The following is a 57,671-nucleotide window of genomic DNA, read 5'->3' as shown; positions in this document are numbered from 1 at the left end:
TGATCAGGTTGAACACCCCCGGTGGCACGCCCGCTTCATGCATCACTTCAGCAAACAGCAGCGCGTTGAGCGGTGCGATTTCACTGGGCTTGAGCACCATGGTGCAGCCTGCCGCCAGTGCCGGGGCGACCTTACAGACGATCTGGTTGATGGGCCAGTTCCAAGGCGTGATCAATGCGACCACGCCCACGGGTTCCTGATTGATCAGCGTGGTGCCGCGGGTTTTCTGAAATTCGAAGGTGTCGAGGGTGTTCAGCAACTGCTCCAGATGAAACTTGCCGATGCCGGCCTGCCAGCCATGGGACAAGCCTTTGGGGGCGCCGACTTCTCGCACGATGACCTCGGCGATTTCGTCATACCGCGCCATGAAACACTCCAGAACCCGTTGCAGCAGTTGTTTGCGCTGCGCAGGCGTAGTGCTGGCGAACGCCGGAAATGCGCGTCGGGCCGCCTGCACCGCAGCTTCGACATCGGCCACCGTGCCCATGGCGATTTCGCTGAACGCCTGTTCGGTGGCCGGGTCGATCACCGCGAGCCTGTCGTTGCCACGGGGTTTCACCCATTGGCCATCGATGTAAAACTTCAGCGCGTTATCCATAGAAACGAAAGCCTCATGAGGTAAAGGAGGGCGCGGTTTGACTGCTGTTTTCCGACAGTGATTTCACGCGCAGAATGCGACAAGAGTAGGCTCGGTTTTTTTCAGGCGACAATTTACTAATAGTTGGATTGAGCATAATCTCAGGTCATGTCTAATTTACGTCGCAAGCTCCCCAGTTCCAGCTCATTATTCGTCTTCGAAGCGGCCGCGCGATGTGGCAGCTTCACGCGGGCGGCGGATGAACTGTGTGTCAGCCAACCGGCGGTCAGCCGCATGTTGTCGCGCCTGGAAGAGCACCTCGGCGTGCAGTTGTTCGAACGGGTGCGAGGTGGTGCGCGGCTGACTGAAAGCGGCAGCATCTTGTACCGTCGGGTGCAGGAAGGCTTCAGCACCATCGAGTCGGCGATCAGCGAGATCGAAGCCCGCGCCACCGGGATCGAAACCGTCACGTTGTCCGTTTCAACGGCGTTCACCACCCACTGGCTGATGCCGCGCATGCGCCGTTTCAGCGAGCGTTTTCCCACGGTCGACATGCGTTACCAGCTGATGTCCGGACGCATTGGCGGGCCTTTGGTGGACGTCGATCTGGGCATGCGCTATCTGGAAGCCAGTAGTCTGAGAGCCACGGATTCACTGGTCATTCCAGAAATCGTCCTGCCGGTTTGCAACCCGCAGTACCTCGCCGATGTGGTGCAGGGAAAGGGCAAAAAGCAGGTGCCGACGCTGATCAGCATGGACAATCAGGACCGCAGCTGGGCAGCGGATTTCGAGACGCCGGGGCGCGCCGATAACGCGTTGGTGTTCTCCGATTACGCGGTGGTGGTGCAGGCTGCGCTGCTTGGTCAGGGCATTGCGCTGGGCTGGTTGAACGTGGTCTCCAACTCGCTGTGCAAGGGTGAGCTGGTGCCTGCGAGCGAAGGAATTCGAGTCATGTCGCGACGCTGCTGCCTGGTCGTGCCGAGCAATCGTCCGGTGCGCCCGGTGGTGGAACAGGTACGCGACTGGATCATCGAAGAAATGCGTGCCGACCTGCGCGCCATCGACGCCCTTTATCCGCATTTGGGGCTGGCGGCGACCCTCGAATCGACCCTCTGAGCACACCTGCGGCACGTCGAGTAGAAAAACAGTAGGTTATGCCTCCACGACAGGGCAAAACAGAATATTGCGCGAGAAGGCGGGCAGATAATGGGCCTGTCCAGTCAGTTTTACCCCTATGACTTTCTTGCGGAGCGCCCTATGTCTTTCAAGCAGTTCAAAGCCCTGACGTTCGATGTCGTCGGCACCCTGATCGATTTCGAAGCCGGTATCCTGGCCCACGTGCGCGAAGTGTCGGGCGAAGCGGGCAAGGCCCACAGCGATGACGACATCCTCAAGGCCTATCGCGAAGCCCGCGCTCAGACCGATTCGGGCTGGTGGCCCGATGACCTGGAGCGCTGCTATCACGTGATCGCCAGCAAGCTCGGTCTGCCGGACAACGATGACTACGCCAAAGGTCTGGCCCAGTCGGTGAAGAATTTCCCGGCGTTCCCGGATTCGGTCGAAGCCCTCAAGCTCCTGCGCAAGCACTTCAAGCTGGTGGCCACCACCAACTCGCAGATCTGGGCCTTGAACCACATGGCCGAAACCCTTGATCAGCCGTTCGATGTGCGTGTGACCGTTGACGATGTGCGTTTCGAAAAGCCTGATCCGCAGTTCTTCGCTTACACCCGTGGTGTGTTGGCGTCGACTCAGGGCATCGTGTTCGAAGAGATCCTGCACGTCGCCCAGAGCCAGTACCACGACATCGGCGTGGCGATGCGTCTGGGCTACCAGACCTGCTGGATCGAACGCCGCTTCGCACAGAAGGGCACGGGCGGCACGCTGGAGTCCGAGCGCACCGAGCCGCATTACCACTTCACCTCGCTGGCGCAACTGGCCGATGCGGTGGAAAAAGAGCTGGGTTGATCGTTGCCAATCCGTAATGTCGGCTCACCGCTGTTCTTGTGGGAGCCGGCTTGCTGGCGAAAGCGGAGTGTCGATCAAAGAAGGGTTGCCTGACCTGACGCTTTCGCCAGCAAGCCGGCTCCTACAAAAGAAAGTGTCCGGCAACTCACATGTGAGTTCCAATCCGAAGCCCAGAGGCTGGCATGACTGTTCAGAGTTTATGGGCGGCCACCGCCCAACCCGCACCCGCGCTGCAATCGCTCGAAGGCGAACGGCAGTGCGACGTGGTGATCATCGGCGCCGGTTACACCGGCCTCTCGGCTGCCCGACACATTGCGGACAGTGGCCGCGAGCCGCTGATCGTCGAGGCCAACACCCTGGCCTGGGGCGCCAGCGGGCGTAACGGCGGGGTCGTCTCGCCTAAATTTCGTGTTGGCTTTTCTGCGCTCATGGCGCGCTTTGGTCGTGATACCGCTTTGCAGATGTACCGCACCGGTTATGCCGCCGTGGACAGTCTGGTGGAAACCGTCGAAACCCTCGGTCTGACCGACGCTAACCTGCACATGGGCGGGCACATCGCGGCGGCGCACAATGCCCACGCGTTGGGCGGTCTGGAAAGCACGGCGAACTGGATCAAGCGGGAAACCGGCGGCACGTCGTCGGTGATGATCTCTGCCGATCAGGTCCGCGAATTCACCGGTTCGAAGATCTTTGCAGGCGGCCTGCTGACCCCCAAGGCGGGGGGCATTCACCCCATGAACTATGCCCGAGGCATCGCGCGGCACCTTACTGAGCGCGGGGTGAAACTCTTCATCAACAGCGCTGCCGAGCGCGTGGTACGCGAGGGTGACAGGGTGGTTGTGCAGACGCCTCAGGGGCGAGTCAGCGCCAAACAGGTGATCTACGCCACCAATGGCTATTCCGACCAGACCCGCGCCACCGACACGCTGCATCGCCGGTTGATTCCGTTTCGCAGCGCGATCATCGCCACCGAGCCATTACCCCCTGACGTACTCGCCGCGCTGATGCCGGGCGGGCAGGTCTGTGGTGACACCAAACGTATGCTGCGCTGGTTCCGGGTAGTCGGCGACCGCCTGATTTTCGGGGGGCGTGGCGCGTTTGGCAAAAACGATTCGCAAAGTGCGTTCGACGACCTGAAACGCAGCATGGACGTGGTGTTTCCGATCTTGCGCGACTACGGGATTGCCTATCGCTGGTCCGGTCTGGTCGCCATGACCCTGGACTACTTGCCCCACGCCGGGCAGCTCGATGACCGCAGTTTCTATGCCATTGGCTACAACGGTGGCGGGGTGGCCATGTCGACGTGGATGGGCAAGCAGTTGTCCGCCATGACCGCGGGCAAAAGGGTCGAACTGGGCCTGTTGGCAGGCGAGGGTTTCAACCCCATTCCGTTGCATGCCTTCCGCGCGCCAGGCGTTCGTCTGGCGGCGGGCTGGCAGCAATTTCTGGATGTCATTGGCCGATGAGCGAGTTCAAGCACATGCCGCCGATTCTGCATTACTCCCAATCCTTGACCGACCGTGATTTGCCCTGTGCGGCCTACGCATTGCAGGGCGATCCACTGGCGGCGGGACGGGTGATTCATTTCCATGAACCGCAACAGGGCTTCGTCACGGGCAGCAGCGAAAGTGTGGGCGCGAACCTGTTGATCGAGGTGTTTCCGTGGGTCGAACTGGGCATCGTCGAGCGTGGCGAATTGCGTTTGCAGGGCGATGGCTTTGATCTGCAATTGAGCGCGGGCGATTGTTTCGTCGTGCCCCGAGGCGTCAGCGTGCGCTGGCATCATCGTGGGCAACTGCGGCGCCTGTTCATGGCGTTTCCGGGGCTGGAGGCCTGCGTCGACATGCCGCGCCTGCCGATCAAGCTGGACCTGACGCAAACCCTGGCGCCGTGCAATCCACCGGCGGCAAATGTACTGCTGACCCCGACACCCAAGGCCTGGAGCGAAACGTTGTTCAGCGCGGCCAATCTGCGGATCGGTTTGTGGCAATGCGAGGCCTATGCGCGCAAGCAGGTCGAGCCGAGCTACAGCGAGCTGATGTTCATCCTGGAAGGCGCTGTGACACTCACGGCCGAGAACGGGGATCGCTACGTCGTAAGGGCAAAAGAGACGGTCGTCGTGCCCAAAGGCGCGACCAATGCGTGGTCCAGCGAAGAGACCGTGCGTAAGGTGTTTTGCATCCTCTCTTGAAGATGTACACCTGGTGGGAGCCGGCTTGCTGGCGAAAGCGTCAGGTCAGACAAATCAGCTTGAATGACCCACCGCTTTCGCCAGCAAGCCGGCTCCCACAGAGACCGAGTTCGTTTCAATATCCGCTCAAACCGCGCGAACCAGGCTGCGCAGCGGCACTGTGCTCTTGACCACTGGCGACTTGATCACGATGTAGCTGAAGTACTTCTCGATCCCGATGTTCTTGTCCAGGATCGATTCCATCAGTTCCTGATAATGCGCGATGCTGCTGCACAGAAACCGCACCAGATAGTCATACCCGCCGCTGATCAAGTGACACTCCAGCACTTCATCGATGTTGCGAATGCTCGACTCGAACTTCACGAAGTCGGCACGCTTGTGGTCGGAGAGTGTCATCTCGGTGAAGACTGTTACCGAATTGGCAAATTTGGCCAGGTTCACATGGGCTTCGTAGCCGCTGATGTAACCTGCCGCTTCAAGGCGTTTGACCCGCTGCAGACACGGACTGGGCGACAGGCCCACGGCCTCGGCGAGGCTGACGTTGGTCATGCGCCCGTCTTTTTGCAGTTGGACCAGGATGTTGATGTCGATTCGGTCGAGCTTGGTTGCAGCGTCCATTGATCAATCCTCGCACTTTCAATTCGGGTCGAATCCGGGCACCTTCCTCAGGCCAGCAATGCCTTTTGATGGGCATGGGCAAGGTCGGCGAGGCTGGCGTATTCACAGCGCTTGCCGTCCATTGCCTGAGGCGAATGGTTCCACGGCAGGTCCAGGCCGCGGCGTAGTGTGCAGACCGGAAAGTCCACCCGGTCAGTCCACGGGTCGTCGCTTTCGGTACTGCGCACCGGTAACAGCTCTGATCGCTCCAGGCCCAGGCGCTGCAACGCGCGTTCGAGGCTGGCGTGCCAATCGTCCGCGCCGGGTTCGATGATCGCATCGAATTCAACCGGCAAACGGCGGCCCAGTGCCTGCACATCGATGCCCTGGGGTGGGGCGATCAGTATCAATCGGTAGAACTTGCTCAGGTACTGCAAGGCACCCGGCGCGTCCTCAAAAATCGGCCACTGGGCCGAAGAGCTACCAAACGCCACACTCTCATCCCAGCCGGGAATGATTTGCAATTGTTGCGCCACACGCTGGTAAAGCTGGCCGTGAAATGCCGTTGCAGTGACCGGTGCCCGCGAGGCCGCCAGCTCCTGCGCCACATGGCGGTAGGTGCTGAGCAATTGCGCGTCGCTGGTCACGGCATCGCTTTGCACTGCCAAGGGACGCAGGCCTTCGAGAATGCCCCGTTCGCGGTCAACCAGGGTCGCGTATGACAGGCCCAACGCCTTGTACTGGGTGACTTTCATGCTTGTGCTCCTGAACGACGAGTGACGGTTTCTTCCTGATTCATCCCCGAACCCGACACTGCCGAAGCAGGCCGGGTCCGACGATTTTTGCAGCCGATCAGCAGGCAGCGGCGAGTGCCTTGTCGAGCATCTGCAAGGCTTCTGCCACCTGCTCTGAAGTGGCCACCAGTGGCGCGAGGAAGCGCACCACGTTGCGGTGCACGCCGCACTTGATCACCAACAGACCGGCATTGCGGGCTTCGTCGATGACCTTTTGCGCCAGCGCCGCATCGGGGCTTTGGCGAGCGTCATCAGCGACCATTTCGATGGCCTGCATGAAGCCCAGACCGCGGACGTCACCGATACGCGGGTAGCGTTTTTGCAAGGCGAGCAAGCCTTCGTTGAGCTGCGCGGCGAGTGTCTCACCCTGACTCAGCAGATCCTGCTCTTCGAACAGGTCCAACACGGCCAGCGCCGCAGCACAAGCCACTGCGTTACCGCCATAGGTGCCGCCCAGACCGCCCGGCGTTGGCGCGTCCATGATCTCGGCGCGACCGACCACGCCCGACAGCGGCATGCCACCGGCCAGGCTCTTGGCCACGGTGATCAGGTCCGGCTGAATGTCGGCGTGCTGGAAACCGAACATCTTGCCGGTGCGGCCGAAACCGGCCTGAATTTCATCGAGAATCAGCACGATGCCGTGTTGCGTGCAGCGCGCGCGCAGGGCTTGCAGGAATTCTTTCGGCGCGGCGAGGAAACCGCCGTCACCTTGCACCGGCTCGATGATGATCGCGGCCACGCGGTCGGGTGCGACATCAGTGGCGAACAGTTCGTCCAGCTCGGCCAGGGCATCCTCGCTGCTGATGCCGCGATAGGCGTTCGGGTAAACGGCGTGATAGACCTCAGCCGGGAAGGGGCCGAAGTTCTGTTTGTACGGCTGGCTCATGCCGGTCAGGGTCACGCCCAGCAGGGTACGGCCGTGGAAGCCGCCACGGAAGGAAATCACTGCCGTGCGGTTGGTGTAACCACGGGCGATTTTGATCGCGTTTTCCACCGCTTCAGCGCCGGAAGTAAAGAGCACGCTTTTGTAGTGCGCGTCGCCGCCGATCATCGCGTTCAGGCGAGCAGCCACCTGAATGTAATTTTCGTACGCCACGACTTGAAAGCTGGCATGGGAGATTTCACCGACCTGACGGCGCACCGCCTCGACCACTTTGGGGTGGTTGTGGCCGACGTTGAGCACGCCGATGCCACCGACGAAATCCAGGTAACGCTTGCCGTCCACATCCCACAGCTCAGCCCCTTCAGCGCGCGCAGCGACCACCGGGTGAGCGGTGGCGATTCCACGGGGTACATGCTGCTCGCGCAGGGCCAGCAGGCGTTGGTTTTCAGTCAGTGCAGAATTCATCTCGATCTCCGTAATGCCGGGGTGGCGGGTGATGGAATCAGGATAAGGATTGCCCGGAACCACAAGCGCTGAAGTTCGGGCGGGGAATGGGGGGATCGGTTGTTTTGCGGGGGCGTTTCGAAATATTTCGCTGCGGGGGATTGGTAGCGATGCAGCGACTGGAGGAGAACCCTTGTGGGAGATTCTATGTTGTCTGGTCAACTGCATTCGTCGGGACGCCGCCCGCACCAAGGCGGCTCCCACGATAACCGCGCCGGATCCAGGCCGTTTGTTCGCCGCCGAACCTGTGGGAGCCGGCTTGCTGGCGAAGGCGGTGTGTCATTCAAAGATGTTTTGTGACCGTACGCTTTCGCCAGCAAGCCGGTTCTCACGGGTGATGAGCGTTACACTCCAGCCCGAGGCACGACGATGGTGTCTTCCGGGTGCAAACGCATCATCATCGGCGAACCAATCGGTGGCAGATTGAGGTTGCCTTCGTGGTGGCTGGCCTGGCGCAGGCTGACGGTCGGGCCGCCTTCGAGGTCGACGAACACCTTGAGGCTTTCACCCTGGAACACAATGTCCGAAACCCGACCCCGCAGACGGTTCCACTCCGGTCCGGAGGCGGCGTTGTCCAGCAGCAATTTTTCCGATTGCAGGGCCAGGAACACATCCCCTGAAGCGGGCACCGGACGAGTGGTGCGCAGGGTCGTGGCGCCCAGTGTCAGGCCGTTGTCGGCGCTCCGTTGCAGCGGCACCAGGGTGCTTTCGCCGATGAAGCTGGCCACGAAATCGTTGGACGGATGATCGTGCAAACGGCGCGGGGTATCGACCTGCACCAGTTGCCCGCCGCGCATGATCGCGATGCGGTCGCTCATGGTCAGGGCTTCGCGCTGATCGTGGGTCACGTAGATCATTGTCGCGCCGAGACGCTTGTGCAGGGCGCGCAGTTCAATTTGCATGATCTCGCGCAGTTGTTTGTCCAGCGCTGACAGCGGTTCGTCCATAAGAATCAACTTTGGTTCGAAGACAATGGCGCGGGCCAGTGCCACACGCTGACGCTGGCCGCCCGAAAGCGCCGCGATGTTGCGGTCCTCGTAACCGGCCAATTCCACGGTCGCCAGTGCGCTCTTGACCCGGTCACGACTCTTGGCTGCGCTCTCGCCGCGAGCACGCAGCGGGAAGGCCACGTTTTCGCCCACGGTCATGTGCGGGAACAACGCATAGTTCTGGAACACCACGCCGATTTCGCGCTTGTGCGGCGGCATCAGGGTGACGTCGCGCTCACCGAAGAAAATGCTGCCGGAGCTGACCCGGATGAAGCCGCCGAGAATGCTCAGCAGCGTGGTCTTGCCCGAGCCGGACGGGCCGAGCAATGACATGAATTCCCCGGCCTCGACCTTCAGATCGACGTTGTTCAACGCCTTGAGGCTGCCGTAGTGCTTGCACACTTTGTTGACGCTGACCGATTCAAAACCTTCAGTGAAATTCATGGAGCGTCCTCTATGCAGAAGGGGTGGGCCCAAAAGGTCTGCCTGTTATCTGAACACAGCGGCAGATCCGGTTCGTGCTGTTTTGCGCCGCCGGAAAAACACGATCTGCTGCCCGTCGGCGTTTACGCGCATGAGTGATCAGCCAAGGCCACCGATGTGCCAAGCCTTCACTTCGAGGAACTCGTCCAGACCGTACTTGGAGCCTTCGCGACCGGTGCCCGATTGCTTCATGCCGCCGAACGGCGCGACTTCCATGGAGATGATCCCGGTGTTGAGGCCGACCATGCCGAATTCCAGTCGCTCGCCCACGCGCCAGGCGCGGCGCATGTCCTGAGTGAAGTAGTAAGCGCCCAGGCCGTACGGCGTGGCGTTGGCCAATGCCAGGGCTTCGGCCTCGTCCTTGAAACGGAACAGCGGGGCGACCGGGCCGAAGGTTTCTTCAGTGGCCAACAGCATCTCGGCGTTCGCGTCGCGCAGCACCGTTGGTTGCACGTACAACCCTTCACCTTGCGGTGCGCCGCCGATGGCGATGCTCGCGCCTTTTTCCAGCGCATCGCTGATGTGGCGGGCGACTTTGTCCACCGCTGCCGCGTTGATCAGCGGGCCGATAGTCACGCCACTTTGCAGGCCGTCGCCGACTTTCAACTCCGCCACGGCGGCACTCAGACGTTCGGCGAAACGGTCGTAAATGCCATCCTGCACCAGAATGCGGTTGGCGCAGACGCAGGTCTGTCCGGCGTTGCGGAATTTGCTTTGCATCACCCCGGCAATCGCCAGGTCCAGATCGGCGTCATCGAAGACAATGAACGGCGCGTTGCCGCCCAACTCCAGACTCAGGCGTTTGATGGTCGCGGCGCACTGGCTCATTAGCAACTGGCCAACGCGGGTGGAGCCGGTGAACGACAACTTGCGAACGGCGGGGTTAGCGGTCATCTCGCCACCGACGCCAGCAGGCAGGCCGGTGAGCACATTGAATACGCCTGCCGGGATGCCCGCGCGCTCGGCCAACACGGCGAGTGCGAGGGCGGACAGTGGGGTCATTTCCGAGGGTTTGACCAACACCGGGCAGCCTGCGGCCAGGGCCGGTGCGCATTTGCGGGTGATCATCGCGTTGGGGAAGTTCCACGGGGTGATCGCGGCCACCACGCCAATCGGCTGTTTGAGCACCAGAATACGGCGGTCGCCGGTAGGTGCGGGGATGGTGTCGCCGTAGATACGACGGGCTTCTTCGGCGAACCATTTGACGAAGCTGGCGCCGTAGGCGATTTCGCCACGGGACTCGGCAAGCGGTTTGCCCTGTTCGGCGGTCATGATCAGGGCCAGGTCTTCCTGGTTGTCCATGATCAGCTTGAACCAGACTTCCAGATACTTCGCCCGCTCGGCGGCAGGCACCTCACGCCAAGTCACGAAACGCGCTTCAGCGGCTTCGATGGCGCGGCGGGTTTCGGTGGCTTGCAGGGCAGGCACGCGGGCGATGATGCTGCCGTCGGCGGGGTTGGTGACGTCGAGGGTGGCGCCGTCATCGGAATCGATCCACTGGCCGTTGACATAGGCGCGTTCGACGAGCAGGGAAGGGTCACGCAGTTGGCTTTTCAACATGATCAGGGGCCTTGGGTGCGAAGGATGGCTTTATTTTAAAAACGACCCGCCAGTGGCCGATGCCGAGATGGGCCGGAGAGCGGGTGATTGATGCTGAATTGCAAGGAATGACGGCAGGCTGTGCTGGGGGAGCGGAGCGACGAGGCTGTTGTGGGAGCCGGCTTGCTGGCGAAAGCGGTGTGTCAGTCACTTGGTGTTGAATGACCCACCGCATTCGCCAGCAAGCCGGCTCCCACAAAGATTGCGTCGTGCTCTCACAGGGTATTTCGGTCAACCTTGCTTATTGCGCCCGGCAATCACCACCAGAATCAACGAAGCCAGAATCAGAATCGAGCTGATCGCCGCAATCGTCGGGTCGATCTCGTCGCGCAACGCAGTGAACATGCGCTTGGTCAGCGTCTGGTTGTCGCCACCAGAGATGAACAACGCCACCACGGTCTCATCCAGCGAGGTGATGAAAGCGAACAGCGTCGCCGAGACCACGCTCGGTTTGATCTGCGGCAGGGTCACGGCCATGAATGCGCGGAAGCGGTTCATGCCCAGGCTGCGAGCGACCATCTCCTGCGACATGTCGAAGTTCCGCAACCCGGCCAGCAGGGCAATGATCACGTACGGCAATGCCAACATGATGTGCGCCAACACCAAGCCCGTCATGGTGCTGATCAGCCCCACCCGTGCGTAAACGAAGAACACCCCGGCGGCGATCAGAATGATCGGCACCATCATCGGCAGCAGCAACACGATTTGCAGCGTGCGCACCACCTTCAGGCTGGAGTTGTTGATCGCGTACGCTGCCGCCATGCCGATGGGCAGGCTGATCACCATGGTGAAAAACGCGGTGATCAGGCTGACCTTGGCCGCCGACATCCACTCCACGCTGGTGAAGAAAGCCTCGTACCAGTGAAGCGACCACTGCTTGGGCGGGAACTGCAGAAAGCGCGCTTCAGAGAACGACATCGGCACCACGATCAGCACCGGGATGATCAGGTACAGCAGGATCGCGATGACCACCACGGTGAACAGCAGGTGCGACAGTTTGAGATGACGCAGTTGAGCGAACGGATTCATTTAACGTGCTCCCAAAATGCGTTCGATGGGGATGAAGCGGTTGATGCCCCAGAAGATCAGGAACACCACGAACAGCAGCACCAGACCGACCGCACTGGCCGCGCCCCAGGCGTGATAAAGCTCGACGTTGCGTTGCACCAGCATCGACACCAGGATCGTGCGCCCGCCACCCAGCAGCTCAGGGGTGATGAAGAAGCCCAGGCAGATCACGAACACCAGAATGGAACCGGCCATGATCCCCGGCGCAGCCATCGGCAGGAACACTCGGCGGAAGGTGTAGAACGGCTTGGCGCCGAGGCTTTCCGAGGCTTGCATCAAGTCCTGCGGGATCTTTTTCATCACTGAATACAGCGGCAAGACCATGAATGGCAGCATCACATGCAGCGTGCCGATCACTGTACCGGTGGTGTTGTGCATCAGGTTCAGCGGCTGGTCGATGATGCCAAGGTCCATCAGCGTCTGGTTGACCAGACCACGACGTTGCAGCAGCACCAGCCAGGCGTAGGAGCGCACCAGCACGCTGGTCCAGAACGGCAGAATGACGCAGATCAGCACCAGGTTGGCCCAGAAGCCATGCAGGCGCGAGGCGGCGTAGGCAATCGGAAAGCCCATGACGATCGACAGGATCGTCACCAGAAAACTGATCTTGAAGGTCAGCGCGAAGGTGTCCCAGTAAATGGTTTCCTGAAAGATGCGCAGGTAGTTGACCAGCGAGAAACCGTCTTCGGTCTGCACCGACTGAAACGCCAGCCAGCACAGTGGCATGATCAGCAGCACCACGACCATCACCAGCGCCGGAGCCAGCAGCAACAGCATCGAGGTGTGCTCCTTGCGTTCCTCGCGGACCAAAGCCTGTTCGTTGGCCAGGGGCTGTGGATCGCGGTCGCTTGCGTCAGGCAGTGATTTGGCGAGATAAGCGTTGGACATAGAACCTCCCATTACTTTTTCTGAACGAAGGACAACCAGCGCTCTTCGGCTTTCACACCGGCATCCGATGCCCACCATTGCGCGGACAGCAGGGCCTGACGGGAAATGTTTTCAGGCGACGACGGCAGCTTCGCGGCACGGTCTGCCGGGATCGTGCCGGTCTTGAAGGCTTCGGGGTTGAGCGGGCCATAGTCGATGATCATCGGCAGCGCGGCTTGCAGCCTGGCGTCGATGGCTTCGTTGACGAATTTCATGGCGGCCGCCTTGTGCGGGGTGCCTTTGAGCACGCACAGCGAGTTGGTTTCCAGCACGCCCTGGTTGTAGTCGAACGCCACCGGCGCGCCTGCGGCTTGCACGGCGGTGATGCGACCGTTCCAGGCCTGAATCATGTCCACTTCACCGTCGCTGATGAGCTGTGCGGACTGACCGCCGGACGTCCACCAGGTGGCGATGTCGGGTTTGATCTGCTCCAGCTTCTTGAACGCGCGATCGACGTCCAGCGGGTAGAGTTTGTCGGCAGGCACGCCATCGGCGAGCAGAGCGATTTCCAGGGTTGGGCGCGGCAGGTTGCGCAGGGAGCGTTGGCCCGGAAACTTCTTGGTGTCCCAGAAATCGGCCCAGGTCTTGGGCGCCTTGTCGCCTTTGAAGGCGTCGGTGCGATAGGCCAGGACCGTGGAATAGCTGATGTAGCCGACGCTGTAGTCGTCCTTCAGCGCAGCGGGGATTTGCGCGGCATTGGGCACCAGCGCCGGGTCGAGTTTTTCGAACAAACCTTCCTGCTGACCTCGCACGCAATCGCCGGTGGGCAGGTCGACCACGTCCCAGGTGACCTTGCCGCTCTCCACTTGAGTCTTGATGATCGGGTAGGCCTTGGGCGAGCTGTCCTGTTTGAGGGTCAGGCCCAGCTTCTTCGCAGCCGGTTCCAGAATCGCCTTGCTCTGGGCCTCCTGATAAGCCCCCCCTTGAGACACGAATGTGATGTCCTCGGCGAAGGCCTGGGTGGTGCTGCCAATCACAAGTGCCAGACTTGCCAGCTTCAAAGCGTTGCTACGGGGTGTGGTCATAAACAGGACTCCGAATGGTTGGCAGATGTCTGGAGGAGTGTCGGTCGCTCTGCGGGACCATGGAGACTTAATGTACCGGCATGTCCATAACGGAAGCGGTCATAAATGCGCCGCGCAAAAGTGCTTTATTGCGAAAAAGTGAAGGTCGACGGCATCTCCTGCGCTTGCTCGGATGGAATAAGGCTCACAGACGAGGCTGACATTTCTGACAGGTGTCTGAACCAAAACTGAACAGTTTTCTTGATACAAGAAGAAAACCTTTGGATACCTGAACTTATCTGCGTTTTCTCCCTCTCATGCCGGTAGCCATTGATCGCGGCGGCCTGATAAGCTCGCGGCTTTACTCGTTTGCCCTTTCGGCGCATGAACAAGGAAACAGGATGAAACAGCATCGGTTGGCAGCGGCGATTGCCCTGGTCGGTCTGGTACTTGCGGGCTGCGACAAGCAAGCCGCTACCGTTGAACTGAAAACCCCGGCACAAAAAGCTTCCTACGGCATTGGCCTGAACATGGGCAAGAGCCTGGCTCAGGAAGGTATGGACGATCTGGATTCCAAAGCGGTAGCGCTGGGTATCGAAGACGCCGTCGGCAAGAAAGAGCAGAAGCTCAAAGACGAAGAGCTGGTAGCTGCCTTCGGCGAACTGCAAAAACGCGCTGAAGAGCGCATGGCCAAGATGAGCGAAGAGTCGGCAGCCGCCGGCAAGAAATTCCTCGAAGAGAACGGCAAGCGCAAGGAAGTCACCACGACTGCTTCCGGCCTGCAATACGAAATCATCAAGAAAGCAGACGGTCCTGTACCGAAGCCGACGGATGTCGTGACCGTTCACTACGAAGGCAAACTGACTGACGGCAAGGTGTTCGACAGCTCCGTCGAGCGCGGCAGCCCGATCGATCTGCCAGTCAGCGGCGTGATTCCAGGCTGGGTCGAAGGCCTGCAACTGATGCACGTTGGCGAGAAGATCAAGCTCTACATCCCGGCTGATCTGGCCTACGGCGCGCAAAGCCCAAGCCCGATGATCCCGGCCAACTCGGTGCTGGTCTTCGATCTGGAACTGCTGGGCATCAAGGATCCGGCTGCTGCAGGTAACGACGCTGCTGCCGCAGGTGCTGACGAGGAAGAGGAGGCCGCTCCGGCCGCCGAACCTGCCAAGCCTGCTGCCAAGAAGTAATCGCCTCCCGATTGCCGCTTGAACGAAATGCCCCGTCTCGACGGGGCATTTTCATTTGTGTCGAAATAAAATCGAACCGGACAGGGCGCGGGCAGTCCCAATACCGTCACATGACTGAGTAAATGTCGGGAATTGTTGATCGCGACGACAGGTTTCAAAGTGAGGCTCGATAGCGTCAGCGACTGCACAAGTCAACGTTTTGTTGTGTTTATCGATGTGAGTAAAAAACACGCGATTTAAGCCAAGGCCCTGTAAAACGGGCGTTTCAGCGTGGAAAAACGACGCTGTTCACAAGGTTATCCACAATTTGTGTGGATAACCCTTTACGCGTGGTGAACGGCCATGTCCGAGTAAGGCCTTCCCGTTGAGGCGCTTGACCGATTGGTCGATTTTTATCGAGTCTATATCGACATTGCTGGAGTCATCATGAAAGCACCCTGGAATTTCATTCGTTTTCTGCCCGGCGCCAGGCGCCTGCTGGCAGCGGGGCGTTTGCCTGCGTTGTTGTTCGCCGTGGCGGGCAAAGCGGCCAGTGAGGGCAATCGCCTGGGCAAGCTCAAGGACGATCTGAAGCTGCTGCAGGCGCTGTGTCTGGCGTATTGGCGGGGTGAGTACAGGGCCATCAGTGGCAAGGCGATTCTGTCGGTGGTCGCGGGGCTGATGTACTTCCTGAGTCCGTTGGACGCGATTCCCGACTGGATTCCGGGGCTGGGCATGCTCGACGACATCGCCGTGCTGGCCTGGGTCATGAAGAACCTCGACGCAGAGCTGAGCGCGTTCCGTGCCTGGCGTGAGCGGCAGACGCCGGAGAAGCTGGCAGTTGTAGAACGCCTGCCTGCGACGCAGCAGTTGCTGGAGCAGGAGAAGAAGGATTGATTGGGGCCTAGTGCACAACTTCAAATGGCTTGCGGAATACCTGTGGGAGCGAATTTATTCGCGAGACGTGGGGGCAACCGACGCAGCGCTGTCGCCCGAACGATTTTTCGCGAATGAATTCGCTCCCACAGGGCCGCGATTGCTGCGCGACAGCGCGGCGTCTGAACGACTGGCGATCTCCCAAAGGTCAGAGTCGTGCGCATCTCAATCTTCACAAAACGTCGCTCCTGAGAAAACTCTGTCGATAGTTCGCACGCCTTCTGCTGTCATCCGCTGTTAAGATGCCGCAATACAAAGAAAAAGCTTACAAGCAAGGGCTTCTCGTCCTACAGGGGGTGGTATGGATCTTCAGGTTATTTCTCGCGATGGAGAACCAGAATACGCGGTGCTGCCATGGGCGCAGTATCAGGCCCTGTTACAGGCCGCCGGGGTGTCCCGCCCGCAAACCGCTGCCAACGCCGCTCAGGCCGCCCATCAGGCGCCTGCTGAGGATCTTCCTGCACTCGATCAACTCGGCGCGCTGCGTCAGGCCAAGGGGCTTGAGCTGAATCAACTGGCGCGCTCGGTCGGCATCAGCCCTTCGTATCTGGAGTTGATCGAAAACGGCACCCGTCAACCCGATCTGGCGATCCGACGAAGTCTGGCGTGGGAGTTGGGTGTGCCGGGCTGGCGAGGTGAGTCATGAGCGTGCGGATCAGCCGTCAGCACTGGGAAGCGCTTCTGGCTGAACTGGATCTGGCGCGTCGGCAACGTCACCTGGTCACGTACCGTGCGTTGCTGGAGCGTATTCAATTGCCCGCTCCGGCGATGCAAACTCTGGCTGCCGCCCTTGAGCACCTGGCGGCTATCGATGCCCGCGCCGAGCAGCCCTTGCGCAGTTCGCTGGTCATCAGTCAGGGCGCCAGCCGCCTGCCGCGTACTGGCTTTTTCGAATGCGCCGAACGGCTGGGACGTTTTACGGGGCCTTCCGATGGTGTCGCTGCGGCGTCGTGGCACGCGGCGGAAGTGGTGCGGGTGTTTGAATTCGAGTACTCGGAAGAGGCGAAGCCGGAGTAGCTTCACCTCTGCGAAAGGGCGCAAGAATGTCGCCGTTCATGTGGGAGCCGGCTTGCTGGCGAAAGCGTTGGGTCAGTCAGGGATAAGCCGGCTGACAGAATGCATTCGCCAGCAAGCCGACTCCCACAAGGTTGGCGTCAGTTTCGCCTCTCCAGTGTCAGGGCCTCAGCTTGCCGCTTGTTTCTACGGTATCGATCACATGCACACTCGCCCCCATCACATCCTTGGCGTAATGCTTGGCCTGTGACGCCAGTTCCGCCAACTGGCCGGCGTCCAGCGCGGCGCAGGCCTCGGGACGCAGGTGCACCACGCCCACTGACAACGACAACATCGGAAACTCCTGACGCTGCCCCTGACGATTGAGCGCCACGAAACAGCCCGCTTCCAGATGCTCGGCGCGGTAAAAGCGGCGGCACTGGTTCTGGAAGTCTTCCAGCAGCAGGTTCAAACGTTTGCGCCAGTCTTCCGAGCCCAGCACCATCAGAAAATCATCGCCCCCGATATGGCCGACGAAGTCGCGGCTAGGGTCGATGCGATCGTTCAGGCAGTGCGCCAGGCACAGCAGCACTTCGTCGCCACGGCCGTATCCGTAGATGTCATTGAACGGTTTGAAGCTGTCGATATCGACGTAGCAGATCATCGATTCCTGCCCTTGTTGCAGCATGCGCGTGAGGCATTGCTGGATCGGCACGTTGCCCGGCAACAGGGTCAGCGGGTTGGCATAACGGGCCTGTTGAATCTTCAGTTCGGTGATCAGTTTAAGCACGTCAATCACTCGCCCCAGGCCCAGGTAGACACCGTTGCGCATGATGATGAAGTCTTCTTCGATCCTCTGCCGGGCGCGGCTGGTGATCAAACGGCTGACCTGTTGCAGCGACTGGCCCAGCTCTACGGCCAGAAAATCATCGCTCATCAAGCGGCTGATCGGCTTGCGGGCATAGATTTCGGTAGCGAACGGCTGCAACAGCACATCCGACAACGAATGCCGGTGCACGATGCCGATGGGGTGCCGCTTTTCATCCAGCACGGCCAGTGAGTTCAGGTTGGCCTGCCGACGAAAGGCTTCCAGTACCGTCGCGGTCGGAGTGGTCTGCACCACGGCTGGCTGGTTGTCGAGCAGGGCGCTGAGATCGCTGCCTTCCTCGTTGAATACAGCCGCGCCGGGGTCGATCTTTGGCAGCAGTGCGCGTGCCTCGCGGGGCGGGTGTTCTTGCGGACGGCACAGCAGATAGCCCTGAACCAGATCGACGCCCATGTCGATCAGTACCGCCAGTTCTTCCTGCAATTCGATGCCTTCGGCGATCACCAGCGCACGGGAGGCCTTGGCCATTTGCAGCATGGAGCCGACGAACTCGCGCTTGACCGCGTCCTGATGAATGCCGTCGATGAAGTGCCGGTCGATCTTCACGTAATCCGGGCGCAGTTCCGACCACAGGCGCAGGCTCGAATACCCCGCACCCAAGTCATCCAGCGCAATGGAGAAACCCATGTCGCGGTAGTGGTGCAGCGCGTTGTAGAGCAACCCGAAGTCGTCAGTGGGGGTCTGCTCGGTCAGCTCGATCACGACGCGATTCGGCGCGATGCCGTAGCGTTGCAGCAGTTGCAATGTACGCCCTGGCGGGTGCGAGGCTTCCAGCAGGGATTCGGGGGAGATGTTGAGGAACAGCTTGCCGTCGAGTTGTTGCTCGCTGAACCGCCGACACGCTGATTCGCGACAGGCCAGTTCCAGCTCGCTCAACCGACCGGCCTGACGCGCCACGGCGAACAGGCTGATGGGGGAGTGCAGGGCGCTGTTGGACGGGCCACGGGTCAGGGCTTCGTAGCCGAGAATACGGCGATCCGACAGCGACACGATGGGCTGGAACAGGCTGTGCAAGTCGCGGTGAGTCAGGATTGCACTCAAAGCGCTCAGCTGTTCGGTCACGGTCATGGCAATCTCAAGGCAAGAAAAAGGGCCCGACGCTTTCGCGCCGAGCCCGTATTTCACGACAGATTCATGACTGTTTGATGACGCTTTGCCATCATCTCGTCATGTTTCACGAGCTACATGTGAACCTTGTAGCAGGATCACCACTGTCCGTTGATCGTTCCCACGCTCCGCGTGGGAATGCGCCCTGTGACGCCCCGCGTCACGCCGGGGGACGCAGAGCGTCCCGGGATGCATGCCCACGCAGAGCGTGGGCACGATCATTTCTGTCGACTCACTTCTTTGCCACAGACCCGCTCAGACTCAGGTAGTCGAGCAGAATCCGGCCAGTCTCGGCCAGGTACGCGTCGTCTTCCGGTTTGGTCTTGTCGTCGTCCACCGGCAATGCGTCTTCGTCTTCTTTCTTCAGTTCCTTGAGCGGTTCTTCGCCCTTGGCCTTGCGACGGGTGTTTTCCATCACCAGTTGCTTGCCTTCGACGTCGGCGTGCTCGGCACGGCGCTCGGCTTCGTTGAGGCTGACGGTCTTCTCACTCATCAGTTTCTTGGCCAGCGCCAGTTTCTGCTCGACGAACACGAATTCAGCGTCTTTGGCCGAACGCACGTCATGACGCGCCTGCAACTGAGCCAGGAACGGCTTGAACGGATCGGCTGCCGGTTTGATTGCCGGTTTGATGGTGTCGTAGGTCATCGCTTCCGGCAGTGCGCTTTCGCCGATTTCCTTGGTGTCGATGATCGACGGGTAGGCGATGTCCGGCAGTACGCCCTGATGCTGGGTGCTCTGACCGGACACCCGGTAGAACTTGGCCAGGGTCAGTTTCAGTTCGCCATGGTTCAGCGGCTGAATGGTCTGCACGGTGCCTTTACCGAAGGTCTGGCCACCGATAATCAGCGCGCGGTGATAATCCTGCATCGCACCGGCGAAAATCTCCGACGCCGAAGCGGACAGGCGGTTGACCAGCAGCGCCATCGGGCCTTTGTAGAACGCGCCGCTGTTTTCATCTTCCAGCACGTCAACCTTACCGTCGGCATTACGCACCAGCACGGTTGGGCCTTTGTCGATGAACAGGCTGGTCAGCTCAGTGGCCTCTTGCAGCGAACCGCCGCCGTTGTTGCGCAAGTCGATGACCACGCCGTCAACTTTCTCGGACTGCAATTCAGTCAGCAGCTTCTTCACGTCGCGAGTGGTGCTCTTGTACTCCGGATCGCCCGCGCGGTAGGCCTTGAAGTCCAGGTAGAACGCGGGAATCTCGATCACACCCAGCTTGTAATCCTTGCCGTCCTGATTCAGGTGCAGGATCGATTTCTTCGCCGCTTGTTCCTCAAGCTTCACCGCTTCACGAGTGATCGAAACGATCTTGGTGGTCTGATCGTTCGGCGCGTTGCTCGCCGGGATGATTTCCAGACGCACCACCGAGCCTTTCGGACCACGGATGAGCTTGACCACTTCGTCCAGACGCCAGCCGATCACGTCGACCATCTCTTTGTCGCCCTGGGCGACGCCGATGATCTTGTCGGCGGTTGCCACCTGCTTGGTCTTGGCGGCAGGGCCGGCTGGCACCAAGCGCACGATTTTGACGTTATCGTTGTCGCTTTGCAGAACGGCACCGATGCCTTCCAGCGACAGGCTCATGTTGATGTCGAAGTTTTCCGCACTGTCAGGCGACAGGTAGTTGGTGTGCGGATCGTAGGACATCGCGAAGGTGTTCAGGTACGCCTGGAAGATGTCTTCGCTGCGGGTCTGTCCCAAGCGCGCCAATTGGTTCTTGTAGCGCTTGGTCAGGGTTTCCTGAATCTTCGCCGGGTCTTTGCCCGCGATCTTCAGGCGCAGGACTTCGTCCTTGACGCGCTTGCGCCACAGGTCGTCGAGCTCGGCCTCGTTCTTCGGCCATGGCGCGTCCTTGCGGTCGACCAGCAAGGTCTCGTTGGTGTTCAGGTCGATCTTGTCGACGCCTTTGCTCAACTGCGCCAAGGCAAAATCCAGACGCGACTTGATGCGGTCCAGATAGCGCTTGTAGATAGTGAATCCCGGGTTCAGATCGCCGCTTTTCAGGAAGTCGTCGAACTGGAAACGCCACTTGTCGAACTCGGCGATGTCGCTGGCCAGGAAGTAGCTGCGCGCCGGATCGAGGAGCTTGAGGTAGCTCTGGTAGATGATTTCCGAACGCTTGTCGTCCAGCGGCGGCTTGCTGTAGTGGTGGCGCTTCAGCAGCTCCACGACATTCAGACTGGCGATGACTTCATCGCGATCAGGTTGAAGGTTGTCCCAGCTATTGGCTGCGAACGAACTGGCGGACATTGGCAAGGCTGCCAGGCCGATGAGTAATGCAAGGGTGGTGCTGGGCAACAAATGCTTCATGCTGATTCGACGCGTGGACAATGGATAACGCATAGTAGGCCGTCTTTGAGGTCGCCGGTTCCTGTCGTACTGCAAAAAAGTTCGACGGGAACCCGGTCGAATAATGCAAAAAGCCCGAACGCCGCGAGGTGCGTCGAGCTCAGTCCAAGAGTCACTATGGAGGCACCGTGAAAGCATTGCAAGGCGTTGAAGGTCACGTGGAATGGGTTGAGCAGCCATCACCGACGCTCGATGTAGGACAAGTCCGCATCAAGGTGGCGGCCGCAGGTCTCAATCGCGCCGATTTGTTGCAGCGCGCCGGTCTTTATCCACCTCCGCCGGGCGTCACCGACATCCTGGGTATGGAGTGCTCAGGCGTGATTGCCGAGGTGGGTTCCGGCACCTCCTGGAAGGCTGGAGACCGCGTCTGTGCGCTGGTGGCGGGCGGCGCGATGGCCGAGGAAGTGGTGGTCGACGCACGGCATGTTTTACCGGTACCAGAGGGCATGTCGTTGCATGAAGCGGCGGGCATCCCGGAAGTCTATGCGACGGCTTGGCTCAATCTGTTCCAACTGGCCGCGCTCAAGCCCGGCGAAAAAGTGTTGCTGCACGCCGGAGCAAGTGGCGTTGGTTCAGCTGCCATTCAGCTGTGCAAGGCCTTTGGTAACCCGTGCTGGGTCAGTGTGGGCTCAGCGGGGCGATTGAAATATTGCGAAGACCTCGGCGCCCAAGGCGGTGTCATTCGCGACGAAAGCCTCGATGGCTTGAGCGACTTCGGGCCATTCAATGTCGTCCTCGACCCGGTCGGCGCCAATTACGCGGCGCTCAACCTGAAAGTGCTGGGCACTGATGGCCGTCTGGTATTGATCGGCCTGATGGGGGGGCGCAAGGCCGAACTCGATTTGGCGTTGGTGCTGGGCAAGCGCATCCAGATCCTCGGCTCGACCCTGCGCAGCCGTGATGATCAGTTCAAGGCCGATCTGCTGACTGACCTGGGTCAACACGTCTGGCCGCTGTTCACCGAAGGCCGCTTGAAGCCGCAACTGGCGCGCAGCTTTCCGATCAATGAGGCCGAAGAGGCGTTCGCGGAGCTGGCGAGCAATCAGGTGTCGGGGAAGGTCGTGTTGGTGATTGATAGCGACCTGATCTGACCCGCTACCGGCATGTCATCCAGCCCGACCGGCGGTAGCCCCTACTGTCATTTCTGACAGTAGGAAAACTCGGTCAAACGGTTCTCAATGGAGCCCTGTTGCGCTGCGGTCACCGATTGAAACCGGACGGCCGCGCGTGTCATCGCAGGGAGACGGGCGGGATGGCCAGGGACTGGATGGGGCGTGTGTGGAAAGCACTGACGGGGGGCGCGGTGCGCGCCAATCTGGTGGCTGCCGAGGTGCCCGCCATCGTTGATCCGAACGATCCTGATGGCGTCGTTGCGACGGGCACTCATCTTGACGATCTTGAGGTGCAAATCCCTCTCTGGGCAGTGCCGGCCGATCCGGGAGAGACCGATCTGCTGGAGCTCTTCTGGAGCAATGATCCGTCCGGTCAGCCGGCTGACGCCATACGCTTTCCAGGTCCGATAGACCCCAGCCTTTTTCCCGTGTCCATGCGTGTCGACAAGGCATTCCTTCAGCCTGATGGTCGATACCAAGCCTGGTATAGCGTGACGAATGATGTCGGCTCGGTCGTGTCGTCTGATTTCAGGATCGTGACGATCGATACTCGCCCTCCCGGCTATAACCAGCAACTGCGTGCATTGCTGCTGCCCGCTGATCTGACGGGCAGCATTACAGACGCTTATCTGGCCAGTCACAACGATCAGGTCGAGTTGCGTTTGCCGACGCCAGTGTATCTGGACGCTGAGGAAGGCGATGTGGTGGACCTCTACTGGTCGCAGAACAACCCTCCGACATCGAGCGTGGTTGCCAACAAAACCGTGACTCAGGCAGAAATCGATGCGGCCGACATCCGGATCAATCTGCCGGGGGATGCCATTCGTGCACCCGGCAGGGATGGCAATTATTACGCGACCTATAAGGTGCGGGATCGTGCAGGGAACGAGTCCCTGACATTCTCCCGGGAAACCCTTGTGTCGGTCATGCTCAAACCCCTGCCTGGCGGTGATTTACCAGAGCCTGAGTTCCCGGACACAGGGCTTGATGGGTATATCAACTGCTCCCATGAGCCCTGGAAAGGGATCCGGGTCAGGATCGCGTTCGTGCGCAACCTGTTCGAATTTCAGGATGAGATCACGCTTTTCTGGCAGGGCTATAGAACCCTGAACGGCAAAGACCCCATTGCCGGTACCGAGGGCACCTTTTTCAGAACCGTCAGTGCACAGAATGTGGCGGACGGCTATCTGGACATTCTCGTAGAGCCCTTCATTCCTCATATCGAGCCCATGATCGAGGGCTCTGCCGTGGCGGTCTATCAATTGGTGAAGTTCAGTGGCCAGTCCGGTGGCTCGTACGAGGGACTGGTGAAGATCAACCGAAAATGGCCCGACGGCGAGGTGTGTGGGCCGATCCGGCTGACGGGATTGAAGGGCGCCAGTCACCGCCAGGGGTGCAGCTTTTGTCGTCGATGCCGTAGTTTTCTCGCGCGCCTGTTTCGAGCACAGGGACGTGGCGGTAGATAACAGTAGTACAGGGAAATACAGGGCGTTCCGGGCTCGACTGGCGCGCATCACGTCAAGGAGAAACGACATGGGTAGCAAAGTAGCGAGTAAACCTGACTTCCTGCGGTGGGAGTTGGCGCGCCGGGTGAGTCAGGAGAAAAAGATCAAAGGCGGCGCGGGTATCCTGGTGTTGGTTGCTCCAATATTGCCTGACTGGTGGAATGGTGATACGCAATTCGCCGGTCTGGTACCGCGAGACGATCAAGAAAGTGATATGGAAGTCCTCATTCCCGAATGGCCAGGCAGCGCAAGTCAAGGGGAGACAGACAGGTTGACGTTTCAGTGGCGCCGCCAGGGATCGCCTACCTGGACGGACTCCCAGGCTCCAATCGATGTGCCTGGTCCGCTGAATCCTGACGATTTTCCAATGCCGTTGATGTTAAGCCAGGCCGCGTTCAAGGACGAGGGGACGTTTGAGCTGCGTTATCGTGTCGTGATCGATATCGGGTCCGAGGACTTTTCCACCATAACGGCCTTTATTATCGATAAAACTCCACCCAACAATAACCAGTCGCCGACGGCATTGACGTTCGACGATCCGTCAGTCATTTCCGATGGCATCACAGGTGATTATCTGGCAAACAACGGTGGCGTGGAGATCACGATCCCGACTTACAGCGATAAACAGCCGGGTGACTCGGTAGAGATTTATGTGCACAACGAAAATACCGTGCCTACTCAGCCTGTTTACAGTGCCGATGTCGGTACGCCGCAGACGGTCAAAATACCCGCCACTGCTTTCGATGGTTTGCGCGACGGCACGATTTATCTGTACTACCGGCTGGTCGACAAAGTGGGAAACCGGGGGCCAATCTCCGATAACGCTGAAACCGGTCTATTCATCAAACCCCTGCCTGTACTGCCTCTGGCCGCACCTACGGTGCCCCGGATCGCCGATGACAATATCCTGAATCTTGACGATGTCGCGCAGGGAGAGGATCTGGTCAAGGTCGCGTTGTACGGAAACTGGCTAGAGCACGACATTGTGGAACTCACTTGGGGAACGGCTTCGGTGCATGCGACCCATGAGGTGTTATCCGCTGAAAACCCCATGACCCTGATTGTTCCCTACCCGACGATTCTTGCACCTGCGTATGGTGCGGCAAAGGGGCCACTGGATACAGCGATCAGATATGTGGTCAGACGAGGTAACAAGACGTTCGCGTCGGCCGAGACGACCATCAGTGTCGATTTCTTCGTACCGGGTCCGGTCAACCCGGACAGGCCTCGCCCCGTAAATCCCAACTTGCCTCAAGTCACGGTCAGGGGGACAGGGGCAAGTCCGGAAGACAACGTTTTGAATGAGGAGGATGTCGGTCTGCCCGTGGAGGTGACTGTTGACCTGTACGATCCGATCGGTCCGGGAGAGCAGATGATTCTGTACTGGTACTCGCTGGACAACGAGGTGGGCAAGCTGTCTCCGGTGACGGGGAATCCAGGGGATCCCTATACATTCAACGTGGCATGGGACGACATCAAGGACCTGCCCAGCGCGACTGATATTCCGGTGTTTTACACCGTAGGACTGGTCAGCGGAGCGGGTAACATCGAAGCCTGCGTTCCGACATTGGTGGACGTCAGTGCGGCGTTGCCGATCAAACTGGCGACACCAGAGTTCCCTGATGCGGGAGAGGCGGCCGATGGTTCACCTGCGCTGAACTGCTCCTCTTACATCGGGCCCGATCAGCATGTTGTCATCGATATTCCGGGGAATGCGCCACTTCTGAAGGGGGGAGAGAAACTGACCTTCACCTGGCAGTGTTATAGCGACCGGCTAGGTACGATTGAGGCCGGAACGCCCCAGGAAATCATAAAAACCTTGAGCCCTGTTGAAGCGACCGATGGTTACAGCTTCAACACCGGGCCTTTCGATGACTACATCATGCCTGTGGGCCGCAACGGGGCTGTCCGTCTGACGTATGAATCGGATACTACGCCTGTCATGCAAGGAGAGGCGTTCATCCGTGCCGGTGCCGAAAACGCTGGGGGGGTATGTCCTCCCAACGCACGTCGCAGGCGGTGAGCGTCGTTCGTGGTTTTTCTTTCAGTCATTCCAGATATGACAAGCCGCAGTGGTGCGGCTTTGTCATGTCTGAGTGGGGAGGGCAGGTGAATTGAAGGATGAACGGCATTAAATAGCTATTGTGGGAAGCTACTCTCTAGTAACTAGGAAACATCCTACATATCCGCCGGATCTAGGATTGTAACTTGTGCGCCTTTGTCCTTCGGCGTCTTTAGGTAGTTCCGCGGGATGGCATTCAACCCAAGGAGCTGGTCATGGCTAAATCTCGCTGTTCTTCTCGCTATTTCAATTCTCCCGCACTTATCCCCCTGCTTTTCTGCATCGCCTCCGGTGCCCAGGCCCGAGAACTTTTGCCCGGTGAGTCGGTGGTCGTAGGACCGGGGGATCCAGTGGAGGACTGGACCTTGGGGCCCGGATCTACCCTCACTGTCAGTGGCGGGCAGATGCTGAATTTGACCGGCGGCGGAGCGGTTGGCACCTTCAATCTTCTGGCCAACAGCACGGCACAAAGTGTCACGCTTGACTCTGGTGTGGTAAGCAACATCAGTGATTCCAGCATCATTGCCAGCAGCGGCACTGCGCTGAGCGCCACAGACGCCTCCGTAGCGGTGAGCAATGCCACCATCGTTAATACAAATGGAGTCGGTGTCTCCGGTAACCAGAACGTAGGAGGCGGCGCCCCGGGTACGACGTTCGTGTTCACGGGTGGGTCCGTCAGCGGCACGACGGGTGGCCTCACTCAACTTGCCGGTTCGCTCAACATGACCGGTACGACTGTCACGGGAGCCGGGGCCACAAGTTACGGTGTTCGCGGAATCGGCGCCAACATGACGCTGATTGGCAGTTCGGTCACGGGCGGGCTGAACGGGTTTCTGTATCGGGTCAATCCGGCAGATATTCGTACAGGAACTGTCAATCTGGACAGTACTCGGGTGCAGGGCGTCAACGGCGCGGCGATCCGGATCGATGGCCTGGGCACTCCCATGGTCGCCAATTTCAATCTGACCAACGGCACGACCCTCGTGGGTGGCAACGGCAACGCACTGGAAGTGGCCAACTCGGCGACAGGCAATGTTCTGCTACAGAACAGCGATGTCACCGGCGATATCAGCATCACCAACAACAGCACCGCCAACCTGACATTCGATCACGGTGGATTGACCGGCGATATCACCGCCGACGCCACCAGCAGCGGTTCGTTGGCGCTGAACAACGGTTCTGCGCTCACCGGAAATATCAGTGGCATCGATACGGTCAATCTCAGCGCCAGTTCGATGACCGGCAATATCACCAGTGATGGCACCGGCGTGGTGTCGCTGCAAAACGATTCGGTGTTCACCGGCAATCTCATTGGTGTCGATAAGTTGACCGTCGGGGATCCTTCGGTCTGGAACATGACCGCGTCCACCGCACTCAACACTCTGGTGATGGACACCGGGGTCGTCAAATTCGGCGCGGAAAATGAATTCTTCCAGCTGGATGTGGGCAACCTGTCAGGCAGCGGCACCTTCATCATGGATGTCGATTACGCGACCAATCAGCACGACACCCTCAACATCACCGGTTCCGCGACGGGCAGCCATACCTTGTCGATCGCCGGTTCAGGCGTTGATCCTGTCTCTCCCGAGGCGCTGACCATGGTGCGCACAGCCGGTGGCGATGCAACCTTCGCCCTGGCCAACAATCGTTCGGTTGACGTGGGCACTTATTCTTACGCGTTGAGTTCGGTGGCCAATGGTTCTGGCGGAACCGACTGGTTTCTGGACCCGAGCAAAGCGACGATCAGCCCCGGTACAGCCTCGGTGCTGGCCCTGTTCAACACGGCGCCCACCGTGTGGTACGGCGAACTGACTTCCCTGCGTACTCGCATGGGCGAGTTGCGCTTCAATGGCGGCCAGGCCGGGGGCTGGATGCGTACCTACGGCAACAAGTATGTCGTCGATGAAGCCTCGGGCCTGGGCTACAAGCAAACGCAACAAGGCTTTTCCTTCGGTGCCGATGCGCCTCTGCCGCTGGGTGACGGCCAATGGCTGATCGGCGCACTGGCCGGTTACAGCGATTCCGATCTTGATCTGAGCCGGGGCACATCGGGGACGGTCAAGAGCTACTACGTGGGCGCTTACACCACATGGCTGGATCAGGACACCGGTTACTACTTCGATGGCGTGCTCAAGCTCAACCGTTTCCGTAATGATTCCAAAGTGAGCATGAGCGATGGCACCCGCGCCAAGGGTGACTATGACAACGTCGGTCTGGGTGGCTCGGTGGAGCTCGGGCGCCACATCAAACTGGATGACGGGTATTTCGTCGAACCCTTCACTCAGTGGTCGACGGTGGTCATTCAGGGCAAGGACTATGGCCTGAACAATGGCATGGAAGCCGAGGGCGACCGTACCCGCTCATTGCTGGGCAAGGTCGGTGTGACCGCGGGCCGGAATTTCGCCTTGCAGGATGGCAAGGTCTTGCAGCCTTATGTTCGCGTCGCAGGCGTTCATGAGTTCGCCAAAAACAACGAAGTGCAGGTCAACAACAACGTCTTCAACAATGACGTGTCCGGCACGCGCGGTGAGCTGGGCGCCGGTATTGCGGTAGCGTTCACCGACAGGTTCCAGATGCACGCCGATTTCGACTATGCCAATGGCGAGCACATCGAACAGCCTTTCGGGGCGAATGTGGGGTTGCGGTATAGCTGGTAACGTGTAAGCCCCGGCCTTTCGGTCGGGGCGAACCCATTGCTAGATGGCCACAACATTGGCGTATTGCCCGCCACCGAGGAATTCCTTGGTGCTCACATCCGCCCAGCCTCCCGTCACCAGATTCTTGCAGCGAACTGTCCAGAGCCCAGCTCCCGGTGTTGTTGACCAGTAAAGACGGTCCCCCATGGGCCAACGCCCTAGGTAGGCTGCGGCGATCTGAATAAGTTCATCATGTGTTGGGATTCGCTTCCCTTGATTCGCAGCATTCCGGTTGGCGACTGAGTACAGGCTGTTCCCTAGCCCCACCACCTGGATCACATTAGTGACTGTGACGGTGTAAGCACCCGATCGGCCCCGGCTGTCCCGCACGGTAATGGTCGTTGTTCCGTTACCGCGGGAATACACGGTCCCGCTGCCGTTGACCCGAGCAACAGACGTATTGCTCGATGAGTACGTGTAGGGTTGGACACCGCTACTTGGCACGCGAGTGAGGGTGGTGCCAGCAGGCCAACTGACGGGATCAAGGTCAGGATTCCCAGGAAGTATGTACACCCGACCATTGAGTGTCGCGGATGAGGGATCCAGTACAAACTCCGGTACCGGCGAAATCACTGTAAAGGTTCGTACGCCAGATGACGCACCGTCAGCGTACTTCGCAACGGCTTTCAGGCTATGAGCGCCCAACGCAAGCCCCGATACAACATGCGTCCAGCTCCCGCCTGTATTAACTGATGCTGTTCCCTTGGACGTATTTCCATCGAACACTTCAACCTGTTCGCTGGCCGCGGCGGTGCCCGATGCGGTCACTGAGGTAGCCGTCGTTTGCCCTCCGTTCTGGACCTCTCCGTTGGCGTCCTTGACGCTGGTGATACTCGGCGCAGTGGCCGCTTTCACCGTGAACGCCCATGCTGCCGAAACCGGCTTATTCCCATACAACGCCTTGGCAGTCAGCGAGTGACTGGCAACACTCAACCCACTGATAGCGCGCGTCCAGGTGCCGCTGGCGTTCGTTGTGACGGTACCTTTCGAGGTGGTGCCGTCGAACACTTCGAGCGGTTGGTTGATCGATGCACGGCCTGAGGCGGTCACGGTATTGGCGTAAGTGGAGCCACCATGAGGGACCGGGCGATTTTGCGGATCGACGACAGCGGTAATCGTGGGCGTTACTACTGTGACGACAGTGAAATGACGCACCGTTGATTCGGGGCCAGTACCATACAGGGCTTTGGCCTTCATGGCGTGCGCAGTCACGGACAGACCTGTTGCTGCCAGGCTCCAGACGCCAGCTCCATTGGCCGTTGCTTTTCCTATGGACGTGGCACCGTCGAAGATCTCCACGTCCAGATTGGCGTTTGCCGTACCCGTGAGTGTGACGCTGATGTCCACAGTGAAGCCGTTGGCGGGTATTTCTGTCCCTCCCGAATCTTGAATGCTGCTGATGGTCGGCGCAATAGCCGTCGCAACGATAATTGTCCACGTGGTGGATTCAGGGCTTGATCCATAAAGCGCGCGCGCTTTGAGTGGATGCGATGCCACCGCTAATCCAGAAACGGCTTTCTGCCATTCTCCAATCGAGTTCGTGATGGCGGTACCTTTCGAAGCGGCTCCGTCAAACAGTTCGACCTGTTGATCGGGGCTGGCCTTCCCAGACACCGTCAGCGTGGTGTCTACAGTCGTGCCGCCGTTGCTAACGAGGCCTTTGGAATCCAGCACCTGCTCAATGGTCGGCGTCAGATTGGCGAGCACTTCCCAAGACCGCGGCTGCGAAATCAGGCCGCTGCCATCCAGTGCTTTAGCGGTCACGCTATACGCTTTGGGCCGCAGTGCCGCCAACGCGACGGACCAAGTGCCGGTGAGCGTCGTGCGTGTGGTGGTCAGGCGGGCGGTCCCGTCGAGAATTTCCAGCTCGGTGTCGAGGGTTGCAGTGCCGCTGAGGTTCAGTGTCGTATCAAACGTCGTTCCGCCGTTGGAGACTTCGCCCTTGGCGTCCTTGACGCTGACGATGACAGGTTCGACCCAGTCGTGATGACGTTTGAATTGATAAACCGTCGCAGGCAACGGCAGCGCAATGTTCTCGTTGGCAGTTTCGCTGAACGCTACTTTGCAAACCACGGTTAACGAGGTGTCCTGCGCGAGTTTTTCCAATTCAGCGCGCAGCAGCGTTTCTGATAGCCCCCCGCTGACTTGCCCGCTTGAAATCGCCTTGCCATCCAGCAAAACGATGGTATGTGGGGCGCCGTTTTCAGCCTCGCCTTCAAGCCGCAACCAGACACGTTGGCCCAGCGCAATGAACGGCCATTTCGCCACGGTCGACGTTGCGTTCCCGGTGAAGGTGGCCAGGTTCAAAATCTTGCTTTGTGGATCGGCCTCTTTCACGACGGGTGACGGCAACTGGGCATCGGCGATGGCGTCGATGTGGAGCAACGCCAGGTCGGACGTTTTTTCCGTTGTGTAGCGTTTGACTCGGTACGAGACGCTGACATTTTGGGCGATGTTGGCACCGATCACATTGGCGCTGATGGGGAAGTCCACCTGACCACTCGCACTGGCGGCCATGCTTTGGTCCGGCGGGCTGCCGGTGCCTGGAGTGCCCAGCCAGGTCAAGGTGATGATGTCCTGCGGGTCCATGGTCTCGTAGCGTACGCGCACGGTCGCACCCGTCTGTGCACGCATGGGGTCGAGGGTGCCATTGCTGGCTTCCAATACCTGGGGTGCGGGCAAGACGCCAATCGGCGTGCCAATGGTCAGATTCAGCACGCTCGAATACTGGTATTTTCCGGTGCTGGCGAGTTTGAGGCTGTAGTACAGCTTGACGATGCTGTGGATGTTGGGTTCGATCAATGACCTCGGGATGTTGAATGTCATGAGCTTGCCCGCGCCCACGCTGGAGATGGGCACCCAGTCGCTTGCGCTGCCGTCCAGACCTTCACCCTCCCAATACCAGGTCAGAATGTCTCCCGCTGTGGTGCCTGTGTAAGGCATGCGATATGTCGCATAGTTCGGCACCTTGTCCGGGTCGAGCACGTTGCCGTCGGCTTCGTCCACAGACGGTGCAGGCAGCTCGGCGAAGCGTTGGGCAACCACCAGTGAGGTGTGGCTGGAAACTCTCACCTCCTGCGGGGCGAGGGTGTCGTTGGAAACTCGATAGCTGACATCGAGGGTGCCGTTGACAAGCGGAGCGATGTGCTCGGCCATCACGGGCATGTAAATGACAGAACCTATCTCATTGTTCGAGACGGAGTGTTGCGCTTCGTAGAGCAGCGGTGTGCCGCTTTGTGTCAGCCCGAGCCAGATCAGGTCGATCAGGTCGCCGTTGGCCATTTGTTCGTACACGGGAATGACCACGTGTGCCCGTTCAAGGCTGGGATCGAGCATGTCTCCGACGGCTTCGAAAACACCAGGGGCGGGCAGGGGGATTTTACCCGTGATGGTCGCAAAGGCGCGTTTGGAGGATTGTGGAGGCGCGCCGTTCGCTTTGTTCAGGACGTAACTGGCTTCCCCTTTCCCTTCGAGAAGGGCGCGGATCTCTGCGTTGGGCACCTTGATCTCGGTCACTGAAGGGATGTTGTCGAGGGTTACAGTGCGTTCATAAATCAGCGGGTCGCCTGTTTTCGGGGTACCGATCCAGGTCATGGTGACCTGATCTTTCAACTCGAAAGGCAGCCCTCGGACCTCTATCTGAATCGTCACATCATCTGTCCCTAGTTGGCCGAGGTCTATTGCGCCATTGAATGCCTCTTTGATAATCGGCGGATCGAGGCGGTGTGCGCCTGCCTCGACATTGATGAACGTGCGCAACGACCAGTCCGAGGAGAAGTTCCAGACCTCGTCGAAAACCTGGTAATGCACCAGCAGATTGGGTGAGTCGCCACCTGCCAGGATCATGGCCTGATCCACGTTCATGATGATCGGCGCACTCCCGGCAGACTCAGCGTCAGTGACTTGATGGGTCATGAACGCCTCGCCCCATTGCAGTTGAATGGTGTCTCGTGCAGCGCGCCCGGGGTATGCGGCGATTTCGGCCGGTACGCCTCTGGCTGCCCAGTCCTCATCGACGCCGTTGTCAATCACGTCTTGGGGCAAGCGGGGAGCGGCGAGTTCCGAGTGGCCGGGAAGATGGGGGTCCTTATCCACGCCGCCTGGCGCATCGAGTTTCACTCTGATGCGCATCATGACGGAGTCCTCCGGTGTGATCGAACCTTGACGTGTCAGGCGATAGAACACCTTTTCCGCCCAGTCAGGCACGACCAGTGCGGCGGGGACGAAAAAAAACAGGCGCTGATCGAGGTTTGAGTCATCGATATCACGGCCATCAACCCGCGTGTCATCCCAGTACACATCGACATGATCTCCCTTGCTCATGCGCAACCAGGGATCCACCGCGACCAACACCCCGAGGGGGTTGGATAGCACAACGTCGATGTTCAGACCGCCGTCGCCGCCCTGAACCGGGGTCACTATGCCACCGATGAGTAGCGAGCGCAGCGCCAGCGTTGAAGAGTCCCGTTGCAGGGGAGGAAACAGGGTGGGTGTGAACCGTGCCATCGTTAGAGTCCTTTCTGTTGTGCACGCGGTGGACAGGGCGCAGGCCCATCCAGGCGTTGCGGTTTCGCTGAATCGTCCTGATATTGGGCGCTGGGTGGGCCGTTTTGCCTACTGTCAGAAATGACAGGTTTTGCGACCGCTGGTCGGCGGGTACCCAGGGGGGATGGCCGTTCAATCAGAGGTCGTGCTTGCAGCCTCGTCCGAATAAGGATCGAGCGAGCGCCTTCCCGGCGCGCGTAGGAAAATGACATACCATTATTGGCGATGGACCCCGGGCTGGGTTCCCAGGCGTGAAACTGAGAAGTCGCGAGATTGGAGCGAAACAGGGCGCCGTTACAGTAGTAGGCCGCGCTGTCATCAGATCAGCACGCCATTGCATTGCCAGGCAGGTTTGCTGGCGGCAGAGGTGGAGGCTGTGCTCGGGTAGCGATTGTTGATCAGTTGCGCGATTTCCGGCCCGGTGGGGCTGGCCGTTGCGTTCAGGCTGTCGAGCAGCCACACCACGGCGAACAACCTGATGATTGAGCAGGTATCCACGGTCATCCTGACCTCATATACGAACATAGAAGTGACCGCCCGGCCTTGTCGGCCGGGCGGTGCTGGCTTCACGTGCCGGGACGCTGCCGATGTCCCGCTGTTCGAGAGATACCTGCCGCCTGCATTGCCAGGCTGCCGTCCGATGCGCTGGCATTCTGGTTAGGGTCTGTGCCGCTCAGGTCATAGGTCCAATAGGTGCCGACCCCGGCGGAGTCTGCGCTGGGGCTTTCGCCTCCGCAAACAGGTAGTCGTGCGCGGTGAGGTCCAGCGTGACGTCGTCTTCAAAGCCGCCACTGATCGTCAGCAACAGGTCGGCGGAAGGTTGCTCATCGTTTTCGCCCACGGGGATGACGCCGTACCAGACGCGCACTTGGCCACCTGCTCCGACCATGAACTCGCCGGCTGGGACCTCGAAATCGATTCCGGTGCCGGGTCCATTGCGATCCACGACTGTCCAGTCGTACAGCGTGTCTTCAAGGTACAACCTGACGCGATCCTGATAGTTCAGCGCGCCCGGAAGGATGTGTACCTTGATCATTTTTTCCGGATCGTCACCAGGGTCCAACACATCGCCCGGCGCGTCGGGAAGCTGCGGTTTGGCCCATTCAGCGAAACTGAACGAAACCGTGCGGCGCACGCGGGATTTTTTGCTGGCCACCGCTTGTGCCTTCAAGGCCCGTGTACTCACGGCAAGGCGGGTTTCGTAGGAAACACGCCCTTTCAGATAGGGCTGCGCCGCACTGCTGTCTCCGCCTGCATTGGCGGAACCCCACGTCACGATTTCACCGTCGGAGCGCAGCGCCACGAAACTCTGGTCGTTGGCGTAGACGGCTTTCACGTTGATCAGTTGTGCCACGACGCTGCTGGTGTTCCCCCCAACCCCTGGGTGACCCCAGGCGACGACTGTGCCGTTACGACGCAGCGCGGCGAATGCTTTCCAGGTGCTTACCACCTGAACAATGTCGTCGAGGGTGGCGATGTCCGCTGGGACCTCCCCGCCACTGGCCGCCGTGCCCCAGGCGACAACATGACCACTGGCCCTGCGTGCGGCCATGGCTTCATCGGTCGCGCTGACTTCGACGATGTCGGTCAGCGACTTGATGGCCGCAGGCACCCTTCCTCCCTGGTCGGCGTTGCCCCATGCCAGCACTTGCCCGGACGTGGTAATCAACGAAAATGCATAATGAGAAGCGGCGCCCAGTTCGGCAACGCTCGCGTCGGCGACTTCCATGGTCACCCTGCCGCCACTATCAACCGCCCCCCACGCCACCACTCGGTGGTTGGCACGCAGTGCAGCGAAGGCTCCATGGTTTCCTGAAACCTCTTTAATGTCCGTTAACGTCGCAACGTCTTCCGGCACAGTTCCTCCTTCCGCTGGATTACCCCAGGCCACGACCTGCCCTGTGCCACGAATGGCCGCGAACGCGTGCTCGCCACCGATCACCTGAGTGATGTCACTGTGTGCCTTGACCGCATCGGGTACCGTTCCACCAGCGGTCTCCACGCCCCAGGCGTAGACTTTGCCATCCGTCCGGATACCGGCTATCGCAAAGCCGTTGCTGGTCAATGCGACGTAGCTGTCCAGCGGGTTGGTGCCTAGATACCCGCCTTCCGGTGCGGCTCCCCAAGCAACGACGTCGCCATTTTTGCGCCGTGCTGCGTAGGCGGTGCGGCTGCCGCAGACTTCAACGATGTCGTCCAGGGTGATGATGGAGGGCGGGATCGTCGCCCCATAGGGAGCCAGTCCCCAACCGATCAAGTCGCCACTGTCACGGTGCGCCACATGAGCCCATACATTGCCAATGATATTCACGGCGCTGAGCACCACATGGTCTTCACGGGTGCGTATATGCAGAGGCGTCCAGGGGCGACTGTCTCTCCAGCTAGTGGCTTGCGTCCAGCCCGTATCGCCCTCGTATTGCCACTCGGCGTTCAGCGTCGCCCCCGTGTTTTTGTCGAACGCACTGATCCTGCGAGGCTTTGCCGATGCCGCATACCCCGAGCGACTGAACCTGGCACCCATCACGTTCAACAGGCCTGCGACGATGGCGCTCTTGATGTCGTAGGTGCTCGACGGCGAGGGGCCTTCGGCGCTTTGATCGGCACGCTTGACGGTGTAGCTCAGTGTGACGCTGAAGCCATCGTTGGCTTTGACGTTTACGTAGGGGATGGGGATTAGCAACTCGCCATCGGTCGTCACAGATTTTGTTGGACTCACGCTGCCGTCGCCAGGCTGGCCCGCCCAGGTCAGGGTGACCGAATCGCCCGCCTTCAGTTGCGCCTCGGCTGGGATGCTGACATTTGCACCATTGGGCACCTTGCCCGGATCGAGCAGGCTGCCAACGGCTTCCACAATAGCGGGCGGCGGCAACTGAACAGGCAGGTCGTTTTCCACGTCGAACGTCAATGGTAGAGAAGAGCGATCATCCCCAGCCAGAAGCTCTACGCGATAGGTGACACGTACATTGCCGCCGACATTTTTGGTGACCTCGGCCAAAGGCACGGTGAATTCGACGTCCTTGTTGTTGCTGGCACCCGTGATGGATTTGTCGAGCAGGAATGGCGGTTTTCCGAGATCGTCTTCCCAGGTCATGTACACGTGATCGCCGACATTCATGTCCGGTGTCCAGGCGGCGATCACCACCTTCGCACCCTTCGGGATTTCAGCCAAGTCCAGCACGCCATCTTCGCTGCCTGCCACTTTGGGAACCGGCATGAGGGGCACAGCACCGGCACCGACCTGGAAGTTGAGAATCTCCGAGTCACTGCGCCGGCCACTCGTGCGAATCACCCAGTAAGACGCGGCGACCGTGCCTTCGTCGTTGTCCTCGATGAACGCCTCGTCGATGTCAAAGACAACCGCTTTGTCTTTGGTGAAGGAGTTGATTTTGATCCAGTCTTCCAGCTCATCGGTCTTGCTGCCTTTCCAGAGGTAGTGCACTTCGTCGCCGATCTCCATGTTCGGGTAGATGGGGACCGTCAATGTCGTCCCCGGCAGGTCGGGGTCCATCACGCCATCAGCGACCCCGGCCACAATGGGAATCGGCAATTCGGCTCTGGGTGTTCCGACATTCAACAGGAACGCTCTGGCAGACTCCCGGATAACGATGCTGCCATTCAGATCCTTGGCCAGTTCGAAGTACAACTGCAGGGTTCCGCCGTCCAGCGTTTTGAGATGGGTGCCGTCGACGTTGATGTTGATCGGCAGCTTGTTGGTTTCTTCACGTCCGGTGATGACGTGCGGAGGAAGGGCGGGATCATAAACCGTGAGATCGGCGCGGGTGCCGATCCAGCGCAATGTAATCTGGTCACCAGCAGCCATGCTGTCATCCCAGGGGATTTCGATGGCAGTTCTCGCCAGTTCAGGATCGAGCGCTCCCTGAGCGGCATCCTTGGCGATGGGGGCCTCCATACCAACGCCGCTGCCCTTGATGTGGACGAACTGGCCTCTCGACGGCGTTGAGCCGTTCCCATTGACACGTGTGTAGGAAAAGGCGGCCTGCACCAAGGCAAGTCGGCGCAGGAGCGCATTGGGGATTGGGATTTCATAAATATGATTGAGGGTCAGGACTTCAACCTCGTCGGTCTCGTACTCCACGGCATCCCCGTCGGCAGTGGTGCCCGTGAGCTTGCCGACCAGCCTGTCGCCCACTGCGAAATCGGGAAGCGCGACCGGGATCTGCAGGGTTGCAGGTTCAGCACCCAGCGCATCAAGGTCCAGCTCGCCGTTGGCCGCTTCTTTCACGAAGGGGGCGTCCAGCCGAGCGTTGCCGGTGTCGACCACGACACGCTTCTCGGCCGCCCAGTCCATTGAGCGGTTCAGGACCAGGTCGTAGACTTCAAAGGTCACGGCCAAACCATCGAAGCCGGAATCACCTGCCGCGAGAATGGTGGCCTCCTCGATCACGATTTCAATGTCCTGACCGACTTCGGCCTGGGTGACCGGGGCGTGATGCACGAAGTGCCCTCCCCAAGACACCTTGATATCGTCTCCCACGCTCATGTTCGGATAAGGGTGAACGGTGACCGGAACCCCTGCCTTGGCGGCGGCTGCATCGACTCCGTCGTTGATGATGTCGTCAGGCAGGTCGAATGTCAGCTCTGAGTGGCCTGGCACGCTGCCGTCCTCATCGACCCCACCGGGAAGCGTGAGCTTGACCAGAATGTTCAGCGCGTCCGATGCCTCGGCTGCTTGCCCCAGGCGCGTGATGCTGTATGACAGTGTGTGTGCGCCGTCGACCAAGCGTGCACTGGGCACGAAGGCAACCACCCGCGCGCCCACGTCCTCGGGTTTGAGCAGTGTTCCCGAAGCGACCTGCGTCGTACCGTTGAGCATGATTTTGTAGCTGTCGCCCACCGCCATGCTCGACCAGGGCTGAATGTAGAGTTGCAGCCCCTGCAACGGAAAGTTGGTCTGTGCGGCGGCAACGTTGATACCCCAGGATCCGTCATCCAGCGGGCCGGTGGCACCGGGGATTTCAAGATCGATCAGGGCCAGGGGAGACAGACCGAACGTGGATATCCCCTGTCCGAGTGGGTTCAAGACAATCTCAAACCCTGCGTCCAGCTCCTTGCGGGCGAGGGATTTGTACAGGCAGAGCTGGTCGTCCAGTAAAACGGACACCCGGGTGCTCGACCTGAAGGATTTGAGCGGGTTGACGAGGGTGAATTGCTTCAGGTTGCCGGGGGGCGTGAGGGTGGGCATGGCGCTTGACTCCTGTCGAATGAACCCAAGACTCAATTGAGCGCCGAGATGGAATGTTTGCCTACTGTCAGAAATGACAGTAAAAGCTGCCGCTGTTCTGACTGAACAGGGTGACCAACCCGCTGTCGAGGCTTGACTAGCGCCAGCTATGAATCGGCCACCCCGCCTTTTCTGCCGCCTCCTTCAACACCGGATCCGGATTGACCACATGGGGAAAATCCACCTTTTGCAACAACGGAAGATCATTGCGCGAATCGGAATAAAAACTCGCGCCTTCGAGGTTTTCGCCTTCCTGATCCAGCCACTCCAGCAAACGGGTGATCTTGCCTTCGCGGTAGGTCAGCACGCCTTGGGTCTTGCCACTGTAGACGCCGTGAACCACCTCCAGATCAATGGCCAGCACTTCATCGACGCCGATCCGCTCGGCGATGGCTTGAACGAGGTGCACGCCGGAGGCGGAGATGATCAGAATGCGGTCGCCGTTGGCGCGGTGTTCGGCGATGGTTTTGGTGGCGTCGCTGAAGATGATCGGTTCGATGTAGTCCTCGACCCACGGGCCGACGAGGAACTCGACTTCTTCAGGCGTGCGGCCAATCATCGGCTCCAGGCTGAAGGCCATGTAGTCTTCCATGGCCAGTTCGCCACGGCTGTAGGCGGCCATGAGTTCGCGGTCCTTGTTCATGAACCACTCCGGGTCGACCCAGCCCAACCGGCCCATCTGCTCGCTCCACAGGCTGGCGCAGTCGCCGTGAATCAGGGTTTCGTCCAGGTCGAAAATGGCTAATGCCATGGTGTAAATCCTCTCAATTCAGTACGTGCGCACATCCATAGGCAGGCGCTGGACCCTGTGGGAGCGAATTCATTCGCGATGGCGTCGGTACAGACGATAAAAATGTTTCGTATGTACCGACCAAATCGCGAATGAATTCGCTCCGACAGGGGCAGATGTGCAGTGTTGCCGAAATCACGCCACTTCGCAGAGCGCCGACGGTTCGATGTTCAGGGTGACCCGTTGGCCGTTCGGGTGCAAGTCGCTGGCGGAGCGATTGAGCACGTCGACCACCAGTTCCACGCCTCGTGCTTCAACGCGATAACGGATCACGTTGCCCAGCAAACTGTGCCCGCGCACTTCACCTTCCAGCGAGCCGGTGAGGCTCAGTTGAATGGCTTCCGGACGAATCGCCACGCGGCTGTTGATCGGACGTTGCATCAGACGGCTGGCGTCATCCGCCTCCAGCAGGTTGTAGTTGCCGATGAAGCCAGCAGCGAACGCGTCGACGGGTGCGGTGTAGAGAGTTTCGGCGTCGCCGCTCTGCACGATCCGGCCCTGGTTCATCAGGAAGATGCGGTCGGACATGGTCAGTGCTTCCTCCTGATCATGGGTCACGAAAATCGTGGTCAACCCCAGCTCCTGCTGGATCGCACGGATCTGTTCGCGCAGGTGTTTGCGAATCCGCGCGTCCAGCGCCGACAGCGGCTCGTCGAGCAGCAGCAGGCGAGGGCGGGTCACCAGCGAACGCGCCAACGCCACACGCTGGCATTGGCCGCCGGACATTTGATGAGGGTAACGCTTGGCGAAGTCCGTCAGCTCCACCAGCTTCAACACTTCAGCAACGCGCTGTTTGGTTTCATCGGTGCTGACCTTCTGCATGCGCAGGCCAAACGCAACGTTCTGCTCCACGTTCATGTTGGGGAACAGCGCGTAGCTTTGGAACACCATGCCGATGCCGCGTTTCTGTGGCGACATGGGGACGATGTTCTGGCCGTCGAGAAAAATCTTGCCGCTGGTAACCGACGTCAGCCCGGCAATGCAGCGCAGCAGCGTTGATTTTCCGCAGCCAGAAGGGCCGAGCAGGGTGATGAATTCGCCCTTGTTGATCACGCAGTTGATGTCGCTGAAGACCGCGGTGCTGGCGTAGTTCTTTTGCAGGTTTTCGACAGTGACGAAGCTCATGTCAGTCTTTGTCCTTGTTCAGTCGGTTGGCGGCCCAAGTCAGCAGCAGCACGAAGAAAAAATAGGAAATCACCAGCGCGCTGTTGAAGTGGCCGCTGCTGTTGCGCATGTTGTTGAGGTACACCTGCAGCGTCTCGTAGCGGGTGCCCACCAGCAGGTTGGCGAACACGAATTCGCCGAACAGGAACGAGAACGACAGCAGCAAGGCGATCATCAGGCCCTTGCGCAGGTTGGGCAGCACCACCAGAAACGCTGCCTGAAAGGTGTTGGCGCCGAGCAGTTGTGCGGCGTCCATCAGGTCCACCAGGTTGATCGCCTGCAGGTTGTTGGTGATCGCCCGGTACATGAACGGCAAGGCCACGGTGAAGTAGCAACCGATGAGAATCCACGGTGTGCCGACCATCGCCAGCGGTCCCGAACCATAGAGCTGCAAGAGGCCCACCGACGACACCACCGGCGGCACCGCGAAGGGCAGCAGGATCAAGATGTTCATCAGCGCGTCGAGTTTCGGGAAGTGGTAGTGCACCACGAACAGCAGCGGCAGTATCAACACCACCGACAGAATCAGCGCGCCGACGCACACCAGCAGCGACTGGCCGAAGGCGATCAGGAAACGCGGGTCACTCCACAGCGCCAGATACCATTTGTAGGTGAAGCCTGCGGGCAAAATCGACGCCGACCAACTGGTGGCGATCGAATAGATGAAGGTGCCCAGCAGCGGTGCCAGCAGAATCAGAAACAGGATGTACACCACCAGACGGTGATAGAGCCCGGCCGGGCCGCGTTCAGCGCGAGACATGGTAGCTCCTCTTCAACAACCACTGATGGACGAGGGTCACCAGGGTCATCATGCCCACCAGAATCATCGCCAGTGCGCTGGCCATGTTCGGATCGAGGGAAATATCACCGGCCACCATCGCCGCGATGCGGATCGGCAGCACGTTGAAGTTGCCGGTGGTCAGGGCGTAGACCGTGGCGTAGGCGCCGAGGGCGTTGGCCAGCAGAATCACGAAGGTGCCCAGCAGGGCCGGGGTCAGCACCGGAATGCCGATGTGCCGCCAGAAATCCCAGGTGCTGGCGCCGAGCAGCGAGGCCGATTCGCGCCAATCATCGCGCAGGGCGTCGAAGGCCGGGTAGAGCAGCAACACGCCGAGGGGGATCTGGAAGTAGGTGTAGAGAATGATCAGGCCGGTCTTCGAGTACAGGTTGAAGTCATCGATGATCCCGGCCTGTTTCAGGATCAGCGTCAGCGCGCCGTTGAAGCCCAGCAGAATGATGAAGGCGAAGGCCAGCGGCACGCCGGAAAAGTTGCTGGTCATGTTGGCGAAGGCGCTGACGAAATCCCGAAGCTTCGACGGCACTTTGCGCAGTGAATAGCTGCCGAGAATGGCGATGACAATGCCGATCAGGCTCGACCAGAAACTGATCTCCAGACTGAACTGCATCGCTTGACGATAGAAGCGTGAGTTGAACGCCTTGATGAAGTTGTCCAGCCCCCAGCCTGCGTCCGAATGCAGGCTGTTGATGGCGACCCACGCCAGCGGCGCGATCTGAAACGCGATGAAGAACAGGGCGAAGGGCAGCAGGCACAAAAGCCCCAGCCATTTGCCGCGAGGCTGTGAATTCACTTGAGCACCTCTGCGCAAAAAGGTTTGTCGTGGGGCACGCCGAGCAGTTCGCAGACGGTGCCGCACATCTCGGTTTGTTTGGGCCGTGCGCCGGGGTCGAGGCTGAAGGCGTCGCCAATCACGAACAGCGGCACTTCGCGCTCTTCCGGCAGGATGCCGTTGTGGGAGCGATCGTTGTTCATGCCATGGTCGGCGGTCACCAGCACTTGATAACCGGCATCGAGCCAGCGTTGCAGGTACTCGGCCAGGATGATGTCCGCCGAGCGTGCGCTGTTGCGGTATTGCGGGGTGTCCAGGCCGTGTTTGTGGCCTGCGTCGTCGATGTTCATCGGGTGGATGAACAGGAAGTTCGGTTGATGCGCCGTTCGCAGATGCTCGGCATCGTCGAACAGGTGGGAATCAGGGTAGTGATCGACGTAGTAGAAATGACCGTGCTGGATCGGCAGGTCAACGTCGTCGGTGTGTCGGTCACGGGACGCGATGAACGGGCTGCGGTTGTACAGCTCGCTGACCCAGTGATAGGCCGCGGCGGCGGTCTTCAATCCTGCGGTTGCGGCGTAGTGGAACACGCTGCGCTGGTTGGACAGGCGCGAGACGTGGTTGTGCACGATGCCGCTGTCGATGGGCGCAACGCCCGTCAGGATGCATTCATACAAAGGGCGAGACAGCGCAGGCAGCTCGCATTCCAGCTTGTACAAGGCGGCCCGGCCCGCGTTCCGGTAAGCCAGCAGATGCCCCATCGCATGCTGCGCCACGCTGTAGCTCAGGCCGTCCAGCAGGATCAGGATGACGTTGTGTTTCATGGCTTCTCCGGGGGGAGCAAATGGGTGTGAGCGGTGAAAATTGTGGGAGCCGGCTCTGGCGAATGCGGTATGTCTGACACATCAATGGTGATTGACCCACCGTATTCGCCAGCAAGCCGGCTTCCACACAATCCGTCATGCGTCATCCCTGAAGCATCGGCGAATCGCTTACTGCATCTCGACAATCACCTGTTCGTTCCACTGCTGAGGCAGGGCTTTCGAGGTTTTTTCCCAGGCGTCGGCGTTTTTGATCGGCTGTGGGTTGGCCTTGACGTATTCCTCGGTCGGAATCAGGTTCTTCGCGATGTCGGCGGGCAGCTTCAGGTCGGTTTCCGCACGGATCGGACGAGCGTTGCCTTTGGCCAGGTTGATCTGACCTGCGTCGCTGAAGATGTATTCGCGGGTCAGCTTGGCCGCGTTCGGGTGCTTGGCGTATTTGTTGATGATGGTGGTGTAGCCCGATTTGACCGAGCCATCGGACGGAATCAGCACCACGTAGTCATCCGGGTTGGCCATCTTGGCCTTGTAGCTCAGGCCGTTGAAGTCCCAGACGATGCCGACTTCCACTTCGCCTTTTTCCATGGTCTGGATGGTCGGGTTGTTGATGCCCAGACGCTTCTGCTTGGCCAGGTCTGCGAAGAATTGCAGGCCCGGTGCGATGTTGGTTTCGTCGCCTTTCATGGCGATGGCGGCGGCCAGTACGCCGTTGGCGGCTTGCGCGGCGGTGCTTACGTCACCGATGGTGACTTTGTATTTACCGGTTTTCAGATCCGCCCAGGATTTCGGTACGTCGGATCCGTGCAGCAGCTTCTTGTTGACGATGAAGGCAATGGTGCCGGTGTAGGCCAGTGCCCAGTGGCCGTCTTTGTCCTTGGCCCAGTCTGGCACTTTGTCCCAGGTGGTCGGTTTGTAAGGTTGGGTCACCCCTTTGGACACGGCGATCGGGCCGAAGGCCGCGCCCACGTCACCGATGTCGGCGCTGGCGTTGTCTTTTTCCGCATCGAATTTGGCCACTTCCTGAGCCGAACTCATGTCGGTGTCCATGTGCACCAAACCGTATTTGGCGGTCAGGTCGGTCCAGGTGCCTTTCCAGTTCGCCCAGTCATCGGGCATGCCCACGCTGTTGATTGCGCCTTCGGCTTTGGCCGCGGCTTCGAGGGTCTTGAGGTCAGTGTCTGCGGCCATGGCCGATGTGCTCAGCGCGATGGCCGAACCCAGGAGTGATGCCAGCAAAAGGTGTTTCATTCGAAGCTCCTTTGGTCTTTTTCGACGTGGTAGTGCATCAGATCGATGAAGTGTTCGCTGCGTTTGCTTTGGTCTAGATCAGCAATACCTGAGCCAAGTTAGGCCAGTCTCGTGACACTTTCGTGTCTGGACCGACTCTTGCTGGGGCTGACGACGTGACGCCAGGCCATCGATAGCGCTGTGAAACAAGCGTAGACCATGGCCAAGTGGTTGATCTGAAAAGGCTAACTTCTTTTTTATGCCTGATTTATCAAGCAGATCGCGCTGGAATGTCACGTAACAGTCATCTAGCCTGCCTAGGCTTGAGACCATTGAAACGGGCTCCCCCGCTGCAGACCATGGCTTTGAAATGCACTGGTCTAGTCCAGATAGGTAACGCAATGCGCCAAGATGTGCCACGAGCGGTGACGACCATTTGCAACGCCTTACAGGAGCAGATCGAACACGGTCTCTTGCCTCCCGGCAGCAAACTGCCCGCTGAACGTAAATTGAGCGAAGTCTTCGACACCACCCGCATCACCTTGCGCGAAGCGCTGGTGCAACTGGAGGCGCAGGGGCTGATTTATCGCGAAGAGCGTCGGGGCTGGTTCATCTCGCCGCCGCGCCTGGCCTATGACCTGATGCGCCGCAGCCACTTTCACGCGATGGTCGAAGCGCAGGGGCGTGTGCCTGCAACTCAGGTCATCTCGGCGCGTTTGCAACCGGCCTCGGCAGCGATCTGTGAGCTGCTGCAACTGCCTGCCTTATCCAGCGTGATCCAGATCTGCCGAGTGCGGCGTATCGATGAGCGATTGGTGTTGTACGTCGAGCACTACCTGAACCCGGAATACTTTCCGCAGATGCTGGATTTCGATCTGAATCAGTCGCTGACGTTGCTCTATGCCAGCCATTACGACATTCGCTATGGGCAGGTGCGGTTCGAGATGGTGCCGACGGCGTTGCCTGTTGAAGCGGCGGCGGCGTTGAAGGTGTCGATTGGTAGCCCCGGGTTACGCATTGCGCGGGTCAACCACGATCAACGCGGCCGTTTGATCGATTGCGATCTGGAGTATTGGCGGCATGACGCGATTCATGTGAGCGCGGTGGTAGGGGAGATTTAAAGCTCCTACGCCCTCCGGCCAGAAGCGTGACCGTTGACGCTACAAGTCAATCACCAGGTCCGAGGTCGGCTTGCTGCAACACAACAACCGCATCCCCTTGTCGATCTCCCGCTGGCGAATGCCGCCGTTGTGGTTCATCTCCACAGTCCCTTGCAGCAATGCAGTCTTGCAAGTGCCACACACGCCCTGGCTGCACGACGACGGCACGATGGCCCCGGCCTTTTTCGCCGCTGACAGCACGGTCTGCTGGCCCGACATGCTGAACGTCTTGCCCGAACGGGACAGGGTGACGGTAAACAACGTTTCGGTTTGCTCACTCACAGGCGCCTGTTCGATCAGCGGTTCCTCCACCAGCGCCGATATGTCGAAACTCTCCTGATGGTAATGCTGGAAATCGAACCCGCCCTCCTTCAGCAGCGCTTTGACCGCGTCCATGTAGCCTTGCGGCCCACAGGTGAACACCTCGCGCTCCTTGAAATCCGGCACCGCCGCGTTCAGCAGGGGCATCGACAGGCGCCCCACGGGGCCTGTCCATTCGGTATTCGTGCCCAATCCCTCGCACACGTTCAATACCTGCAACCCCGGCATCAACGCTTGCATCCGCGTCAGCTCATCGTGAAACACGATATCGAGGGGCGTACGCGCGCTGTGGACGAACACGATGTCCAGTTGAGCGGCCATGTCGAATCCCGCTCGGGTCATCGACATCAACGGCGTCACCCCGGATCCCGCCGAGAGGTACAACAATTTTTTCGCGGGATGCCCCACTGGGGTGAAGCTGCCAGCAGGCCCCGAGGCGTTCAGCGTTTCGCCAATTCGCAGGTTGTCATGCAGCCAGTTCGACACCATGCCGCCCGGCACGCGCTTGACCGTGATCGAGAACGAAAACGGCCGCGTAGGCGATGACGACAGCGTGTAGCAACGGGCGATGCTCTGCCCGGCGATCACCGGCGACACGGTGATGAACTGGCCCGGCTCGAAGCTCAGGGCGCTGAAATCGGCGCAGCGAAAACTGAACGTCTTCACGTCGTGGGTTTCATCGCGCACGTCACAGCACAGCAGGGTCTTCTGCTCGCCGCTGTTCCACTGCGCGCCGTACGCGCTCCAGGTCCCAGGATCGGTGAAGCGTTGTTGCGAAGACGCGGTACCCACGCTTGTAGGCAAAGTCTCGAATCGGGTCATGATCATTCCTCACACACCGTGAGCCGCAAGCCGCGCTGCGTACCAGCGCGAGAACTGATCGACGTAGGATTCGGTGAACGCCGAAAACGGGCCGGGTGAGTAAGCAGGGTCTTGTGTGCCGCTGTGGGTGATCGCCACGAGATTGGCGTCTTGCTGGTTGGTGGCGTTCCACACCTCGACCAGTGTGTTCACGTTGTAATCCACCCCCTCCACCGCATCAGCGTTCACCAGCCATTTGGTGCGCACCAGGGTTTTGTCCGGGGCGAGGGGGATGATGTAGGAAATCACCGCGTGATCGCTCATCACGTGGGTCCAGGAGTTGTGGGTCCATAGGTGCACGTCACCCAGATCGCGGCGGGTCAGATCGCCAAACAGCTTGCTGCACGCGACGCGGGTGTCGAGTGTTTGCGACTCGCCATTGCCCGCAATCACCAGGCGCTGGGTGCGGAACTGCGTCACCGCGTCCACCTCCAGATGCTCCACGGCATCACAGATGAAGCCCTGGTCCTCCCAACTCTTTTTCGCGGCGGCATTGCGCTGTTCGTATTCGTCCAGCGCTTGCAGCGATTCTTCGCTCAAACCGTCGGCGCAGAAACCGAAGTCTTCCGGCAAGAACGATGCAGTCAGTTCAGGGTGAGTGCCCGCGCAGTGATAACACTCGCGGTTGTTTTCGATCACCAGTTTCCAGTTGCCGTTTTCAATGATTTCCGATTCGTGGGCGATCTTGGTGTAGGTCATGTTGTACGGGGCAAAACGCGGATTCATGGTCTCAGCCAAGTAACCGATGTCTTCTGGCGGTTGTTCGCCCAAACACACAAATATATGTGCGCCCACTACTTTGCTGTGCACAGGCATCAGGCTTCTGCACTTCGCGTTAAAGTCTTTGCCCATGTGCGCAGCATGTTTCAGGCTGCCGTCCAGGTCATACGTCCATTGGTGATAAGGGCAGACCAACATCCCCACGGTCGATTTGCCCGCAGGCTTGAGCCGCGCGCCGCGATGGCGGCAGACGTTGCGAAACGCCTGTATTTGCTCGTCATCGTCGCGCAGCAGGATGATCGAGGATTTGCCGATGTCGATGGTTGAAACATCGCCCGGCTCTGCAATATCTGCGGTCACGCCGACCAATATCCAGTGCTGGGTGAAGAAGATATCTACGTCGGTGTCGAAGATATCTTCGCGCCCGAACAAGGCGCCTTTCATACCGTGGCCGGGTGTTCTTGTTTCAACTAACTGGCGATGGGATTCGATCATGGCTGCACCTCTCAGGCGTCGATCTAATAATGGAATCGAGTATCGAGAGGGCTGAAAATATGGTCAATGCGCTATATTTTCAGGTTCGCATAGCTGTGGGTTATGCATGAACGATGGAGATGCGTGACGCGTTATGCGTGGGAGCCGGCTCCCACAATGTTTGCCGTCGATCATGAATCTGTCGGCCGACACAAATTACTGTGGGAGCCGCCTTGGTGGCGAAAGCGCTCGACGTGGCGACGTAGAATCTCCCACAGGTTCAGCGGTCGTCGGTGATATTGGAGTCAATGTGTGCGATGGACGATCCGCTACATAGCCACTCGACCAACCCTTGCACCAACGGTGTCGCCTTACGTCCATTCGGCACCACCCCGTAATACGCTTCTTTGGGCCTGACCACGTACTCGGTCAGGCGCACCAGTTCACCGCTGGCCAGTTGTGGCTCCAGCAGTCGATGCCAACCCAGTGCCACGCCGTGGCCCTGTAACGCGGCCTGAATCGTGTCGGTGTAGGAACTGCAACGCAGGGCGTACTTGAGCTTCGGACGTTCCTCGCCCAGTTCCTTGAACCACGTCTGCCAGGTCATCCAGCCTTCAAGGGTGGCGTCGGAGTCGATCAACTCGACATGCAGAAAATCTTCGGCATGCACCGGCGCTATGTGAGTCGCGAGCCAGCCGGGCGAGCACACCGGAAACACCTCTTCGTCGAACAGAAAAATCGAGGTGCCGTCGTCCCATTTGCCATCGCCGTAACGCACCGCCAGATCGATGTCATCGCTGCGCAAATCCGGGGTGAGCATCTGCGTCACCAGGCGCAATTGCAGGTTGGGCTGCTTCAAGCGCAAGGCACTCAGACGGGGCAAGATCCGCAGTTGCGAAAAGGCTGACGTGCTGGCCAGCACCACTTCCTGTTCGCGAATGCCTTCGTGGACCCGGTCGAACACACTGGCCATGCGTTGCAATGACTCGGAGGTCACCGAGAACAGCAGATAGCCCTCGCTCGTCAGTTTGATCGCCCGGTGCAGTCGATGAAACAGGCGGGTGTCGAGGGTCTCTTCGAGAAAACGGATCTGCTTGCTGACCGCCGCTTGCGTGACCCCCAGCTCCTGCGCCGCCAGGGTAAAACTGCTCAGCCGCGCCGCCGCTTCGAACACCAACAGGGCGGTCATCGAAGGGATCAGGCGGCGATAGCCTTTGACCTTTTTCGGCAGGCCTTCTTTTGGGAGTTCTTCGAGCTGCATGGGGATGCCTGAACCGGAGGAAATGAGGTTGCGTGTCGTGCAAATGTACATGGGTGTACATCAATAGACCGGGGGCGTACAGTTCATTCACTCACTTTCAAACAAAGGCGACACCAAATGTCGGTATCAGGCAAGGAACGCGGCAAATCCTCGGACTCTGGCTGGCGCGGTTCAGCAGAAGGCTGGCTGGAAGCGGCCTATGACGCCTTGAAGGAGTCCGGTGTGGATGCCGTGCGCGTCATGCCGCTGGCCAAGCGCCTCAACCTGTCACGCACCAGTTTCTATTGGTTTTTTCAGGACCGCGAACAACTGCTGGCCGCGTTGCTGGCCCGCTGGAAAGACAAGAACACCGGCGGCATGCTCAAGCAATCCGAAAGCTACGCGGAGAACATCACTGAGGCGATTCTCAACGTCTTTGAGTGTTGGCTAAATCCGGAGCTGTTTGACTCTCAATTCGAATTTGCCGTGCGCAGTTGGGCGTTGCAGTCCGAAGAAGTCGCTTCGGAAATCGCTGCGGCGGACGCGACCCGGATCAATGCGTTATCGGCCATGTTCCGGCGTTTTGGCTACGACCCCGATGGCGCTGACACCCGTGCGCGGACGATTTATCTGACGCAGATCGGCTACATCTCGATGAAGACCAGCGAAGACATCACCCAGCGTTTCCGCCGCATTCCCCATTACGTCGCGATCTTTACCGGCAAGACGCCGAAGCAGCGCGAGCTGGACCGTTTCTATGGCGCCTTCGGTTACGCCGAAAAAGAAGCGGGTGAATTCGTACCGCTGGCTGAAACCTTTGAGGACACGCTGGAGGAATCGCCCAGTGAACACTGAGCGCATCGGCATCATTGGCGGCACTGGCTGGTTAGGGGCAGCGCTGGCGCGGGCGCTGCTCGACAGCGGTTTTGTCGAGGCGGATCGTCTTCGGTTGTCCAACCGCTCAGGAAGTCATCCACTGGCGGAAACCGGCGCTCATCTATTGGCGGACAATCAAGCGCTGGTCAATGCCAGTGACGTGGTAATCCTGTCGGTGCGGCCAGAGCAGTTCAAGGCGCTCAACGTCGATGCGTCAGGGAAACGGGTGATTTCCCTGATGGCGGGTGTGACATCTCAAACCATCCGTGAGGCGACCGGGGCTGAGACGGTGGTGCGAGCGATGGCCAACGCGGCGGTGGAGATTCGTCAGTCGTTCACGCCGTGGCACTGCGCGCAGCTGTTGAGTGATGTGGATGCCGACTTCATTCAACGGTTGTTGGAGTGTGTCGGTACGGCCAGCCGAGTGCCGACGGAGGAGGGGATTGATTACCTCAGTGCGTTGTCGGGCACTGGCCCTGCGTTTCCGGCGTTGGTGATGACAGCGTTGACTCGGCAAGCGGTGATCGCGGGTATTCCTGAAGACGTCGCCCGGCAGGCCGCCCATGGGGTGGTGGTGTCAGCCAGCCAGTTGCTTGTGAATCACGATCCGCAGGCGATGATCGATTCGTTGGTGGCTTACAAAGGTGTCACCGCGGCGGCGTTGCAGAGCTTGATCGATGAAGGGTTTGAAGATCAGATCGGGCGGGCGGTTGAGGCGGGGGCCAATGTCGCCCGCAAGGGCATGTAAGGATTGCGCACCGTCCCCTGTAGGAGTGAGCTTGCTCGCGATGACGGCGTGTCAGTCAACACATCCATTACAGACAAATGTCCATCGCGAGCAAGCTCACTCCTACAGGGAGATCCCGCCAATCTTCAAAGATCCTTCACCAACCGCAACGCATCGTAAATCGCCGCATGGGTATTGCGCGCCGCCACCGCATCGCCGATCCGGAACAACTGGAAACGCCCATTCGGATTGGTCACCAGGTTCTGCGCCTTACCGGCAATCAGGTCATGCTGCTCGACAGCGCCGTCGTTTTTCGAATGAGGCCGCAGCTCGAAATACAGATCATCCAGCGGCAGAGTGCCGTGGTTGATCACCACCTGATCGACGATGCGCTCCTTGTTGACCTTGCCGTAATCGCTGCCAAAGATCGCGGCCAGTTTGCCGTCGCGCTTTTTCACCGACTCCACGCGGTAAGTCACCGTGAACACCACGTCCAGGTCTTGTAGCGTGCGCATGTAGGGCACCAGGTTCATGGCCATGACTTCTGGTGAGAAGGCTCGGTCCGGCGTGACGATTTCCAGCCGTGCACCGCTTTGAGCGATGACCTCGGCGGCTTGCAGCGCGGCGTGGTCGCCTGCGTCATCGAAGATCAGCACGTTTTTACCGGGTTTCACGTCGCCGGAAATAATGTCCCAGGCCGACACCACCAGCTCGTTGCCTTCCTTCAGCACTTCGGTGTCCGGCAGGCCGCCGGTCGCGACGATCACCACGTCCGGCTCCAGCTCCAGCACCGTTTGAGCTTCAGCCCACGTATTGAACTGAAACTTCACCCCCAGCCGTTCGCACTGGGCCATGCGCCAGTCGATGATGCTGATCATCTCGCGTCGCCGCTCGCTTTGAGCGGTCAGGCGAATCTGCCCGCCTGGCTGGTCCGCCACTTCCACCACTGTCACGTCATGCCCGCGCTCGCCCGCGACCCGCGCTGCTTCAAGCCCCCCGGGACCTGCGCCGATGACCACGACCTTGCGTCGGGTCGCGGCCGTGGGGATGTCGTGGGGCATGGTAGTTTCACGCCCGGTGGCCGGGTTGTGAATGCAATACGCGGCGCCGCCTTGATAGATGCGGTCCAGACAATAGTTGGCGCCGACGCAAGGGCGAATGTCCTCTTCGCGCTTCTCGATGATCTTGCGCACGATGTGCGGATCGGTCATGTGCGCGCGGGTCATGCCGACCATGTCGACTTTGCCGGAAGCCACGGCGTGGCGCGCGGTGGCCACGTCCGGAATCTTCGCGGCGTGGAAGGTCGGGAAACCGGTAGCGGCACGAATCTCACCGGCAAAATCCAGATGCGGCGAGTTGCGCATGCCCTGAATCGGGATGACGTCGGTGAGCCCGGCGTCGGTGTCGATGTGGCCTTTGACCACGTTGAGGAAGTCCACCAGACCGCTGTCCTTGAGCATGTGCGAGATGGCGATGCCTTCCTCGGCGCCGAACCCGCCAGGCAGATCCTCGTCGCCGGTGTAACGCACGCCAAGGAGGAAGTTCTCACCGCACTGCTTGCGGATGCCGCGCAGGATGTCGAAGGTGAAGCGCAGGCGGTTTTCCAGCGAGCCGCCATACGGCCCGTCGAGGGTATTGGTCATCGGCGACCAGAACTGGTCCATCAGATGGCCGTAGGCCTGAAGTTCAAGACCGTCCATACCCGCCGCTTTCATGCGTTCAGCGGCGTCGACGTAGTCCTTGATGATGCGCTGGATGTCCCAGTCTTCGAGTTTTTTCGGAAACGAGCGGTGGGACGCTTCGCGCCGATGCGAAGGAGAGACTACTGGGAGCCAGTCAGCTTTGTCCCAGCGCGTGCGACGGCCCAGGTGGGTGAGTTGGATCATCACCGCCGCGCCGTGTTCGTGGCACTCATCGGTCAGGTCCTTGAGCCAGCCAACCACCTCGTCCTTGTACGCCAGCACGTTGTTGAAAACAGGCGGGCTGTCCCGCGAAACCGCCGCCGAGCCTGCGGTCATGGTCAATGCCACCCCGGCCTTGGCGCGCTCGACGTGGTAGGCGCGATACAGGTCTTTGGGCATGCCATCCACCGGATACGCCGGTTCGTGGGAGGTGGTGATGATGCGGTTTCTGAGGGTCAGGTGCTTGATCGTGTAGGGCTGCAGCAGTGGATCGCTGGACATCGTGTGGCGCTCCTCGGGTCAACTTCAGGCTCGGTTAGAGTTGAAATTAGGAGGAATGTACACATGTGTCAACAGTGTCTGACGTTGGTGTACATTTCGCTTGCATCCCTACCGACTGTGTGGATAAGATCGGCCCGGTCAGCTGGCTCAGACCGGCACGATTCACCGCTTTCACTGCCACACCCAAACACGAAAGGGGAAATGCACGATGGTTGCTTATTCACCGCATAAGAAAAAACGTATTGGCTGGTTTGCAGGGGTCGCACTGGCGACTGTGAGTCTGTTCGGCTACCTGTCCGTTCAGGCGGCGGATCAGCCCCCGGTGCGCATTGGCTGGGTCAATTGGTCGGATACGGAGATCGCCGTCAAGCTGGCCAACGTCGTGCTCGAAGACCAGCTCAAGCAGCCGGTGAAACTGGTGCAGGCCGACATCGGCATTCAGTTTCAGGCGATGGCCAACGGCAACATCGACCTGATCCCGATGGTCTGGCTTCCGGGCACGCATAAGGCGTTCTGGGACAAGTACCAGGACAAGCTGGAGGATTTGGGCGTGTTGTACGAAGGACGCATCGGCATGGCGGTGCCGGACATCGTCCCGGAGAGCGAAGTCAAAAGTCTCGCCGATCTGAACAAGCCCGGTATCGCCGCGAAGTTCGACGGCAAGATCCTCACCTCGGAGGTCGGCAACGGCCAGTACAAGCTCACTGAAAAGGTCATCAACGACAAAAAAATCGTCGGCTACAAGATGGTCGCCTCGTCCGAGAGCGGCATGCTCAGCGAGCTGGACCGCAACCTCAAACGCGGCAAGTGGTCATTGGTGAATGCTTGGAGCCCGCACTGGATGTTCTCCAAATACCCGCTGCGGTATCTGGATGATCCGGAGCATCTGTTTGGTGGCGCCGAGCAGATCCACGCCGTTGCTCGCAAAGGTTTCAGCGCGCAGTACCCGCAAGTGGCGCAGTTCTTCGCTCACTATTCGATCCCGGCGGCGGACTTGCAGGACCTGATGCTGAAAGCCAAGGAAAGCTCGGCAGAGAAGGTGGTGGCGGAGTATTACGCGGCCAACAAGGCGCGCTTTGCGGCGATGGTGAATGGCAACGCCACGGCCTCAACGACGCCCTAACCCACTGATCGTGGCGGATCGCGGATTTCTGTGTCTACGCAAAACCTGTGGGAGCCGCCTTGGTGGCGAATGCGTCGGGTCAGCAACATCCATGTCGACTGACGCGACGCATTCGCCAGCAAGTCGGCTCCCACAATGTGACCGCGTCAGGTCAGATGCCGCGAAGGCTTACCCCGCCGCATCATCCTTTTTGCCACGCACCCCACTCACACTCCCGCCGCTGGTGCTCACCTGCACATTCAACCGTGGCGTCGCCAGATCCATACCCGCCTCATCCAGATAGCGCTTGAGCGACAGGTTGAACGCCCGCGACACCTCCCACTGCTTGATCGGAGCGGTCTTGAAGCGTGCCCTCAGAATGGCGTTGCCCGACTCGAAACTCTCCACCCCCTGAATCTCCAGCGGGGACCAGATGTTGCGCCGTTGCAGCGGATCGGTGCGCATTTTCTGGCCCACGTCGCGGATCATCTTCAGCGCATCGTCTATGTTCATGTTCGACGGAATGGCGATGCGGAAAATCGCGTAACCAAATTCGCGGGAGTAGTTCTGGATGCTCTTGATTTCGCTGAACGGGATGGTGTGCACGATGCCGTCGATGTCGCGCAGGCGCACGGTGCGGATGGTCAAACCCTCGACTGTGCCCAGGTGCCCGCCGACGTCGACGTAATCGTCGATGGCCAGCGAGTCCTCGATGATGATGAACAGCCCGGTGATCAAATCCGCCACCAGCGACTGTGCGCCGAAACCGATGGCCAGACCGATGACACCGGCACCGGCCAGCAGCGGGGTGACGTTCATGCCCATGTTCGCCAGCGCGACGATCACTGCAATGATGAAAATGGTCACGAAGAGCACGTTGCGGATCAACGGCATCATTGTCTGCGCCCGAGCGTTCGCCAGGCCTTTGCGTGATCGGGTGAGGGCGTGATGAATCGCGGTGTCGGCCAGAATCCAGATCAGCCAGGCAAACATCAGCGTGGTCGCCAGCCCAAAGATGCGCACGCTGATGTCGTGGCCTTCGCCTTCGGAGAAACGGATCAGCGACAAGCCCCAGACCCGCAGGCCCAGTTCGATGAACACCAGCCAGACCAGCAGGTGCGCGACGGTGTAGAAGAAGCTCTTGAGTCGATCCGAGTACAGCGCATGGCGTTTGTGGCCGTGGGAGGGTCTTTGCGAATGGCGCCGCACCAGGCCGTTGATGACCATGCACAACACCAGCAACACGGTGCAGATCAGGGACTGACGCAAGGCGGTGCTGGTGTCGCCCGCCGAGAAGAACGTGGCGAACAGCGAGACGCCCACCAACACCAGCGCGGGCAGATACCAAAAGCTGCCGACGATTTCGATGGTGTCGCTGAGGGCGCGACGCTTGAGGCGTCGGGCCAGTGGCTGGTTGCGAATCAAGTGGGCGATCGGGCGACGGAAACGAATGATGAACAGGCCCGTGGACAACGCGGCCATGACATTGGCCAGGGTGGAGGTGGTGTGGGCCAGATGCACGCCGAGGCTGGCCACCAGCCGGGGGTCGCTCAGGGCCTCGCCGAATGCGGCGAAACTGCCGATCCACCACAACGGCCGAAACGCCTGATGACGCAGGATGTACAACGCCTGATGACGATGGGGGCCGTCGAGCAGCGAAAATGCAATCACGCAGATCGCTGAAAACAGCGTGCCGACCACCAGCGCATAGGCCAGCACCATCGCCAGATCGCGGCCCAGTGACGGTGGCAGCGAGTAACTCAGGTACACCGTGATCACCAGCGCGATCAGCCAGGGGCCGAGCTTGCGCAGGGCGAACACCAGCATGTCGGTGGGGCGGGGGTGTTGCGGAAGCTCCGCTGACAGGCCAAAACGCGCCCGCACCCGATGGCCGAGCCAGATCAGCGCCGTCGCCAGCAGGCTCCACAGGGCAATGACCACGGCAAAACTGAAGATGATCGGCCACCATTGGTTCGCGGGCAGCATCAGCGCCATCAGCTCGTCTTCGGCCAGCGACACTTCGTCGCCCCAACGACTGAGCGGGCTGTCGTCGCCGGTGAATTGCTTCTCGAATTCCGACAGCGTGCTGCCGATCAGGCCCAGTACCCCTTGTTCAGCAGTGGGCTGGGCCTTCTTCGTGGCGTCGCGCAGCTTTTTCAGATCGTCCAGCAGCTTGGCGCGCTGTTGGTCGTTTTCCAGCGAGGTGATGACCTCGTCCAGCGACTGGCCCAAGGGTTCTTGCGCTTGCGGTTGGGTTTTCTGACTGCCACCCAACAGGCTCGGCAGGCCCGCCGCTTGAGTGGTTGCGAAGGGAAGGAGCGCCAGCAGACAGATCAACAACAGACGCAATACGGAGCAGGAACGTGAGAAGGCAGTCACCGAATCATCAACCTCGAAGCGGGCGGGCGATTTGATTGTACATGGCGTATTTCTGTGGGCATCGACTGTGTGGGAGATTCCATGTTGCCTGGTCAACCGCCTTCGCCACCAAGGCGGCTCCCACAGGTCCGGCGTCGGACAAAAGACATGAGGCCAACTCGGTCATTGTGGGAGCCGGCTTGCTGGCGAACGCGGTGGATCAGTCAACTCACCTGTAATTGACACAATGCAATCGCCAGCAAACGGATCGCCGCTCGGCCGGCTCCCACAGGATTGGCCCCACCCTCAGATCGGTATTATCCGCAAGTTGGCCCTACGGCAACTCGGCGCTCGCATAAAACGCCGTCAGCACTTTGACCAGATGCGCCAGGTCCTGGCTCCCCGCCAGTTCACGGATCGAGTGCATGGCGAAGGTCGGCAGGCCGATGTCCACGGTGCGCACGCCCAGGTGTCCTGCCGTGATCGGGCCGATGGTCGAGCCACAGGCCATGTCGCTGCGCACTACGAAGCTTTGCACCGGCACTTCTTCGGCCATGCACAGATGACGGAAGAACCCGGCCGTTTCGCTGTTGGTGGCGTAGCGCTGGTTGCTGTTGACCTTGATCACGGGGCCTGCGTTGAGCTTCGGGCCGTGGTTGCCATCGTGCTTTTCAGCGTAGTTAGGGTGCACGCCGTGGGCGTTATCCGCTGAAATCAGCAGCGATTTCTGCACGGTACGCACGTAGTCGTCGCCTTCCGGCAGCAGGCGTTGCAGCACTTGCTCCAGCATCGGACCGTCGGCGCCGCAGGCGGAGGTCGAGCCGACTTCTTCGTGGTCGGTGCAGACCAGTACGCAGGTTTCTTCGCCGTCGGCGTTGAGCAGCGCCTGCAGGCCGGCGAAGCAAGACAGCAGGTTGTCCAGTCGCGCACCGGCAATGAAATCGCCATTCAGGCCGATGACCGCCGCACTTTGGGTGTCGTAGAAACTCAGTTCGTAATCCAGCACCACGTCGGCATTCAGGCCGTGCTCGCGGGCCAGTTGATCGGTCAGCAGGGCACGGAAATCAGGACGCTCGTCACCCGCGACCTGCGCCAGAATCGGCGGCAGCTCATTTTGTGGGTTGATTTGCCAGCCTTCGTTGGCGGTGCGATTGAGGTGGATCGCCAGGTTGGGGATGACCGCAATTGGCTGCTTGAAATCGATCAACTGGCTCTCGACCTTGCCGTCTCGGCGGAAGGTCACACGGCCAGCCAGCGACAGGTCGCGGTCGAACCACGGCGCCAGCAGAGCGCCGCCATAGACTTCCACACCCAGTTGCCAGAAGCCCTGACGTTGCAGTTCAGGCTGCGGCTTGACCCGCAGGCACGGGCTGTCAGTGTGAGCGCCCACCAGACGAATGCCACCGAGCAGCGGGGACAGGCGGCCCAGCCGGAAGGCGACGATGGAGGAGTCGTTACGGGTGACGTAGTAGCGGCCACCGGCTTCGGTGTGCCACGGCTCGCGTTCGTCCAGACGCTGAAAACCTGCGCCTTCCAGACGTTGCACCAGGGTGGCGGTGGCGTGAAACGGGGTAGGAGAGGCCTTGAGGAAGTCGATCAGGCCTTGGTTCAACTCTTCGCGCATAAGTAACTCCAGACAGCAATGGCGGGAGTTTACAGGCGTATGCGGGTGGGGGCGAGTGGGGGGGTGGAAAGGTTTTAATGTGGGTTTGATTGGCTGGAGATCGTTACTTTGATGCCCTGTCGAATGCGCCCGAGGGGCATCCATGTCGCGATCCTGAGGGCATCAAATTAAGAATCCCAAGCCAACCCTCAAAACGGCGCCGCACACTCAAACCGCAACCGCTCTTTGCTCACCGGATGGGTGAATGTCAGCATGCTCGCGTGCAGGC

General features: G+C 59.8%; 43 protein-coding genes (2 of these 43 cut by a window edge). 16 read left to right on the top strand and 27 right to left on the bottom strand.

What is annotated here, in order from left to right:
- Positions 1 to 598: the start of an aldehyde dehydrogenase family protein gene (locus tag ACI5GA_RS07970; RefSeq protein ID WP_421422454.1), read on the bottom strand. 830 nt of this gene lie to the left of the window's left edge; the window shows 598 of its 1,428 coding nt (coding positions 1–598); the start codon lies at positions 596 to 598; its stop codon lies beyond the left edge, outside the window.
- Between the two features lie 147 nt (positions 599 to 745).
- Between ACI5GA_RS07970 and ACI5GA_RS07965 the strand changes: the two genes are divergently transcribed.
- The 4 genes from ACI5GA_RS07965 to ACI5GA_RS07950 all read left to right on the top strand — a co-directional run bounded on the left by ACI5GA_RS07965 (position 746) and on the right by ACI5GA_RS07950 (position 4,733).
- A complete protein-coding gene (locus tag ACI5GA_RS07965; protein ID WP_421422453.1) occupies positions 746 to 1,693 on the top strand; it encodes a LysR family transcriptional regulator in 948 nt (315 codons plus the stop codon).
- A gap of 141 nt (positions 1,694 to 1,834) precedes the next feature.
- A complete protein-coding gene (locus ACI5GA_RS07960) occupies positions 1,835 to 2,542 on the top strand; it encodes an HAD-IA family hydrolase (protein WP_421422452.1) in 708 nt (235 codons plus the stop codon).
- 182 nt (positions 2,543 to 2,724) lie between these two features.
- The gene (locus tag ACI5GA_RS07955; protein WP_421422451.1) at positions 2,725 to 4,008 is read left to right on the top strand and encodes an NAD(P)/FAD-dependent oxidoreductase; all 1,284 of its coding nucleotides are present in this window, start codon (positions 2,725 to 2,727) and stop codon (positions 4,006 to 4,008) included.
- Positions 4,005 to 4,733, top strand: a complete 729-nt coding sequence (locus ACI5GA_RS07950; RefSeq protein ID WP_404631564.1) for a cupin domain-containing protein — start codon at positions 4,005 to 4,007, stop codon at positions 4,731 to 4,733. Before ACI5GA_RS07955 ends, ACI5GA_RS07950 begins: the two co-directional genes overlap by 4 nt.
- Before the next feature lie 126 nt (positions 4,734 to 4,859).
- On the opposite strand, the gene ACI5GA_RS07945 is transcribed toward ACI5GA_RS07950, so the two are convergent.
- The 8 genes from ACI5GA_RS07945 to ACI5GA_RS07910 form a co-directional block, all read right to left on the bottom strand.
- Complete coding sequence (locus ACI5GA_RS07945; RefSeq protein ID WP_404631562.1) at positions 4,860 to 5,351, bottom strand: Lrp/AsnC family transcriptional regulator; 492 nt, start codon at positions 5,349 to 5,351, stop codon at positions 4,860 to 4,862.
- 47 nt (positions 5,352 to 5,398) lie between these two features.
- On the bottom strand, positions 5,399 to 6,085 hold the full coding sequence (locus tag ACI5GA_RS07940) for a hypothetical protein (RefSeq protein ID WP_404631560.1): 687 nt from the start codon (positions 6,083 to 6,085) through the stop codon (positions 5,399 to 5,401).
- A 97-nt stretch (positions 6,086 to 6,182) separates the two neighbouring features.
- Entirely contained in the window at positions 6,183 to 7,472 is a 1,290-nt protein-coding gene (gabT, locus tag ACI5GA_RS07935; protein WP_421422450.1) for a 4-aminobutyrate--2-oxoglutarate transaminase, read from the bottom strand.
- Between the two features lie 383 nt (positions 7,473 to 7,855).
- On the bottom strand, positions 7,856 to 8,944 hold the full coding sequence (locus ACI5GA_RS07930; protein ID WP_421422449.1) for an ABC transporter ATP-binding protein: 1,089 nt from the start codon (positions 8,942 to 8,944) through the stop codon (positions 7,856 to 7,858).
- 138 nt (positions 8,945 to 9,082) lie between these two features.
- Complete coding sequence (locus ACI5GA_RS07925; RefSeq protein WP_421422448.1) at positions 9,083 to 10,543, bottom strand: NAD-dependent succinate-semialdehyde dehydrogenase; 1,461 nt, start codon at positions 10,541 to 10,543, stop codon at positions 9,083 to 9,085.
- Between the two features lie 270 nt (positions 10,544 to 10,813).
- On the bottom strand, positions 10,814 to 11,611 hold the full coding sequence (locus ACI5GA_RS07920) for an ABC transporter permease (RefSeq protein ID WP_404631552.1): 798 nt from the start codon (positions 11,609 to 11,611) through the stop codon (positions 10,814 to 10,816).
- Complete coding sequence (locus ACI5GA_RS07915) at positions 11,612 to 12,538, bottom strand: ABC transporter permease (protein WP_421422447.1); 927 nt, start codon at positions 12,536 to 12,538, stop codon at positions 11,612 to 11,614.
- Positions 12,539 to 12,549: 11 nt separating this feature from the next.
- Positions 12,550 to 13,602 carry an ABC transporter substrate-binding protein gene (locus ACI5GA_RS07910; RefSeq protein WP_421422446.1) on the bottom strand — a complete coding sequence of 351 codons (1,053 nt, stop codon included), beginning with the start codon at positions 13,600 to 13,602 and terminating at the stop codon, positions 12,550 to 12,552.
- A 380-nt stretch (positions 13,603 to 13,982) separates the two neighbouring features.
- Between ACI5GA_RS07910 and ACI5GA_RS07905 the strand changes: the two genes are divergently transcribed.
- The 4 genes from ACI5GA_RS07905 (at position 13,983) to ACI5GA_RS07890 (ending at position 16,703) form a co-directional block, all read left to right on the top strand.
- Entirely contained in the window at positions 13,983 to 14,771 is a 789-nt protein-coding gene (locus ACI5GA_RS07905; protein WP_404631546.1) for an FKBP-type peptidyl-prolyl cis-trans isomerase, read from the top strand.
- Between the two features lie 426 nt (positions 14,772 to 15,197).
- The gene (locus ACI5GA_RS07900; protein WP_421422445.1) at positions 15,198 to 15,647 is read left to right on the top strand and encodes a YkvA family protein; all 450 of its coding nucleotides are present in this window, start codon (positions 15,198 to 15,200) and stop codon (positions 15,645 to 15,647) included.
- 340 nt (positions 15,648 to 15,987) lie between these two features.
- Complete coding sequence (locus tag ACI5GA_RS07895; RefSeq protein WP_404631542.1) at positions 15,988 to 16,332, top strand: helix-turn-helix domain-containing protein; 345 nt, start codon at positions 15,988 to 15,990, stop codon at positions 16,330 to 16,332.
- Positions 16,329 to 16,703 carry a hypothetical protein gene (locus tag ACI5GA_RS07890; protein ID WP_404631540.1) on the top strand — a complete coding sequence of 125 codons (375 nt, stop codon included), beginning with the start codon at positions 16,329 to 16,331 and terminating at the stop codon, positions 16,701 to 16,703. The genes ACI5GA_RS07895 and ACI5GA_RS07890 overlap by 4 nt, the downstream gene beginning before the upstream one ends.
- Before the next feature lie 157 nt (positions 16,704 to 16,860).
- Here ACI5GA_RS07890 and ACI5GA_RS07885 read toward each other — a convergent pair whose 3' ends face one another.
- Together ACI5GA_RS07885 and ACI5GA_RS07880 are read right to left on the bottom strand one after the other, a co-directional pair.
- On the bottom strand, positions 16,861 to 18,633 hold the full coding sequence (locus ACI5GA_RS07885; RefSeq protein WP_421422444.1) for a bifunctional diguanylate cyclase/phosphodiesterase: 1,773 nt from the start codon (positions 18,631 to 18,633) through the stop codon (positions 16,861 to 16,863).
- A gap of 271 nt (positions 18,634 to 18,904) precedes the next feature.
- Entirely contained in the window at positions 18,905 to 20,986 is a 2,082-nt protein-coding gene (locus ACI5GA_RS07880; protein WP_404631536.1) for a carboxy terminal-processing peptidase, read from the bottom strand.
- Positions 20,987 to 21,153: 167 nt separating this feature from the next.
- On the opposite strand from ACI5GA_RS07880, the gene ACI5GA_RS07875 reads away from it, so the two are divergent.
- From ACI5GA_RS07875 to ACI5GA_RS07860, 4 genes are all read left to right on the top strand, one after another.
- Positions 21,154 to 22,116, top strand: a complete 963-nt coding sequence (locus tag ACI5GA_RS07875) for an NAD(P)H-quinone oxidoreductase (RefSeq protein ID WP_404631534.1) — start codon at positions 21,154 to 21,156, stop codon at positions 22,114 to 22,116.
- A gap of 161 nt (positions 22,117 to 22,277) precedes the next feature.
- Complete coding sequence (locus ACI5GA_RS07870; protein ID WP_421422443.1) at positions 22,278 to 23,603, top strand: hypothetical protein; 1,326 nt, start codon at positions 22,278 to 22,280, stop codon at positions 23,601 to 23,603.
- Between the two features lie 67 nt (positions 23,604 to 23,670).
- Positions 23,671 to 25,665, top strand: a complete 1,995-nt coding sequence (locus tag ACI5GA_RS07865; protein ID WP_421422442.1) for a hypothetical protein — start codon at positions 23,671 to 23,673, stop codon at positions 25,663 to 25,665.
- A 254-nt stretch (positions 25,666 to 25,919) separates the two neighbouring features.
- Positions 25,920 to 28,361 carry an autotransporter outer membrane beta-barrel domain-containing protein gene (locus tag ACI5GA_RS07860; protein ID WP_421422441.1) on the top strand — a complete coding sequence of 814 codons (2,442 nt, stop codon included), beginning with the start codon at positions 25,920 to 25,922 and terminating at the stop codon, positions 28,359 to 28,361.
- Between the two features lie 39 nt (positions 28,362 to 28,400).
- Here the strand turns inward: ACI5GA_RS07860 and ACI5GA_RS07855 are convergent, their stop codons facing one another.
- The 9 genes from ACI5GA_RS07855 to ACI5GA_RS07815 form a co-directional block, all read right to left on the bottom strand.
- The gene (locus ACI5GA_RS07855; protein WP_421422440.1) at positions 28,401 to 32,906 is read right to left on the bottom strand and encodes a hypothetical protein; all 4,506 of its coding nucleotides are present in this window, start codon (positions 32,904 to 32,906) and stop codon (positions 28,401 to 28,403) included.
- Positions 32,907 to 33,263: 357 nt separating this feature from the next.
- The gene (locus ACI5GA_RS07850) at positions 33,264 to 33,449 is read right to left on the bottom strand and encodes a hypothetical protein (RefSeq protein ID WP_404631524.1); all 186 of its coding nucleotides are present in this window, start codon (positions 33,447 to 33,449) and stop codon (positions 33,264 to 33,266) included.
- Positions 33,450 to 33,618: 169 nt separating this feature from the next.
- Positions 33,619 to 38,148, bottom strand: coding sequence for a hypothetical protein (locus tag ACI5GA_RS07845; RefSeq protein WP_421422439.1), 4,530 nt, complete (start codon positions 38,146 to 38,148; stop codon positions 33,619 to 33,621).
- 136 nt (positions 38,149 to 38,284) lie between these two features.
- Positions 38,285 to 38,938 (bottom strand): HAD family hydrolase, encoded by a 654-nt coding sequence (locus ACI5GA_RS07840; RefSeq protein ID WP_404631518.1) that lies wholly within the window; start codon positions 38,936 to 38,938, stop codon positions 38,285 to 38,287.
- Between the two features lie 174 nt (positions 38,939 to 39,112).
- Positions 39,113 to 40,102: an ABC transporter ATP-binding protein gene (locus ACI5GA_RS07835; protein WP_404631516.1), complete on the bottom strand. Its 990-nt coding sequence runs from the start codon at positions 40,100 to 40,102 to the stop codon at positions 39,113 to 39,115.
- Position 40,103: 1 nt separating this feature from the next.
- Positions 40,104 to 40,901 (bottom strand): ABC transporter permease, encoded by a 798-nt coding sequence (locus ACI5GA_RS07830; protein WP_404631514.1) that lies wholly within the window; start codon positions 40,899 to 40,901, stop codon positions 40,104 to 40,106.
- The gene (locus ACI5GA_RS07825; RefSeq protein ID WP_421422438.1) at positions 40,888 to 41,730 is read right to left on the bottom strand and encodes an ABC transporter permease; all 843 of its coding nucleotides are present in this window, start codon (positions 41,728 to 41,730) and stop codon (positions 40,888 to 40,890) included. The genes ACI5GA_RS07830 and ACI5GA_RS07825 overlap by 14 nt, the downstream gene beginning before the upstream one ends.
- On the bottom strand, positions 41,727 to 42,533 hold the full coding sequence (locus tag ACI5GA_RS07820) for an alkaline phosphatase family protein (RefSeq protein ID WP_404631510.1): 807 nt from the start codon (positions 42,531 to 42,533) through the stop codon (positions 41,727 to 41,729). Before ACI5GA_RS07820 ends, ACI5GA_RS07825 begins: the two co-directional genes overlap by 4 nt.
- Positions 42,534 to 42,701: 168 nt before the next feature.
- A complete protein-coding gene (locus tag ACI5GA_RS07815) occupies positions 42,702 to 43,778 on the bottom strand; it encodes an ABC transporter substrate-binding protein (RefSeq protein WP_404631508.1) in 1,077 nt (358 codons plus the stop codon).
- A 380-nt stretch (positions 43,779 to 44,158) separates the two neighbouring features.
- Here ACI5GA_RS07815 and ACI5GA_RS07810 point away from each other — a divergent pair, with 380 nt between their 5' ends.
- Positions 44,159 to 44,878, top strand: coding sequence for a UTRA domain-containing protein (locus tag ACI5GA_RS07810; protein ID WP_404631506.1), 720 nt, complete (start codon positions 44,159 to 44,161; stop codon positions 44,876 to 44,878).
- Between the two features lie 39 nt (positions 44,879 to 44,917).
- Here ACI5GA_RS07810 and ACI5GA_RS07805 read toward each other — a convergent pair whose 3' ends face one another.
- The 3 genes from ACI5GA_RS07805 to ACI5GA_RS07795 all read right to left on the bottom strand — a co-directional run bounded on the left by ACI5GA_RS07805 (position 44,918) and on the right by ACI5GA_RS07795 (position 48,554).
- The gene (locus ACI5GA_RS07805) at positions 44,918 to 46,060 is read right to left on the bottom strand and encodes an FAD-binding oxidoreductase (RefSeq protein ID WP_421422437.1); all 1,143 of its coding nucleotides are present in this window, start codon (positions 46,058 to 46,060) and stop codon (positions 44,918 to 44,920) included.
- A gap of 9 nt (positions 46,061 to 46,069) precedes the next feature.
- Positions 46,070 to 47,314: an aromatic ring-hydroxylating oxygenase subunit alpha gene (locus ACI5GA_RS07800; RefSeq protein WP_404631502.1), complete on the bottom strand. Its 1,245-nt coding sequence runs from the start codon at positions 47,312 to 47,314 to the stop codon at positions 46,070 to 46,072.
- Between the two features lie 259 nt (positions 47,315 to 47,573).
- Positions 47,574 to 48,554: a LysR substrate-binding domain-containing protein gene (locus ACI5GA_RS07795; RefSeq protein ID WP_421422436.1), complete on the bottom strand. Its 981-nt coding sequence runs from the start codon at positions 48,552 to 48,554 to the stop codon at positions 47,574 to 47,576.
- A gap of 117 nt (positions 48,555 to 48,671) precedes the next feature.
- Between ACI5GA_RS07795 and ACI5GA_RS07790 the strand changes: the two genes are divergently transcribed.
- Both ACI5GA_RS07790 and ACI5GA_RS07785 read left to right on the top strand, forming a co-directional pair.
- On the top strand, positions 48,672 to 49,388 hold the full coding sequence (locus tag ACI5GA_RS07790) for a TetR/AcrR family transcriptional regulator (RefSeq protein WP_404631498.1): 717 nt from the start codon (positions 48,672 to 48,674) through the stop codon (positions 49,386 to 49,388).
- Positions 49,378 to 50,157, top strand: a complete 780-nt coding sequence (locus ACI5GA_RS07785) for a pyrroline-5-carboxylate reductase family protein (protein WP_421422435.1) — start codon at positions 49,378 to 49,380, stop codon at positions 50,155 to 50,157. Before ACI5GA_RS07790 ends, ACI5GA_RS07785 begins: the two co-directional genes overlap by 11 nt.
- A 125-nt stretch (positions 50,158 to 50,282) precedes the next feature.
- On the opposite strand, the gene ACI5GA_RS07780 is transcribed toward ACI5GA_RS07785, so the two are convergent.
- Complete coding sequence (locus ACI5GA_RS07780; RefSeq protein ID WP_421422434.1) at positions 50,283 to 52,319, bottom strand: FAD-dependent oxidoreductase; 2,037 nt, start codon at positions 52,317 to 52,319, stop codon at positions 50,283 to 50,285.
- A gap of 208 nt (positions 52,320 to 52,527) precedes the next feature.
- Between ACI5GA_RS07780 and ACI5GA_RS07775 the strand changes: the two genes are divergently transcribed.
- On the top strand, positions 52,528 to 53,442 hold the full coding sequence (locus ACI5GA_RS07775) for a glycine betaine ABC transporter substrate-binding protein (protein ID WP_421422433.1): 915 nt from the start codon (positions 52,528 to 52,530) through the stop codon (positions 53,440 to 53,442).
- 168 nt (positions 53,443 to 53,610) lie between these two features.
- Here the strand turns inward: ACI5GA_RS07775 and ACI5GA_RS07770 are convergent, their stop codons facing one another.
- The 3 genes from ACI5GA_RS07770 to ACI5GA_RS07760 all read right to left on the bottom strand — a co-directional run.
- A complete protein-coding gene (locus tag ACI5GA_RS07770) occupies positions 53,611 to 55,800 on the bottom strand; it encodes a mechanosensitive ion channel family protein (protein WP_404631490.1) in 2,190 nt (729 codons plus the stop codon).
- A 313-nt stretch (positions 55,801 to 56,113) separates the two neighbouring features.
- On the bottom strand, positions 56,114 to 57,403 hold the full coding sequence (locus tag ACI5GA_RS07765; RefSeq protein WP_404631488.1) for a M18 family aminopeptidase: 1,290 nt from the start codon (positions 57,401 to 57,403) through the stop codon (positions 56,114 to 56,116).
- Positions 57,404 to 57,591: 188 nt separating this feature from the next.
- Positions 57,592 to 57,671 carry the 3' end of an RluA family pseudouridine synthase gene (locus ACI5GA_RS07760; protein ID WP_421422431.1) on the bottom strand. 556 nt of this gene lie beyond the right edge of the window, so the window shows 80 of its 636 coding nt (coding positions 557–636); its start codon lies off the right edge, out of view; its stop codon occupies positions 57,592 to 57,594.

It is taken from the genome of Pseudomonas sp. Pseu.R1 (genome assembly GCF_045764065.1).
In the GTDB taxonomy this organism is placed as follows: Bacteria; Pseudomonadota; Gammaproteobacteria; order Pseudomonadales; family Pseudomonadaceae; genus Aquipseudomonas.
The sequence above is the reverse complement of the archived record's forward strand: the minus strand, read 5'-3'. Positions and strand labels throughout refer to the sequence as shown.

Coding starts and splice junctions, on each gene's coding strand:
- ACI5GA_RS07965 (WP_421422453.1), top strand. CDS start 746: ATGTCTAATTTACGTCGCAAGCTCCCCAGTTCCAGCTCATTATTCGTC.
- ACI5GA_RS07960 (WP_421422452.1), top strand. CDS start 1,835: ATGTCTTTCAAGCAGTTCAAAGCCCTGACGTTCGATGTCGTCGGCACC.
- ACI5GA_RS07955 (WP_421422451.1), top strand. CDS start 2,725: ATGACTGTTCAGAGTTTATGGGCGGCCACCGCCCAACCCGCACCCGCG.
- ACI5GA_RS07950 (WP_404631564.1), top strand. CDS start 4,005: ATGAGCGAGTTCAAGCACATGCCGCCGATTCTGCATTACTCCCAATCC.
- ACI5GA_RS07945 (WP_404631562.1), bottom strand. CDS start 5,351: ATGGACGCTGCAACCAAGCTCGACCGAATCGACATCAACATCCTGGTC.
- ACI5GA_RS07940 (WP_404631560.1), bottom strand. CDS start 6,085: ATGAAAGTCACCCAGTACAAGGCGTTGGGCCTGTCATACGCGACCCTG.
- gabT (WP_421422450.1), bottom strand. CDS start 7,472: ATGAATTCTGCACTGACTGAAAACCAACGCCTGCTGGCCCTGCGCGAG.
- ACI5GA_RS07930 (WP_421422449.1), bottom strand. CDS start 8,944: ATGAATTTCACTGAAGGTTTTGAATCGGTCAGCGTCAACAAAGTGTGC.
- ACI5GA_RS07925 (WP_421422448.1), bottom strand. CDS start 10,543: ATGTTGAAAAGCCAACTGCGTGACCCTTCCCTGCTCGTCGAACGCGCC.
- ACI5GA_RS07920 (WP_404631552.1), bottom strand. CDS start 11,611: ATGAATCCGTTCGCTCAACTGCGTCATCTCAAACTGTCGCACCTGCTG.
- ACI5GA_RS07915 (WP_421422447.1), bottom strand. CDS start 12,538: ATGTCCAACGCTTATCTCGCCAAATCACTGCCTGACGCAAGCGACCGC.
- ACI5GA_RS07910 (WP_421422446.1), bottom strand. CDS start 13,602: ATGACCACACCCCGTAGCAACGCTTTGAAGCTGGCAAGTCTGGCACTT.
- ACI5GA_RS07905 (WP_404631546.1), top strand. CDS start 13,983: ATGAAACAGCATCGGTTGGCAGCGGCGATTGCCCTGGTCGGTCTGGTA.
- ACI5GA_RS07900 (WP_421422445.1), top strand. CDS start 15,198: ATGAAAGCACCCTGGAATTTCATTCGTTTTCTGCCCGGCGCCAGGCGC.
- ACI5GA_RS07895 (WP_404631542.1), top strand. CDS start 15,988: ATGGATCTTCAGGTTATTTCTCGCGATGGAGAACCAGAATACGCGGTG.
- ACI5GA_RS07890 (WP_404631540.1), top strand. CDS start 16,329: ATGAGCGTGCGGATCAGCCGTCAGCACTGGGAAGCGCTTCTGGCTGAA.
- ACI5GA_RS07885 (WP_421422444.1), bottom strand. CDS start 18,633: ATGACCGTGACCGAACAGCTGAGCGCTTTGAGTGCAATCCTGACTCAC.
- ACI5GA_RS07880 (WP_404631536.1), bottom strand. CDS start 20,986: ATGAAGCATTTGTTGCCCAGCACCACCCTTGCATTACTCATCGGCCTG.
- ACI5GA_RS07870 (WP_421422443.1), top strand. CDS start 22,278: ATGGCCAGGGACTGGATGGGGCGTGTGTGGAAAGCACTGACGGGGGGC.
- ACI5GA_RS07865 (WP_421422442.1), top strand. CDS start 23,671: ATGGGTAGCAAAGTAGCGAGTAAACCTGACTTCCTGCGGTGGGAGTTG.
- ACI5GA_RS07860 (WP_421422441.1), top strand. CDS start 25,920: ATGGCTAAATCTCGCTGTTCTTCTCGCTATTTCAATTCTCCCGCACTT.
- ACI5GA_RS07855 (WP_421422440.1), bottom strand. CDS start 32,906: ATGGCACGGTTCACACCCACCCTGTTTCCTCCCCTGCAACGGGACTCT.
- ACI5GA_RS07850 (WP_404631524.1), bottom strand. CDS start 33,449: ATGACCGTGGATACCTGCTCAATCATCAGGTTGTTCGCCGTGGTGTGG.
- ACI5GA_RS07845 (WP_421422439.1), bottom strand. CDS start 38,148: ATGCCCACCCTCACGCCCCCCGGCAACCTGAAGCAATTCACCCTCGTC.
- ACI5GA_RS07840 (WP_404631518.1), bottom strand. CDS start 38,938: ATGGCATTAGCCATTTTCGACCTGGACGAAACCCTGATTCACGGCGAC.
- ACI5GA_RS07835 (WP_404631516.1), bottom strand. CDS start 40,102: ATGAGCTTCGTCACTGTCGAAAACCTGCAAAAGAACTACGCCAGCACC.
- ACI5GA_RS07830 (WP_404631514.1), bottom strand. CDS start 40,901: ATGTCTCGCGCTGAACGCGGCCCGGCCGGGCTCTATCACCGTCTGGTG.
- ACI5GA_RS07820 (WP_404631510.1), bottom strand. CDS start 42,533: ATGAAACACAACGTCATCCTGATCCTGCTGGACGGCCTGAGCTACAGC.
- ACI5GA_RS07815 (WP_404631508.1), bottom strand. CDS start 43,778: ATGAAACACCTTTTGCTGGCATCACTCCTGGGTTCGGCCATCGCGCTG.
- ACI5GA_RS07810 (WP_404631506.1), top strand. CDS start 44,159: ATGCGCCAAGATGTGCCACGAGCGGTGACGACCATTTGCAACGCCTTA.
- ACI5GA_RS07805 (WP_421422437.1), bottom strand. CDS start 46,060: ATGACCCGATTCGAGACTTTGCCTACAAGCGTGGGTACCGCGTCTTCG.
- ACI5GA_RS07800 (WP_404631502.1), bottom strand. CDS start 47,314: ATGATCGAATCCCATCGCCAGTTAGTTGAAACAAGAACACCCGGCCAC.
- ACI5GA_RS07795 (WP_421422436.1), bottom strand. CDS start 48,554: ATGCAGCTCGAAGAACTCCCAAAAGAAGGCCTGCCGAAAAAGGTCAAA.
- ACI5GA_RS07790 (WP_404631498.1), top strand. CDS start 48,672: ATGTCGGTATCAGGCAAGGAACGCGGCAAATCCTCGGACTCTGGCTGG.
- ACI5GA_RS07780 (WP_421422434.1), bottom strand. CDS start 52,319: ATGTCCAGCGATCCACTGCTGCAGCCCTACACGATCAAGCACCTGACC.
- ACI5GA_RS07775 (WP_421422433.1), top strand. CDS start 52,528: ATGGTTGCTTATTCACCGCATAAGAAAAAACGTATTGGCTGGTTTGCA.
- ACI5GA_RS07765 (WP_404631488.1), bottom strand. CDS start 57,403: ATGCGCGAAGAGTTGAACCAAGGCCTGATCGACTTCCTCAAGGCCTCT.